The following is a 57671-nucleotide window of genomic DNA, read 5'->3' on the forward strand; positions in this document are numbered from 1 at the left end:
TGCCGGCCGCCGGTGGCAGGGGTGCGGTGACAGGGTTCAGGCATCCCCCGGTCCTGCTGGGAAGTGGGCTCCAGCGCAATCGAACCGACCGTGCGTACGGTCCACCGCACACGACCCGCGGCAGGCATCGGGCGACCGTCACAGTCCACCGCACCCCCGAGGTATCGAGCCATGCCCTTCCACGTGGACTCCGAGACCGGCCGGCTGAAGCAGGTCATCCTGCACCGGCCCGATCTGGAGCTCAAACGACTCACCCCGACGAACAAGGACGCACTGCTCTTCGATGACGTCCTGTGGGTCAAGCGGGCCAGGGAGGAACACGACGCGTTCGCGGACACCCTGCGCGACCGCGGGGTCCGGGTCCATCTCTTCGGGGACCTGCTCACCGAGACCCTCGCCCTGCCCGCGGCCCGCGCCGTGGTATTGGACCGGGTCGTCGACGAGCGCGAGTTCGGACCGCTGGCCACCGACCGGATCCGTGGCGCCTTCGACGCCATGGATCCGGGCGAGCTGGCGGACTGCCTGGTCGGCGGTATCACCAAGGGCGAGCTGCTGGCCCGTACCGGGGCGACGGTGAGCATACGGCTGCACACCATGGCGCCGGATGACTTCGTGCTGGCTCCGCTGCCCAACCACCTTTTCACCCGCGACACTTCGTGCTGGGTGTACGACGGCGTGAGCGTCAACCCGATGCGCAAGCGGGCGCGGCGCCGCGAGACCGTCCACTTCGAGGCGATCTACGGCCACCACCCGCTGTTCGAAAAGGGGGAGCACCGGCGGTGGTCGGACGGGCAGGCAGGCTTCCCCGCCACCATCGAAGGCGGCGACGTGCTGGTCATCGGCAACGGCGCCGTACTGATCGGCGTGAGCGAGCGCACCACGCCCCAGGCCGTCGAACAACTCGCGCTGCGCATGTTCGCCGCGGGATCCGCACGCCGCGTGATCGCCCTCGACCTGCCCAAGGCCCGAAGCTCCATGCACCTGGACACGGTGATGACCATGGTCAGCGGCGACACCTTCACCCGCTACGCGGGCCTCGGCCCGCTGCGGTCCTGCACCATCGAGCCCGGCCACGACGGCCAAGGGGTGAAGATCACCGATCACCTCCCCGAGGAACTCGACCAGGCGATGGCCGACGCGCTGGGCCTGGAGAAGATCAACGTCCTCGCGCCCGTCCAGGACATCCGCTCCGCCGAGCGCGAGCAGTGGGACGACGGCTGCAACGTGCTGGCCGTGGAACCCGGCGTGGTCGTCGCCTACGAGCGCAACGTCACCACCAACACCCATCTGCGCAGGAACGGGATCGAGGTCATCACCATCCGCGGCAGCGAGCTCGGGCGGGGGCGCGGCGGTCCGCGCTGCATGAGCTGCCCCGTTGAACGGGAAGCGGCCTGACGCCGCGCTCGCAGCCGCCGACCGCACGCACCGCAGGCCTCCGAAGTTTCCGTACGTCCGAAGGAGTCACCATGACCGCCGACCTGCGCCACCGCCCCTTCCTCAAGGAACTCGACCTCACCCCGGCCGAGTTCCGCCACCTCCTGGAACTGTCCGAGCAGCTGAAGGCCGCCCGTTGCGCCGGCAATGACCACAAGCAACTGAACGGCAAGAACATCGCCGTCATCTTCGAGAAGACGTCCACCCGCACCCGGTGCGCCTTCGAGGTGGCCGCGCACCAGGAGGGCGCGCACGTCACCTACCTCGAGCCCGCGAGTTCCCAACTCGGCCACAAGGAGTCCATCAAGGACACCGCCCGGGTGCTCGGCCGCTACTACGACGGCATCGAGTACCGGGGCAGCGACCAGCGGCTGGTCGAGGAGCTGGCCCGGTACGCCGGAGTCCCGGTGTGGAACGGGCTGACCGACCAGTGGCACCCCACCCAGTCCCTCGCCGACGTGCTCACCATGCGGGAGCACACCGACAAGCCGCTGGAGCAGGTGTCGTTCGCCTACCTCGGCGACGCGCGCAACAACGTCGGCAACTCCCTGCTGATCACTGCCGCGATGCTCGGCATGGACGTCCGCATGGTCGGTCCCGCCGCGCTGGCCGGCACCCCCGAAGTGGTGGCCGAGGCACGCGAGGTGGCGGCATCCACCGGGGCGCGGATCACCCTCACCGAGGACGTGGCCGAGGGGGTGGCCGGAGTCGACTTCGTCTACACCGACGTATGGCTGTCCATGGGTGAGCCGGCGGAGCTGTGGGACGAGCGGATCGCGCTGCTTCGGCCCTACCGGGTAACGATGGACGTGCTGAAGGCGACAGGCAATCCGCAGGTGAAGTTCATGCACTGCCTGCCCGCCTTCCACGACAGCGACACCACCGTCGGAGCCCGGATCGCGGCGCGGACCGGCATGACGGCCATGGAGGTCACGGACGAGGTCTTCGAGTCGGTCCACTCGATCGTGTTCGACCAGGCGGAGAACCGGCTCCACACGATCAAGGCCGTCCTCGTCGCCACCCTCACCGACTGACCCCCTTGGGCCCGATCGACGGAGAACTCCTGATGCGTGTAGTCATCGCCCTGGGCGGCAACGCCCTCCTGCACCGTTCCGACCGGCCGGATGCCGCCCCTCAACTCGCCAATGTCCACAAGGCCGTCGCCGCGCTCGCCCCGCTGGCCGCCCGGCACGAGCTGGTCATCACGCACGGCAACGGCCCGCAGGTCGGCGTACTCGCCCTGCAGAGCGCCGCGGACCGCTCGCTGAGCAGCCCGTACCCCTTCGACGTCCTGGGCGCGGAGACCCAGGGGATGATCGGCTACTGGCTGCTGCAGAGCCTGCAGAACGCGCTGCCCGGCCGGCAGGTCTGCGCCCTGCTCAACCAGACCCTCGTCTCCGCCGCCGACCCAGCCTTCGCCGACCCCGAGAAGTTCGTCGGACCGGTCTACGAGCGGGCAGAGGCCCACAGCCTCGCCGCCGAACGCGGCTGGACGGTCAAGCCGGACGGCGAACACTGGCGGCGGGTCATACCCTCGCCCCGCCCCCAGCGCGTCGTCGAGACCCGACTCGTCCGCCTGCTGCTCGACTCCGGCGCGATCGCCGTCTGCGCGGGCGGCGGCGGAGTCCCGGTGGTCCGCGACGAGCAGGGGCTGTTGTCGGGCGTCGAGGCCGTGGTGGACAAGGACCTCACCGCCGCCCTGCTGGCCGAAGCCCTGGACGCCGACGTCCTGCTGCTGCTGACCGATGTCCCGTACGTCGAACTCGGCCACGGCACGCCGCACGCCGAGCCCATCCGGCACACCACCCCCGCCCGCCTGCGGGCGCAGCGCTTCCCGGCCGGGTCCATGGGCCCGAAGGTCGAAGCCGCCTGCCGTTTCGTGGAGTTGACGGGCGGAACTGCCGCGATCGGCGCCCTCGAAGACGCCCGGGCCATCCTCGACGGCGCCGCCGGCACCGTCGTCACCCCCAGCGGCCGTCCCCTCCAGGACGGCACCCTCACACCCGAGGAACAGAGATGACCACCAGCACGACTCCCACGGTGGGCCGCGGGATCGACGGCCCCGACGAGCCCGGCCCGGGCCCCGACGCCGCCCCCGCACCGTCCGGGGACGGCAGACGCAGGCTGCGCTTCCCCTCCGCCTTCACGGTGCTGGTGGTCGTGACCGTCGCCGTGTGGGCCCTGACCTTCGTCATACCGGCGGGCCGCTACGACACCACGCCGGACGGCACTCCGATTCCCGGCACCTACCACGCGGTGGAGCGGACCTCGGACTTCCTCGACCGGCTCAAGGACCTTTTCCTGTCACCCGTCAACGGCCTGTACGGGGTCACCGATGCCGGGACCGGGCTGACCACGCCGGGCGCCACCGGGTCGTTCGCGGGCGCCGCCGGAGTCTTCCTGTTCATCCTGGCGGTGGGCGCGTTCATCGCCGTGACCATGCGCACGGGTGCGCTCAACCTCGGCGTGGCCCGCCTCGCACACCGCCTGCACGGACACCGGACCCTCCTGCTCGTGACCCTCGTGGCGGTGTTCTCACTGGGCGGGACCACGTACGGGATGGCGGAGGAGACGCTCGGCTTCTACGGGCTGGTGATCCCGCTGATGCTCGCCCTCGGCTACGACCGGATGGTGGCGGCCGCCGTGATCATGGTGGGTGCCGGGGTGGGGACGCTGACCTCCACCGTCAACCCCTTCGCGACCGGTGTCGCCTCCGACAGCGCGGGCATCGGCACGGGTGACGGCATCCTGCTGCGGCTGGCCATGTGGGTGTCCCTGACGGCCATCGCGGCCTGGTACGTGGTCCGGTACGCCAAGCGCGTCCTGGCCGACCCCGCGCGCTCGCTGATCCCGTTCACCGACGAGGACCGTGCCCTCGCAGAACAGGACGAGGAGGTGCTCGCCCTCACGGGCCGGCACCGCGCCGTCCTCGGCGTCTTCGCCACGACGTTCCTCTTCATGATCTTCGCGGTCGTCCCGTGGGCGGACCTGGGTGTCACCTTCCTGCCGACGCTCGGCTGGTACTTCCCGGAACTGGCCGCCCTGTTCATCGTCGCCGCCGTCGCGGTGGGCCTGATCGGCGGCCTGGGCGAGCAGGGCACGGCCGAGGCGATCACCCGTGGAGCCGGGGACTTCGTCGGCGCAGCCGTGATCGTCATACTGGCCCGCGGGGTCACCGTGATCATGAACAACGCCGCCGTCACCGACACCATCCTGAACGGCCTGCACAGCGCTGTCTCGGGCACTTCCCACGGGGCCTTCGCGGTGCTGGTGTTCCTGGTCAACCTCCCCCTGGCGTTCCTCGTACCGTCCTCGTCCGGCCACGCGGCCCTCGCCATGCCGATCCTGGCCCCGCTCGCCGACTTCGCCGGCGTCAGCCGGTCCCTGGTGGTCACGGCGTACCAGTCGGCATCCGGCTGGGTGAACCTGATCACCCCGACCTCGGCCGTGGTCATGGGCGGCCTGGCCCTGGCAAAGATCCGCTACGACCAGTACCTCCGCTTCATCGCGCCCTTGATGGGCACCCTGCTCCTGGCGACCGGCGGATTCATGGTCCTGGGCGCGGCCCTCGGCTGAGCCCGACCCGCCCGGTGCCCGGCCGGCCTGCGGTTCAGACGGGCATCGAGGCGTGGCCGGGAACGTCGGTCCGGAGGTCCTTCGGCGGGCCCCGGTAGCCGGTGGAGGCGGGCCCGGGGGAAGGACGTTCGGCCCCGCGCCCAGGGCCGCCCGGACCGTCGTCCCTCCACCGCGCGGAGCGGGAGGGTGGAAGACGCGCCGCCGACGGCGGTCGCTCTCTCGCACACGTTCCTGGAGGAACACCATGTCACGTATGGTCGTCGTGGGCCTGGACGGATCCCCCGCATCATCAACCGCCGCCGAGTGGGCCGCGCACGAGGCCCGGCTCCGCCGGCTCCCGCTCAAGCTGCTGCACGCGGTGGAGCACTGGGCCCCGCCCTACGGCTACGCATCGCCCGCCGGGACCTCGGCCCCTGCCCCGGCCTCGACCGAGTACTGGGGCGAGCGCATCCCGCGGGACGCCTTCCAGCAGCTGACAGGGCGTCACCCCGACCTGGAGATAACCACGGAGCAGGTGGACGGGCAGCCGCTGACGGTCCTGACCGACGCCGCGCGGGAAGCCGAAGTACTGGTCCTCGGCTCCCGCGGGCTGGGGGCGACGACGGGATTCCTCGTCGGATCCGTGTCCCAGGCCGTACTCGCCCACGCCGAACGCCCGGTGGTCGTCGTGCGGACCGGCTCCTGGACGGACAGCGCCCACCTGCCGACGCCCGACGGCAGCGGGCCGCAGGAAGGTGCCTGCCTGCCGGTCGTGCTGGGGCTGGACCTCGCGCGCCCGTGTGACGAGCTCCTCGCATACGCCTTCGGCGCGGCGGCCGCGCGCCGGGCCCCGCTGCGCGTGGTCCACGGATGGAGCATGCCGCCCGCCTACGGCTTCGACCCCGCGCTGATCGCCCCCGAGGTACGGGACGGCATGGCGGCAGGTACGGCCATCGCGCTGAGGGACGCGCTGCGACCCTGGCGGGGCAAGTACCCCGAGGTCCGGGTGGAGGAGGAGTGCTCGGTGGGCCGGGCCGCCGGCCACCTCGTCGAGGCCTCGGCCAATGCCTCGCTGGTGGTCGTCGGCCGACGGATCCGCCGCTCGGCGATCGGTACTCACCTCGGGCCCGTCGCCCACGCCGTGCTCCACCATTCCGCCGCTCCGGTCGCGGTCGTACCGCACGCCTGAGGCAGCACCGCACCGGACCGGTGTCAATCGGCCCGCATCAACAGCTTCCGCTGTCGAAGGACCTCCGGGTTCGTCGTCGCACACGAGCCAACGGGCGGCCTTCGCGTGGTCGCGGCCGGCCCTCATCCTCGTACCCGCCCCGACGGCCTGCGGGCGGGTACGAGGAGGGCCGTTCGGCCCTGTCCGATCGGCTCTCGGGCGGGGCACCATGCAGGAGTTCGCGCGTGTGCCGGACGTACCCAGCCAAGGAGTTGCGTAATGACCGCCAGCGACGCCCCGTCACCCGCGAAGACGCCCATCAGCGTCTTCCTCCTCGACGACCACGAAGTCGTACGCCGGGGCGTGCACGACCTGCTGGACGCCGAGCCCGACCTGACCGTGGTCGGTGAAGCGTCCACGGCCGAGCAGGCGTTGGTCCGGATCCCCGCGCTGCGCCCCCAGGTCGCGGTCCTCGACGTCCGGCTCCAGGACGGCGACGGGGTCAGCGTCTGCCGTGAACTGCGCTCGCGGATGCCGGAACTCGCCTGCCTGATGCTGACGTCGTTCGACGATGAGGAAGCGCTACTGGACGCGGTCATGGCCGGCGCGTCCGGCTACGTACTGAAGCAGATCACCGGCACCGACCTCGTCACCGCCGTGCGCACCGTCGCCGCAGGCCAGTCGATGCTCGACCCCGGAGCCACCACCCGCCTGATGGCCAGGATGCGCGGTGACGTCCCCGCGGAGGAGCAGGTCCCCGGTCTGCCCGGATTCACCGACCGGGAGAAGGAGATCCTGGTCATGGTCAGCGAAGGGCTCACCAACCGCGAGATCGGCAAACGGCTCTACCTCTCCGAGAAGACCGTCAAGAACATCATCTCCCGGCTCTTCACCAAGCTCGGCGTCGAACGCCGCGTCCAGGCCGCGGTCATCGCCAGCCACACGCTGACTCCGCCGAGCCGGCATCCCGTTCCCGCCGCCGAATAGGCACGGGCGGCCCATCGCTCGCCGCCCTCCCGCCGTACGAAGAGGCCGTCCCTCGTCGGCGGGCGTAAGCGGTCCTCACCCGATTGCCCCGACCCGGCCGAACCTCCAGCGGCGAAGGGCACCCCGCCCAGTCCCTGGCCGGGGTGGTCTCCGCCGATGAGGCGCGGGGCCACCGCCCGCGGCCCCGCGCCCACGGCCGGGCAGGGCTCCTACCGGGCGGTGCGCTCGGTCTCGCGAGCCGAGCGGGACCTCTCCTGGAGGGTGTCCGTCTCCGCAACACTCGTGGTGGCGCCGCCTCGCGCATCCTCGGCGTGAGGCGTCTCCTCCACCGAAGGCGCGGCCATGACGATCCGGAGCCCCAGCCCGCGCCGTCGGGCCTCTTCCGCCGCCCGGGTCAGGGACGCGTACCAGTTCCTTGCCGGGTCGATACGGAGGAGGATTTCGCAGGGCTCACTGGTGGTGGTCATGACGCCTCATTCCTGTGGTCGCCGCTGTGCCGCGGGATGAGTTCGACGGGACAGTGCGCGTGGTGCACGAGGCTGTGGGTCACGTGCCCCAGGGTGCGACCGATGCGGTCGGGCGACCGGCGCCCGCCCATGACCAGCAGGTCCGCATGGCGGGACGCCTCCACGAGAACACTGGCCACGGACACACCTTCGTCGGCGTCCGCCTGGACGCTCAACGACGGGTACTCGTCCCGGATCTGCCCGGCGACGGCCGTGAGGCTCAGCTCATGGTCGTCGCCGAGCACCCTCCTCGCCACGGAGCCGACGGACTGGAACATGTTCCGTACGTGCAGCAGCCTCAGCGAGGCCTTGCGCAGCTCCGCCGCTCGCGCGGCGTGGCGGACACAATCGAGGTCGCGCTCGTCGCGCACGGCGGCCAGCACGACACCGTGCGCGGCCTCGTTCTCGCTCCCCCGAACGACGATCACGGGCGTGCGGGCCTCTGCGGCGACCTCGAGCCCGACCGAGCCCACCGACAGGGAGTCGAAGCCGCCCCGGCCTCGGTCGCCGACGACGAGGGTGCCCCCGGTGGACGCGGCCCTGCGCAGGCTCATGACGGGCCCGCTGCGGCTGTACTCCGTCGTGACGGACAGCGCGGGATGCCGGTTCTGCGCGGCTTCGGCCGTGCCTTCCAGCAGTTCACGGCCCGCGGCGCGGACCCGTTCCTTGTCATCGGCCGAGAGGTACAGGACCCGGCCGTCGACGTCGGATCCGTACACGACGTGCAGGGGGCGTCGGCGCCGTGCGGCCTCGTCCGAGGCCCAGAGCGCCGCCCGCCGGGCCCGATCGGACCCGTCGACGCCGACGATGACCGATCCGGATTCCGGACCGCTTCTGTTGCCTTCCATGGCTCCTCCTCGCCGAATGCCACTGGGGGACAGCTCTACGCTGACACCGCAGCCCCTGCCGGGAGAGGGCCCGTCCGGGCCTCCTCATGGCCGAAGGTCCCTGCCGCCGGACGGGAAGAGACTTCAGCGGCAGAGGCCGGTGGAACCTGCCGCACCTGCCTGGTCCGGCCGACGGCGGGCTACGCCGCGGCCTGCGTCACACCAGAGGCCGACCGAGCACCCCAGCCCCGGGCGAGCTGGTCGACACGGGCACCAAGGGCACCGAGGGACAGCGGGCCGCAAGGTAGCCCTCATCGAGAAGGTCCGGCCGATGGTTGCCCGACGACTGCCGGCCGTCGGCAACGCCCCGATGTCCGGAATTTCTTGGGACCGCGCAGCGGTCGCATCTCCACCGCGGTCCTGCGCGACGCCACCCACTGGGACGATGACGTCGCGGAGCTCGGCTTCGAATACCTCCGGCAACACGACTTGAACCCCGACGCTGACCAGGTCACGGCAGCTGGTGCCCCTGCCTGGCCACCTCATGGGGCTGCGTGCACCTCGTTCGCTGCCGGTCACGGCAGTGGCCGTCATCTGACCCGCTCTGACCGCCCTGGTCCCCAGCACTGGTCCCCAAGCTGAGGGTTTTCGCACGGCAACATCCTGCGCAGTTGGCCGCCTGCGCGAGGGCGACTGTCCGTGTGGTCCGCGAGCAAGTGAGCCCCGGAGCTCTCGGAACCAGCAGACGTCGATCTGGCTGGTCACCGGCGGCAGGTCCCTCGACGCCCTAACTGCAGGCAGCGTCGCCGCCATCGCGGGAGTCGAAGCGCCCCTTCTGACGGACGCGCTCGTCCTCGCGGCTGCGGCGGCCACCTCGTGGGCCTCTCCCGTCCGCGGCCTGGCCGTCATGTCTACGCACAGCGGTGATCAGAACGGGACACGCCCGACCTGCGCCCCGGTGGCCACCTGGGCGATGATGCCCAGGCCGAAGCGGCCTCACCCTTCTGCTTTGCTGGTCGAGCCGGCCGATGCCGCGCCGAGGAAGATCAACGCAGCCAACAGGACCACCGCGGTCCGGTGGCGCAGGGGAAGCGACTCCCACAGATCGTGCGCGATGGTGTTCCGGACGTTCGGCCCCGCAGCCGGTTCGACGAGCAGCAGCAGGAAGCTCCTCGCCCGTGCACTTAAGGCCAGATCCAGCCTATCGGCCAAGGAGCGCAGGAGCCCCCCAAGCAGGCAGACGCCGCCGGTGGATTCACCCTTGGCCAGGTGGATCGGAGGCCCGCTATTTGACAGGCTGCCAGAGACGTGGGCCCTGCTGCTATGGGAGACCCTCAGGGCGTTACAGCAGGTCCCCCAATCTGGGCCGTGAGATCGCGGCCTGGCGCGAGCGACGCACAGCTGTGTAGAGATAATGGCTCAGCCGACGACAGCCGTGGTCGCGGTATCCGAGATGGCAGTGGTCCGGGCACTGGAACTGGCAGGCAACCGCCTGATGGCCCGGAACGGCCGGGGTGACCGAGGTGCTCTGCAGCGCATGGCCCCCGGGGACCGACGCTCGTTCTTCCGCGTGACTACGGCTGGCCGGAGCGGGTTCGTGGCGAGGCGGGACACGATCGTCGCGCCCCGCTCCCGAGCGCCCTGGGGAAACCACGGGGGGTCAGGATGTGCGCACCGGCCCGGGCCTGAACGATCGGGGGGGGCGTCGGGGGTCAGGCTCCGCCGGCCGCCCCCGCGCGTCCTGTTCGGAGTCTCGCCCTCCATGATCGGCAGGCCGGTCGGCCGGCGAAGTGCCCAGGCCGGATGCACGATGCCACTGCAGTACGCACCGAGGGCCGCGAGGAGCAGTTGCGTCTGCACCCGAACGGACAGCCGAAGTCGATTCCCGCTATGCCGGCCTGACCCGCGATTCCCCGGCCAGCTCAGCGCCCCGCCGAAGAAGCCGGCGACGGACGCCGGGCCGTCCGAGCGCAACTTCTCGCCACCCGTGCCGCGCCCATCTGGACACGGCGAGGCGAGGTTCCCGATGGCACGCTTGACCACCGGTTCATTACGGGGCAGAAGCCTCTGATCCCCAATGCCCGCCAGAGCGGACCAAGCCCAACAAGCAACCCCGGCTCATCGGGCAGTCTCTGCGTGCGCCCTCAGGTCAGCGCAGGCCATCCGTGTCGTCGGACTCTTCGCCGACCGGGAGTGGCCGATGGTCGTCCTCCGAGGTCTCGCCATAGACGACCGAGGAGACCGCCCTGTCGTATGCCTCGTCGAGACCGTTCCCGCTTGTGCCGAGTATGTTTTCCCAGTCAATTCCCATACCTGCGATCCTATCCGAACTGCCCGACAGTCTTGGTGATTTGGGACACTGCGGCCGTGCAGCCGCACGGCCTGGAGCTACATCCGCCGACGGATGCACGGGCCCGTGGCCGACCGAAGGCCGACCAGGACGATGTGCCCCTCGACGCACGGATCCACACGACCGGCGTGAGCGGCGACGCGCCGCACGCGATGCTGCACCGGACTCGGCCGCCCGCACAGCGTCATGCGCCTGGGCCTGGGCCTGGGCCTGCACCCTCTCCGGCCGGCTTGTTGCGGACATCACGCATCCGGACATCTAGAGCGGCCTGGGTCTCCGGGTCGAGCTCGTGGTCGGCGGCGGTTTCAGGGTTGACGCTCAGCGCGTGGGAGCGGAAGGCCTCCCGCTCGGCGGAGAGTTGCTGGATGGTCCGGGTGATCCGGTGGATCTTCTGCAGCAGCCTCTCCCGCTCCTGCTCCGCGATGGCGAGCTCGGCGAGCTGTTTCTGGATCTCAGCCTCGTTTTCCCGGGCGTAGTTGTCGCTGACCAGTGTGATCAACGGAACCCCGAGAGCCTCGGCAGCGGTGACCGCCTCATCGAGCCTGACCGCACGGGTCTGCTGCTCGATGCGCGTGATGGCAGTGGCGTCAACGTTCGCGCCAAGCAGTGCGGCCATACGGCGCGCCAGCTCTGCCTGGCTGATGCCGAGGCGTTCACGCTCTTGACGAAGCCGACGGGCGAAAAGGTCACCGGGCAGTGGGTTCATGGCGGTTTGACACTTCCTGGTCAAGATCGCGATCGACGGAGGGCAGGCGGGGGCGGCCCACCTCGGAATCGAGCAGGCCGACGTCCCGGCACTGCTGGAGCAGCACCTTACACATCCCGAACTGCGGATTCCACAGCCGCCCGCTGCACCTCAACGGCCGCGCGCCACCTCCGCGACCACGCACCGCGACGTCGATTCACCTCGCCCCCGAGGCCCTTTCGATGACCTATCGATACATCTAGCACACCCCTACGATCGACGATTCGAATGGTGTAAGTTAACCACTCCGAGATACACACATATACGAGTCAGCAAGAGGAGTCGATGGATGCCAGCGACCTACTCGACCCCTATCACTACCTGTCACGGTAGGTAGTCGGCGCTTGTTGCACTGCGACTCGATGTCACACCACTGAATGAATCGAAAGGCGAGAGGAAAGAAGTATGCCGAAGACCGACGGGGCAGCCGTCCTCACACAGGCACCCCTGCCGAGCGCCGCCTGGGACCTGACCAGCTTCCTGCAGAACGCCAAGTCCCAGGTCCAGCTCTGGGGAGGTTCTGTACTCATGCTGCTCGGCGTTGTCGGCCTGGTCTGGGGCGGCGTGCTCTTGATCAAGAAGCTGATGGCCAACCCGCAGTCCGCCGGCCAACAGCAGGGCTGGGGCACGATCGCGCTCCTCGTTCTCGTCGGCGGAGCTTTGGGCACCGGCGGCTGGACGCTGATCTCGACGATCGGCTCCGGCGGCCAGCAGACCATTACGGATCTCGGCGGCGGCACGGTGATCGCGCAGACCTTCGACCAGGTCACCGGATTCCTGAGCGGCCCTTCCAAGTAAGGGGCCGTCACGGACTGCGCACACGAACGGTGACAGAGCCATCGAGCGAACCGGGTCGATTGAGGCGCAAGGCCTCTTCCGACCCGGTTCGCCGTACCCGGGCTCGCAGCACGGTGCAGGCGCGAAAGAGAGCAGAACATGGGGATCAGGAACAAGGCGCTGGGCTTCAGTAGGAAGTTCAAGCTTGACTCGCACCACGCGATCGAGCGTTTTGGGGTGTTCTTCGGCATCTTCGCGGTCACAGGCGCGATCGCGATCGGCGCATCAGGGGTCTCGGCATACCAGGCGGGACGTGACTCGCTGTCACAGACGGCGCTGTACACCAGCGACTTCAAAACGTCGAAGACGAATCTCGACGGCACCGTGGACGGGGTCTACACCAACGAGCGCGGCAACAAGGCGCTCGTGATGATGCACTTCAGCCCGACCGCTCAGATCTCGTACAACGCCGCGGACTACAGGGCGTTCCTGCTCGGATCGGACACCTCACTCAACAGCGAGCCGGTCAGCACCAGCGGGATCAAGGGATCCCTCTACGCCTTCGGCTCGACCGGCTACATCGGGGTCCTCCTGAACGCCGACCGGCCCTTCGACCGTCAGGTGTTGAATCTGACGGTCCGTGCGAATGCCGAACTCACCGCGCCCGGAGCCCAGCCGAAGCAGAGCAGCGGCAAGCTGGCCGGTGACGAGACCTTCACCAAGTACGACCAGTGGCGGGTCTTCTTCAACCCCGGTGCGTCCGGGGTCCAGAAGATCGCGGCGCTCAACGCTCCGACCTTCGATCCCGCGCAGGCCTACTACTGGGTCGCACTCAAGAAGAAGGAGACCGAGGCCAGGAAGGCCCTGGACCAGAAGCTCGTCGAGATGCGCGCGAATCTGACGCAGATTCGGTCTTATACGTCCGACCTGCAGACGACGAAGATCGACGGGTTGTTCCTGCGTCCGCCGACCGTTCCGGCCTCGATCGCCGCCGACAAGATCACGGGGGTCTCCGCAGCCGAGGCAAAGGATGGTGTCTCGACGCTGGCGCTGCAGACCAAGCACGTCGCCCACGGCGGCTTCGACCTCAACTGGCGTACAGGCAACGTCTACGACGGCTACCTCGATGCCCTGACGCCGGCCGGACAGAGCTACGCCCAGTTGTTCGCCAAGAAGCGTGACGAGGGGTCAGATCCGACGATTCAGCAGATCTCGGACATGCAGTGGATTCTCTCGGATGGCACCAGCCTCACCAAGGACTACCAGTCCTCTGACGTGACGATGCGCCCGCTCATGAACATCATGAACAACCTTTCACATGCGTATCAAACCTACTCAGTGAACAAGTCCAAGTACCAGTCGGACCTCTCACTCGACCTGCTCCGCCTGGACGTGAGTCTGCGGGACGTGCAGTCCAACAGCACCGTTCGTGACGACAAAGACTTCCTCACCACGCTCCACTGAGCGCGGCGAAGAAGTGTCGGATCCTGCTACCTGGATTGAGCCGGAAAGGAAAATAGCATGGCCGCCGACCAGCCGAATCGGAGCTCCGAGACGGGGACGACGAAGGACCAGCCGGACACGTCGGCGAGTCAGGGGATGCCCCGGCAGGGTCGCGGGACCAAGAGCCTCGATTCGGCGGCGCCCCTGCGCCGGCACAGCAGGATGAAGGCGGCGGCGCCCACCCGAAAGGAGGGCATCGAGAAGCCTCCTGAGGGCAAGACCGCCGTGCCCAAGCAGCTCCCGGGGCGGGAAGCTGATCCTTCCGGTCCTTCCGGCCCTTCCCGCCCTTCCCGTCTTTCCCGCCCTTCCCGTCTTTCCCGTCCTTCCGGCCCTTCCGGCCCTTCCGGCCCTTCCGGCCCTTCCGGTCCTTCCGGCCCTTCCGGTCCTTCCGGCCCTCCTGTTCCTTCCGGTCCTTCTCGTCCTTCCGGTCCTTCTGACCCATCCGGCACGGCGAACACCGCGCGACCGAAGATGGCGGAGGCCGGGTCGAAGGTACCGGACAGTGCAGACACCGCAGGCAAGACAGCCGGGGCCGCGAACGCCGGGGCGACGATCAAGCAGGGTATGGACGGCGTCGCCGGGAACCTGGCCGGAGGCGCGACCCGGAAGGCGATCGAAGGAGACGGCAGCAGCGCGACCCGTCGTAACGTCGGGCGTTACGCGGGAGCTGCTGTCTCCGGTGCCGTGGCCGGCGCACAGGCCGGCGGGCTTCCGGGAGCCGCCGTTGGCGCAGCGAAGAACCTCACTGTCGAGGGTGCCCAGGACACGGTCAAAGGCGTGTCCAAGGCCACCGGCGGCAGCCCGGACGCCAAGCCGGCCGACCAGCGCGAGCTGGGTGTCGGCGGCACGGGCTACGAGCGCGGTGCGACGAAGGACGACGAGGGCCTGGGCGCGAAGGCGGCCAAGGGCGTCGCCATCGGCGGTGGTGCGTCTGCTGCTCCGCCGGCCATGGGCCTGGTCATGGCCATGGCCTTACTGAACTGGCTCAAGTCCATGTTCTTCGCAGCCATGGCGATGGCCGTCAACGCCGGGAAGCTGCTGTGGACTCTCTTCGTCAACATCCTCAAGGCGGTTGGTCATGCGATCGCCGCACCGTTCATGGCGATCGGCAGCTTCCTAGCCAAGGGGGCCGGCGCGGTCCTGGGCTTCACCGTCACTGCGACGATGGCCCCTGTAGCGGCAGCGCTGTCGGGTGCGGTCGCGATAACCGCCACCGTGGCCCTGCTGGGCACGGTCCTGACCGGTGTCCTCAACTCGACGGCGTTGACCGAGGGCAGCATCAACGCGAACAGGGCGGCGTGCGTCGTCAACGCGGACAACGTCGGCAACGGTTCCGGTGCCACCGTCCCGGCGAACGTGGAGAAGAACGCCAAGGAGATCTACTCGGTACTCAGCAGTTGGGGGATGCCGAAGGCGAACATCGCGGGCATCCTCGGGAACTGGTCGCAGGAGTCCGGGATCGACCCGACGAGTGTGCAGAACTTTCCGACGGGGACGTATGCCATGACCCCCGCGAAGGCCGGCGCCGCGCAGAACACGGACAACGGTATCGGTCTTGGGCAGTGGACGTTCGGCCGCAACACGCTGCTGCGCCAGTACGCGCAGCGCAAGGGCGTCGACTGGTTCACGATCAAGGCCCAGTTGGCCTTCATGGTCGATGGTGACAACCCGGGCGACGTTGCGGTCTTCAAGGACATGCTCAGGAAGTCGCAGGGCTCGCCGCGTACGGCGGCGGTGCACTTTCACGAGAACTGGGAGCGCTCCGCCGACGGCGCGGCCGGGGTCGCTGTGCGAGGCGACAACGCCGAGATGTGGTTCGGCAAGATGAGCGGCTGGTCGGTCGACAGCTCGATCGTCGGTGGCGTCGAGGACATCGTCGGCGGGATCATCGACAACATATCGAACGGGATCGACACGATCCTGGGAAACTGCGCCTCCACGGCCGGCGGTTCCGTCTCGCCGAAGGACGGCGGGATGACGCAGGAGGAGGCCCAGGCCCTCGTCGACCTCTTCAACAAGGAGGGCGACAAGTTCCTCGACGACCGGTACGGCCCGGGCGGCGGCCCCGGTTCCTGCGGCGACAACCACGCGATGAACTGCGTGAGCTTCTCGACCTACTTCGTGAACAAGTACACGACGTTCCAGGCCTACCCGGCCGGCGATGGCAAGGAGACGGCCTACACGATCGCGAAGGAGACCGGCAAGACGATGCAGTCGACCCCCGTCCCCTACTCGGTCGGGTCCGGGCCGGGATCCACTTCCGTCGGCCACACCCTGGTGGTGCTCGGCGTCCAGGGGGACAAGGTCATCCTCGGCGAGGCCGGCTACTGCGCCTACATGGGCCGGGTCCGCGTCGACAGCGCGGCGCGGCTGGCTGCCGCGGGCTGGAAGTTCGTGGACATGTCGGATGCGATGCTCACCTCCGACAAGATCAAAACGGTCTGATGCGCAGCAGCTGACCTGGGAGGCAGAAGCCGGTGCTCGGCGATCCGGGCACCGGCTTCTTCGTGTCCGAGTCAGGTCCGCGCGCCGGTTCCACCTTCGACGCTCTTACCGAATGGATTCACACTCGGCCATGAATGGCTTTTGATATAGGCTTCAGTCGTTTATGAGAACAACGCGGAGTGAGGAGCGTTCCGTGACGACAACCCCTGACGAGTCCGAGGGCACCGGACCGGAGCAGGAGAGCGAGTCGATACCCGAGGAGAAGCCCGCGGTATCGAAGACGCACACGAAGGTCACCGGAGTCGAGCTCGAAGAGCGCTTCGCGGGCTGGATGACGCGCCGGCGAGAGAAGGGCCAGGCCCGCGCCCCGGCGGACAACGCGCGCCTGCTCCGCCGCGGCGTCACCGCGGTGATGAGTGCCGGGATCCTCGCCCTGGTCATCACTGCGGGCGTGACCGGCGAGAGCTTCAAGACGACCACAGCGGACAACGAGGCCCGGATCCTCCAGCTTACGCAACAGTTGGACGATGCCCGGTCCAAGCCCGCGACAGCGGACGTCGGCGCGCAGTTGTCGAAGCTCGCCGAGGCGGCAGCCGCCGACGCGAAGAAGGTCGCGGCGGGTGAGCAGACCTTCGCCGAGTTGTACCACCAGGCCGATGTCCAGCCCAGCCGGAAGAACGGGGCTCCGAACCAGGCCACGCTGGAAATCGTCGAGCACCGACGGGACTTGGCGCCGCTGTTCGACAAGAACTCCTTCCTCGTCAGCGACAAGGAGGCGTACAGCACCTCGTCGCTGACGCCGTTCGACGCGACCACCGAGATCGATCCGCGCCACGCCTGGTACATCCGCTACGACGGCGACAAGGCAGCTGCCCCGAGCACGTACGCATGGAAGGTAGAGACGGTGATGCCCGATCTGAGCGTGAAGGGCGGCTCCGGCGCGACGAACCGGGCAAGGGTCATCTGGCTGTGCCGGGACACGACGAGCGGCGAGGTGCTCGCCTGGGCGAGCGCGCGTTACGTGCGCAATGGCACGGCGGGGGCCTTCGACCACTTGGCCCTCGTGGTAACCGCCGCCGGGGCTCCGCACGAGAACCCGGCGGTCAGGATGCCGGCCGGGTCCGGAGTACCCGAACTCAGCGGCACGGGCACACAGGAGGCGGGTGGGAAGCGATGACGGAGCAGACGGCAGCACCCGCGCGGCGGGGATTCTTCCGGCGCAACCTCTCGGCCTTGGGGACGGCAGCGGTCCTCGCGGTGGTCGCGACGGTTGGCGGAGTGACCTGGAGCAGCCGGCACGCGGCCCTGGTTGAGCAGGAAGCCCGGATCAACGATCTCGAGGGACATCTGGCGGCAGTCCGGAAGAGTGACGCCGAGCAGGTGAACGCGGACGTCATGGCGGCCCTGGGCGTCAGCCGGAGTCGGCTGAGCACCGACCGTGAGCGCATCAAGTCGCTGCTCTCGATGGTCTTCACGTGGGACTCGGGGCAGAGCTACGAGGCTGCGCGCGAGAGGCTGAAGAGTCGGTTCGACCTCACCGAGAACGAGGTGTTCCTGAAGTCGTTCATGCCCCCGTCGAGGTTCAACGAGGATTCCCAAGGGCGGCGTTACCACTACATCGACGCGGTTGGCCTGAACTCGGCCCTCGGCGCGGATCCGGACGTGGAGGTCATCGACGCCAAGGCGGGCGTCTACACCTACGCCGTCCTTGCCGACGTCGAGGTCACCTCCGACGCGACGTCCCAGAACAAGGCGAGCAAAGCCAGTGTCACGGCGTACCGGCGCGCGCTCCTCTTCGTCACGGTCGACGCCCAGGGCAAGGTCTCGAACCTCTCCGGCGTGCCGGCGAGCGGCGAGACTCGCCATTCCAAATGACTCACAGACCCTTTCGACTCACCTCGCTGATAGAGTTAGACTGGTATTTGAGTGAAACGGCGAGTTGAGGAGCAATGGCGTCGACACAGACCGATGAGTCGGGCGGGTCCGCGGTACGCAAGACGCGCTTCGTCGCGACGTCCGGGTCCTCGCAGGAGGGCTCGGACACTCCTGAGCTCATGGAGCCCGCGGGCGGCCTGCGCAAGCGCACCGTTGCGGCCGGTCTGAGCATGGGTGTCGGCGCACTGCTGTGCTTCCTGCTCTCCGCAGGAACTTCCGACGGCCAGAGCGCGGTGCGCGGTACGGCTGTACCGCAGGTGTCCTCTCTGCGGGAGCAGCTCAGGAACACCGAGGCGAAGACCGCGGCGCTACCGAAGGCCGACGACGCCGAGCGTGGTCTGACCGCGGCCCTGAGGGCGGCTGGTCAAGTCGCGAAGCTGCAGAACGACTACCGCTACCTGACGCCCAAGGTGGCGGCAGACGGCGGCAAGCTCGACGCGGCGACCTCTCAGTCGACGCTGCACAATCTCATCCCCTACTTCGCCCCCTCGGTACACCGGGAAGACCTGGGTCCGTGGTACCTGCTCGCCGGCGACAAGGACGTACCAGCCGGCGTCGGGATCCCCATGAGCTTCGACTCGGGCTTCGAGTGGGCCGGCCAGGTGCCTTACCTGGTCAACGACGACGGCACCATCGCGGTGACCTGGCTGGCGATGGAGACCAGGACCGGGGCGGGCGAGAAGCCGGCGGTGCTGGCCTGGGCCCGCGCCGACTACGACCTGGTCCGCAACGCCTTCGTGAACATCCGGACCGGTACGACGGTCACGGGCAAGGCTCTGGAGCAGGAGGTGAGGACACCGTGAAGGAGGAGATCAACGACAAGTTGCGCCTGCACGCCGGGAGGATCCTGCTCGGCGGCACCGGGGCGCTGCTCGCGCTCTCGGTGGTCACACTCGGAGCCGGCCTGCTCAGCGACGGTCCGGCGGTGTCGGACATCCAGGACAACGCGGTCGTTCAGAAGCTCGAAGGCGACCTCAACGACGCCCGGACCGAACTCGCAGCACGGCACACGGCGCTGCTGGCCCAGTTGCCGGGCGTGGACATCGAGCGGGTGAACCGTGACAGGACGACGGGCCGGTCCCTTCTGCTCGGCCTCACGGACAGCTCGGCGTCGAGCCGGACCGTCGAGGAGCAGCAGGCGCTACTCGACGCGCGCTACGGCTTCCTCGACCACGAGTCCCGGGTGCTGACCGAGTTCGTGCCGGAGTGGATGACTGCGACCGGAGCCACGAAGGGCGCTGGGACGACGTACGCGCTTGCCGATCTGGACGTTCATGTGAGTCGGGTGCAGGGCCTGAACTACTCCTACACGGGGGTGGCCCGTCTCGATCCGGTCCGCGTTGGACCGGATCGGGGCAGCACCGCCAAGAGCGAGTTCGTGGTCCTCACCTACTCCACCTCTCAGGACGGCACGACGACATCGCTGGACGCCTATCGGGCCTCCGCCAAGACCCGCGACGCCCTCGTCGGGGCCGGCGAGGAACGGTCCTCCCCCAAGCCGAAACGGTGAGCGAACCACCCGCCGTTTCGGCACGCACCCCAGAAGACCTCTACGAGACGTAAGGACACGAACATGTCGACTCAGGCCCTGGAGAAGACCGAGACGACTGTCCCGACGAGCACGGCTTCGGCGGCGAGGAAGACCACGGCCAAGCCTGAGAAGGAGCACAAGGCTTCGAAGGCGCGCACCGGATGGCGGCGCCTGGCTCCGGGGAATCAGGCCGGTGGGTTCTCCGTCGTGGTGTGGGCGGGGTTCTTCCGGGCCGTCGTCCTTCTCGCCGACTACCTGCTGGCATGCATCACGGCCGTGGTCGTCATCCCGCTGCTGGGCGCATGGCTGCACCAGCAGTCGGGCGCATCCCGGGTTGCGCTCAGCGGGGATGGAACCATCGCCATGTGGCTGATGCCGCTCCTCTTCCTGGTCGCACTGCTCGCCGCGGGCGAGATCGTCGTGATGCGCGGCATGTGGCGCTGGGCAACACGGATGATCGCGAAGATCCAGGACGCCCGGGGCGAAGTGACCGGGGCCGACGTCACACCGGAGTCCACGACCAGGACCGCCAACCAGAGCAGGACCAACCGCAAGAGGAGCAAGTGATGCGCACGGCAGGACTGACGATGAACGACGTATGGGCCCACCGTGTCCTGCGTGAACGAGGAGTGGAGACGTACCGGCTGGAGGGGGTGGTCGCCGAGCTCGGCGTCATGGTCGAAACGCTCGACCTCAAGCATCGGGGCCGGGAGGAGAACTACCGTCCGTATCTGCACATGACGGGCGAGCTGCGCTCGGTCACCCCTGCGGAGGCCCTGCCGTTCGGTATATCCCAGGTGACCTACTCCCCCGGCCAGGGCGAGAAGGTGGACGCCTTCTACGAGTTCGACGACGAGCAGCTGGTGGTGCTGGCCGGCAAGGGCTACTTCACGAGTGGCTTCACCGTGCCCGAGCAGGTCACCGGGATCGAGTGGGAGCTGCCGGCCACGGCGGACGTGCTCGTCCTCGCTCCGTCGGAGGAGCGGACCGAAGGCGATGTGCCCGTGGTCTTCACCCAGATCCACGGCATCGGGGGCTTGGAGATCGATCTCGAGTCCAGCGGCTACGACCTCGCCGGCTACTTCGCCGACCAATCCAAGAACGGCGTCCCGCGGGCCGAGGCCGTAGTCGACGCACGCGGGCTGAAGTCGCGCTCGGACGCGATCAACCCGCTGTTCACCGAGGACGAGTTGGGCCTGGACACCGAGACCAAGCAGGTCGTCGGAGCGCCCGCGCCCGAGGCAGCACCGGTCGCTGACGGCATGAACGCACGCTTGCGGCAGATCGAGGCGGAGATCGCCGCCGAACGGGAGCAGTACAAGACCGAGCGTGCGAGCACCGAGGGCACCACGGAGAACCTCTACCGGGAGCGCGTGGCCGCACCACTGCACAAGGCTGAAGAGCAGGAGGTGCCGTCCGCTTCCTCGGTCCCGACCCGTGAGGCGCAACGCGACCTGAACCCCGATCCCGACCTGGAGGAGGAGAAGGAGAAGGAGGAGGCACGCCGACATGAGGTCAAGCCCGTCCCGAGCCTGGACGAGCGCAAGCTCCAGGTGGCCCGGCGTGCGGCCGATCTGGACTTCGGCGTTGACGACGAGCAGAGCCTGGGCTCCTGAGGACGCATCAGGCATGACGTGCGCGGCCCGGGGAGCCGGCTGACAGCAGCCGGGGCCCGTAGTGCATCGGTGGCGAGACAGGAAGGAGAGCGACGATGGGCCTGAAGCAGGACATCGTGATCGTGAATGAGTTCACCGTGCCGCTGCCCGGCGGCAAGGGATCGCGCGGTGCGACGCCGGGCGACTACGTCACCCGGTACATGGCCCGCGCGCAGGCGACGGAGTCCCTGGCTCCGATCCAGCGTCTGCGCACCGACGACTTCATCCTGCGCTACACGGCGCGGGAGTCCGCCGTCGAGCGCGTCGGCATCTCGCGGGGTGCGACGAAGCACGAGATGCGCCAGGCGCAAGGCGACGGCGGCGTGGCCTTCGGCTACGGCTCGGTCTCGCTCTCGGACGAACAGCTCAAGGCGGCCGGCAAGGACATCCAGCACCACTTCGACGCTGGGCACACCGTGTTGAAGACCGTGCTGTCCTTCGACGAGGAGTACCTGCGGAAGCAAAAGATCATCGACGTCGACTTCCGCTGCGAAGCCCGCGGTGACTACCGCGGCCACATCGATCAGATGAAGCTGCGCATGGCGATCATGTACGGCCTGGAGCGGATGGGCTCGGGCACCAGCGGCTTCGACGACCTGCGGTACGTGGGGGTCATCCAGGTGGACACCGAACACGTGCACTGCCACCTGGCCATGGTCGACGGCGGCCGGGGCCAGGTGACGAAGAACGGCACGCAGCGCGGCAAGCTACTGGACCGGCACAAGTCCCGGCTCCGCCGCGGCGTCGATGCCTGGCTCCACGAGAAGCAGGCGGTCGCTCACCTCTCCAGCGCCGTCGGCTACGAGCGGCGCAACGTCACCACCTTCATCAAGCGGTGGGCGCACGAGCGAATCCGTGCCGAGTCCCTGCCGCAGTTTCTGGTCGCCTGCCTGCCCGGGGACCGAACGCTTTGGCGCGCCGGCTCGGACGACGCTCGCATGCGCAAGGCGAACCAGCTGGTGACCGAGCTCGTGACGGAGCAGCTAGAACGTGCCGGCTCCCCGATGCCCGCGGCCATGGAGCGCATCGTCGACTACGCCAACGAGCGCCGCGCGAAGGAGTCTCTGAGCACGGAGGAATGGCAGAAGCTGGTCGAGCAGGGACGTACGCAGATCACGGAGCGCGCCGTCAACGGCATCTACCAGATGCTTCGGGCCATGCCGGAGTCGGAACTGCGAGTGCACACGCCGATGCTCGAAGTCATGGGGATGGACTACCAGCAGATGGCGGCGCTGGCTGCAGATCGTCAGGGGGACCACGAGAACACGGAAGCCGATCTGGTCTCCTTCGGCTTCCGCCTGCGCAGCTACGCCTCACGTCTACGGCATCACCGGGAGAAGGTCGGGGTCTACCGCGATCTCACCCACCAGTGGGAACAGGCCGATAGGGCCGGTGTGGCCGCCGAGGATTCGCGCCCGCTCTACGACTTCTATCGCTTCGAGGAGGGCTACCACTGGAGGCTGATGAGCAAGTACCGGCACTTCCTGCCTTTCGTCGGGGATGCGGGCGCATGGCACGAGCAGCAGCAGGACGTGGCGGCTTACGGCCGGCGGCTGCTCTCGCTCATGGCCCTGCGCGCGGATGCCTCTCTGCAGCGGATGAAAGACTCCGAGGAGGCCGAGAATCTGGGCCGGACGATCTACGGTCAGCCCGGCGGCAGGCTCCTGACCGAGGGCATGCGCGGCTGGGCGGTGCTGGACGCGCGCATTCGGACGATGAAGCAGTCCTATGACCGGAAGTTGCACGGCCTCCGGGCCGATCTCGCTTCCTCCGGCCTGGTGCTGCGCGTGGGGTCGAGCGCCGAGCATCGGGCGGGTACGGAGACGGACGCGGTCAGCACGGACTTCAAGGTGGTCGCCGGTACCACGTATGACTTCGACGAGGTCAAGGGCTTGGATCTACATCACCTGGGCTACGACTTCGTCACCGACGTCCGAATCGGGCCGCGCGCACACCAGGCCTTCATCGAGACGGCCAGGGATCGCCGACGACTGCTGCTGGCGGCGATGGACTACCTGGACCAGTCCGGTCAGGCAGAGGCAATTGCCGATCTGCCGGTGAACGATGTCGCGGCGATGACACGGGTGTCCCGGGAGCTGACATCCCAGCAGACGGGGCGGCGATCCGGCTCGCTCATGTTGCGTTCCAGAATCGCGGAGCTGCGCCCCGGGCGCGAGCAGGCCGAGAGGATGCGGCGGTCCAAGGCTTCCTCGCTGGACGCCGGTCTGGTCGTGCGGGTCCAGGCCCGAGTCGATCAGGCTGTGACTACGGCAGACGCCGAGATGGCATTCGACTCGCATCAGCCGTCCATCTCAACCGCTTTTGAGCCCTAACAGACGAGCTGATTACGTCTTGTTCGGGCGATGTGACTGGTCGCGGTCGACTGTCAGATGACAGTGAGGACAAGTGGAGGGAAGAGATCATGGCACTTCTCAAGGGCCCGGGCGCGATGACCGGAGTCAACCTCATCGCGATAGCCTACAAGAAGGGCTTCACCAGGGATCGCAAGTCCCAGTACGCCGACGTCCAGCTTGACGCTCGAGACCTGCGCGGCCCGAAGCAGACGAACCTGCATCTGAAGTCCGATCGGGTTCAGGGCGAGGACGGCAAGGTCCGCTACAACAACGGCGCCCCGTACTCCACCAGTCAGATGGAGGAGATCGCCGAGGCCGCGGGGCCGAACACCGAGCCGATCCTGGACAAGGACGGCAACGAGATCGGCACCATCTACGGCTTCAAGGGCAATGTGATGCCCGCGACGCACGGCACCGGCCTGGTGGTCAACACCAAGTCCGTCGAGGCCTCCGAGTTCATGGTCGACAGCAGAACGCTGGACCGCCAATTGGCCTCCATGCGCGCAGCCCACGAGGCCCAGGCCGCGGCCAAGGAGTCACAGGCTCAGACTTCGGCCCCCGAGACCGAGCGGGAGCAGGCAACCGAGGTCGAGGTCGACCAGCCGACGGTCGGCTGAGACCAAGGGCGAGGCCGAGTCAAGCCCTCGAAAGGCCCCCGGAATGACATCCAGGGGCCTTTCGCGACCTACGACCACGAGATGTCGAGCACTGATCGCGCGGCCTCCTTCCAAGCCCCACCTCCGAATGCCCTCACAAGCCCTTCTCGGCCCCTATTGAGCGCCCTATCGAGTGCGTCTCATGATAGGTTTCGACTGATTTTGCAGTCGAATCGTCAGCCCTGTCGAGAGGTCTTGTGTGGCATGTTTCAAGAGGTGCAGCTCAACGAGCGCTACCGGCTCCTGTCCAAACTCTCGGAGCCACTGAAGAAGGCCGAGCGCGACATCGTCGGCCGCGAGCACGAGACGACACAGCTGCTGGCCTCGCTGAGCCGTCCCGAGCTGTGCAACGCGCTCCTGTTGGCCGAGGCCGGCACAGGCAAGACGGCCCTGGTCCAGGCCACGATGCTGGTGGACAAGGACCGCCTCTACCTGGAAGTGGACCCAGCGCGCATGATCTCCGAGGCGGGCACCGCCGAGAACATGGCCGCGATCCTCAAGGGCTTCTTCGACGAGGCCGAGGACTTCGTCAGAAACGAGAAGCACGAACTGGTCCTCTTCATCGACGAGTTCCATCAGGTCGCCCAGCTCTCCGACGCCGCCGTCGAGGCGATCAAGCCGGTCCTCGCCGCATCGGGAACCCGCGGCATCAGGATCATCGCGGCGACAACCTACGAGGAGTTCCACAAGCACATCTCGCCGAACCAGCCGCTCGTCGAGCGACTGCAACGCATCAACCTGAACCCGCCCGACCAGTCGACGACCATCAAGATCCTGCAGGGCATGGCGGAACGATATGGGGTGGCCGACGAGTTCTACGACGACCACATCTTCCGGCAGATCTACGAGTACACCCAGCGCTACATGCCGGCCAGCGCCCAACCGCGCAAGTCGATCCTCGTGCTCGACTCCATGGTCGGCTGGTCTCGCCTGACGCACCGGCCGATGGACCGGGACCTGCTCTCGGACGTGCTCATGGAGACCCTGAACGTCAACGTGGCCTTCAAGGTCGACGGTGCGAAGATCAAGAAGCAGCTGGACGAGAAGGTGTTCAGCCAGGAATGGGCGACCGGCGCGGTGGCGCGTCGCCTACAGCTGGCGGTGGCGGACCTCAACGACAAGGGAAAGCCAATGGCGAGCCTGCTGTTCACGGGCTCCACCGGCGTCGGCAAGACCGAACTCACCAAGCAGCTGGCGAAGCTGCTGTTCGGCGATGACCAGCGGCACCTGATCCGTTTCGACATGACGGAGTACGCCGAGGACTCGTCATTCGCGGCCTTCCGCTCCGAACTCACCAAGCGGGTGTGGGACCTCTCCCACGCCGTGCTGCTCTTCGACGAGGTCGAGAAGGCCTCGGCGATGGTCACGCGCGTGCTGCTACAGGTGCTCGACGACGGCCGGCTCAACGACGACAACAACCGCGAAGTGAGCTTCCTCAACACGTACATCGTTCTGACGACGAACGCCGGCACGGAGATCTACAAGAGCATCTCGCAGTACGCCGCCGACGACACCGGCTCGGGCAAACAGCTGATGGAGTACGAGAAGCTGATCCGCCGCTCCATCTCCTCGACGACGGGCGACAACCGGTTCCCGCCCGAGCTGCTGGGCCGCATCGACGCGATCGTACCCTTCCAGCCGCTGTCGCTGGCGACGCAGCAGAAGATCGTGCGGAAGAAGCTTCGGCAAATGGTGCAGGAGGTGTTCATCAAGCACAACGTGCGGGTCGACGTCGACGCGAGGGTGCTGCAGTACCTCATCGAGGACAAGGGTGACACCGACTCCGATGCCGGCGGCGCACGTGCGGCCGTGGCGAGGCTGACCGACGAGGTCACCACCGCGGTGGCGACCTTCCTCAACGAGCACCCCTCGGAGCGACGGATCCGCATCGACGTCGTCGGCGACTTGGTCAGCGACGACAAGAACCTGCTGAGTTCCGATGCCTACATCGAGGTCAGTGCAGTGCGATGAGTCGGTAAAGGCCGGCAGGACCTAGTCGACTAGCAAGTCAATAGCCCTTGGACGCCCTATAGTTGCTTACTCTGACAAGGCGACGATAGGATGCTCGTAAACCAGGCGGACTGTGTTCTTTTGGCGAGGGGATCGGCATCAATGGGCATTCTGGGAGCGGCGGCGGTCCGCCAGAAGAAGGAACGGAAGAAGAAGCCCAATGAGCTTCTGGCCTCCGTGGTGAGAGAGACGGCGATCCCGGCAGCGGTCGAGTTGCTGCGGTCGAACACTCCGTTCGTCTTTCCCAGCGGCACGGCCTGGGTGATGCTCGTGCTTGCTGCCGAGGAGATCGGCGGCTTGAGTATGCGGCACGGCCGGAACGAGGCGAAGGGCTCGATCATCGAGCTCATCAGCTCCGACCAGATCCGCACGGTGGCCACGGCAGAGATGCTCGAAGAGGAAGTCTTCGGCATCATCCCCACCGACGAGACTCTCGCGCGCATGGAGGAGTACTCGCTGCTCACCGGTGCCACCTACGCCTGGGCCGTCGTGTGGCAGAAGCCCGGCGGCGATCTGCTCGTCGATCTGGTGAACGATGCGACCTTCGCACAGGCGCGCTTCGTCGCCGCAGGTATCACGACCCTCGAAGAAGCCGTGGGTAAGAAGGCGTGGGAAGAACACAGCGGCCTGGTCGCCGAGGCTGGGACCGCCGACCCCTCCCCGGCGCTCCTCGATGAGGACGAGGGGGATGCGATCTTCGATGAGATCCCCGGTGACGAGGGGGCTGACGAGGGCCTGGACGACGAGCCGCGTTTCAGCGACGTCGTCGACGACGATGAACGGGTGGACGCACCCGTGTTCGACGGGGACGACGTGGGCACCGTTTCGGTCGAGTCGGAGCCGGACTACGACGGCGACGAGGTGACCGGCTACGAGGGCTTCGACGAGACCGACGCCGGCTACGACATCGAAGGCGACAACCAGGAAGCCGGCGACGCCGTGCCGCTGGCGGATCAGGCCCAGGTACGCGACGTCATCGCCCGCCGGTTCCTCTCCGAGGAGCTGGACTTGGACGTCCGGCTTGACGAGTTCAACGCGACCTTCACCATCGGCGCACCGGTCGTACAGATCGCCGTGCCCGAGGGAGCGACCGAGTGGCTCGGGGACCAGGTCGCCCAGCTCAACCGGCAGGCCAACGCGGACTTGATGCAGCTCCGTTCCGCGCACGAGGTCGAGCTGCGCGCGCTCTACGTCAACCTCATGTCGGCGCACACCGAGCAGGTCATCCGTGCGGTGGCCACCGACCGCGAGGGCTCCCGGTACAAGCTGTTGAAGGACGCGGCTGAGGCTGAGCACCAGCAGCGGCAGACGGAGAGGGAGGAAAAGATCCGAGCCCGCCGGGCGGAGATCGCCAAGGACTACGAGGCACAGGCCGCCAAGGTGGCCCAGCAGGCGGCGCTTTCGGCGGAGCTGCAGTACAAGGAGCGCAACCGCTCGCGGATGGAGCGCGAGCAGATCGACTCCGTCGCCCAGATCGAGCGGGACATCGAGGACACCCACGCGCACAACCAGCAGGAAATCCTGCGGGTCCGGCGGTCGGACGCAACGCTGAAGATGCAGACCGGGCAGACGCGAATATTCGAGGTGCTGGCCGAGCGGCAGTCGGAGTACCTGGCGGCCGAGGAAGAGCGCCTGAGCCGGTGGAAGTCCGAGATCCAGCGAATCGTCGACGACAACCGCAAGGCCGACATCGCCCAGTCCGAGGCGCTGGCCGAGCACCAGCGGACCACGGACGAGATCGGCATCCTGCGCCGAGAACAGCAGGACCTCCTGGAATCGGTGCGCTCTGAGCACGCCGACCGGATCCGCCGAATGGAGGACGAGCTCGAACGCAACCGCAAGGACGCCATCACGCAGCTGGCGACTCGGGACGCCGAGTGGCAGCACAACCTCAACCTGGAGAAGGAGAAGACCAACTTCCAGGTGACGCGGGTCACCGACCTGCTCAAGCAGCTGACGACGGTCGAGGATTCGGCGGCCAGGCGGTACGAAGCCCGCCTGACGGAGATGCAGGCCGACAAGGAGGCCTACGCCAACGAGCTGGCGCGGGCTTCCGAGATGCAGAGCCGCTCGAACAAGATCCTCGTCGTCATGATCGTCACGCTCTCGCTCCTGATGGGTGTGGCCGGCTTCATCGTCGGGGTGGTCTTCATCCATTGAGCGATCCGGTCATGACCTGCGGGGTGATCTGACGGCGCACGGGGCGCGTTCCCCATGTGCCGTCGTCGTCTGCGCAGCCGGGCGCAACGGACAGCGGGACAGCGAAATGGGCGAGGCCCGAGAGTAAGGAATCACGATGGCCACGAACAGACGGAAGGCGGCACGGCCGAAGGCGAGCAGCTGGGAGAAGATCTCGGCGCGGAAGCCCGGCGAGACGCTGACGAACCGAGACGTCCACGCCAACCAGCAGTTGGACCGCAGCAAGTTCCTGACCCTGAGGTCGAACAGACCGGGCATCGTCGTCGCGGTGATTGCCGGAGTGCTGGTGACGGTCGTCGCCTGGGTCCTCTACTCGCTCATCGCCGCGGCGGTGCTCTCGGTGGGCGTGTCCTTGGGCTCGGGTGTGTCCGGCAGCGCCGGCAGCAAGCCGAGTGCGTACTTCGTTCAGGACACCATGACGGGTGCGGGCGGCTCGGTCGTCAAGTGTTACCGGCCCCTGACCAAGGACGGCAACCCGGATGTGAAGGCGAAGTGCTATCCCAACGCTGAGGCTGTTCCCGTCCCCGCCTGGTACACCGCGGCGAACGACGGCAAGCTCGGCGCCGGCAAGCCGGCTGAGCCCAAGAAGAGCGCGACGACGGTCGGAGAGCAGCTGGCCGACGTCTCGGGGTTCAAGCTTTTCATCACGCTCGGCTCGGGTCTGATGGTCGCCCTCGTCATCGGCACGTGGTTCTCGCGGCGGGTCGCCGCGGCGAACCTGATGAACACCACGAGTGACATCAACCAGTACCAGAACGACCAGCACATCGCCCTGCCGGAAGAGATCCAGCAGAACTACGACTGGTTCCCTGACGCCGGCGCTCACTCGAGCGTGCAGGTCAGCTCGATGCTCAGCCACATGATGCTCAGGCAGAAGGGTCTGGGCACCGTCGAGGTCGCCCAGCGCGCCGAGGAGGACGTCTTCGATGAGGAGGGGAACCTCGTCTATTACGCCGGCGAGGTCATGGACGACGACGAAGGCAGTCCGCTGACGCAGACCCTGCCGATCATCGACGAAGTCTTCGGCAACGAGCTGTTCGAGGCTTCCGGCCTGCCCGCTGACAAGACCCTGCGGCAGAAGTACGACACCACACGCATCCCGTACAACCCTGACGGCAAGAACCGGGACAAACTCGGCTTCGGATCGGACAGGTACAAGACCGTCGCTGCCCTGATCAAGGAGGACTGGACGTTCCCGGAGTACGAGGTGCAGCGCCCTGCCGGGGCGTACGTGGTCGATACCGCGCCGGTGAACACCATGGTGCTGGCCATTACCCGAGCCGGTAAGGGCCAGACGTACATCGAGCCGGTCATCGACATGTGGTCGCGAGAGAAGAAGCCCTCGAACATGGTCGTCAACGACCCCAAGGGCGAGCTGCTGGTGAAGAACTACGTGCCCCTGGTCACCCGCGGGTTCGAACCGGTGCAGTTCAACCTGATCAACTCCATGAAGACCGACATCTACAACCCCCTGGGGCTGGCGGCCGACGCAGCGCGTGAAGGCAACTTCACCAAGTGCGCACTGTACGTGGAGAACATCGCCGGGATCTTCTTTCCGCTCGACGGCGGCGAGGACCCGGTCTGGCCCAATGCCGCCAACAACGCCTTCAAGCGCGCGGCCTACGGACTCATCGACTTCTACCTGGAAGAGGAACGGGAACTGCGCAGCGCCGCAGCCGTGCTGAACATGGACCCGGCGCTGCTCGAGCAGAAGCTCGATGACCTCTGGGGCAAGGTCACGCTCTACAACTGCTACCAGCTCTTCGTGCAGATGAGCTCGAAGAAGATCAAGAATCCCGAGGCCGAACTGGAAAAGCGGGTCAAGGCCGGCGAGTTCGACAACAACGCGGACGCCCTGGCCGAGGAGCAGGAGAAGGCTGCGGCCCAGGCCTTCATGTGGGAAGGCAAGGCCGATCAGGACATGCTCAGCCTGTACTTCAACGCGAGCGAAGAGCTGCCCCGCAACAACATGCGCACGATGGTGGGCAACGCCCACAACGCGCTGCGCTCGATGGCCGGCGCAGAGAAGATGCTCGCCTCGGTGTACGGCATCGCGATCACCGCCATGTCGTTCTTCACGGACCCCACGATCTCGACGCTGACCTCGGGCAAGCCGTCGCAGAACACCGACCTCGCCGGCCTGAGCTTCCCGCGTCGCCTCGGCGTGCGCTTCGCGCCGAACTACGTCAAGCGCGACCACCTCGTCGGTCAGCAGGCCGTGTGGTCGGCCTACGCGGACCCGATGTTCACCAAGAGCCTCGGAGGGGACTTCGAGCACGAGGAGATCGTCGGCCGCGAAGGCTGGGCCCGGTACAACTTCCAGGGCAAGTTCCCTGGCGACGAAGCCTGGCTCAAGCTGGAGCTGGTCAACCCACAGACGAAGATGCTGCTGCGCACCTTCTACTTCAGCTTCACGAAGACCCACCAGGTCTCGCTGAATGGCCGGCACTACGTGGTCGAGCCGGTGACGGGCAAGAAGATCGTGAAGAACGGCGTGCTGCGTGAGCTGAAGCCGGTGCGTGAGGGTGGCACTCGGGACGGGAAGATCCTGTCCTTCCAGGCCGGGGACACGCTCTACCCGGACACGCGACTCGACTTCTCCGGCGGCGGCAACCCGGAGAAGGTCTCGTATCAGGCACGGGCGATCACGCAGAAACTGGCTCGCTACTCGGAGTCCCCGAAGGCGCTGTTCCTGGTGACTCCGCCTCACCTGATGAAGTACGCGAAACTGATCCTGATCTTGGTCAAGCAGCTGTTCGACGTGAGCGCCGACCAGTCGTACATGACGAAGTCGAACCAGAAGCCGCTCTACCGCACGCGGTTCATGCTCGACGAGCTCGGCAACCTGCAGTCGGAGGGCAAGGGCATCGACGGCTTCGCGACCATGCTCTCCATCGGCCTGGGCCAGGAGCAGCAGTTCACGCTCATCCTGCAGACCCTGCAGCAACTGCGCGACGTCTACGGCGAGAGCGTCGACAAGATCGTGCAGGGCAACACCTCGAACATCGTGTTCCTGAAATCCACGGACGACTCGATGATCGAGACGCTGGAGAAGATGAGCGGCAAGACCCACCGGTCGTACAGGGACAGCAAGCAGATCAGCCAGGATCTCGACAAGGTCATCGGCGGCAAGACCGAGGGCCGGGTCTCCTACACGATGAGCACCAAGGAAGAGCCGCTGATCAGCTACAACGACATGGCCTTCCTCTCGCCGCGCAACTCGATCGTCTTCCGGGCCGGCGATGCGCCGATCTGGAACCGCAACCAGACGATCCTGCCGATGTCGGCCCGGCTACTGGGGAACACGATCAAGCACCCGGGGCACACGTACTCACTGCAGACGATCCCGACGCTCTCCAGTGCCATGGACTTCGACGTGCGGATGAACCAGCCGGACTTCGTGAAGATGCTGGAGAAGCGCATGCGGCAGGCGGTCAAGGCCGCGGACGCGAAGGCGCAGTACAAGGAGATCTACGGCTACCGGGAGGTCGACATCGAGCGCCTGGACCCGGATGTCTACGCCGACGAGGTCATGGAGGTCATCACGACGATGACCACGGTCGACAAGTGCCAGGACCCCAACGCTCCGGTGGTCGTCGACCCCGACGAGTACGAGGGGATGAGCATGTTCGACGAGGACCAGTTCATCGAGAACGTCGAGGTCGGGGTCGCGGTCGCCGAGAGTCAGGCGGTCAGCGTCGAGCGGCAGCGTCTGCTCTACGCGGAGGGGACGATCAGCAAGGAGATGCTGGTCAATCCCGACGGCTCGGCAAAGGTCAAGAGCCTGGACATCGAGATCGCCGAGGCTTACAAGTCCGCGCAGACCGAGTTGGAACAGGATCGCCGGCACTTCTCGGTCGGCGGCGACGGCGAACTGCGTAGCGCCGATGGGTCTCAGATCTACATCAGCCAGATCCGCTCGGACGCGTACGCCAAGGCCGCCCGCCGGATCAACGGCCACGTGAAGGACGGGGACTCGCGGGTGTTCGCGGAGGAGGACGTCACCGAGGAGGACCTGAAGTCGCTGGCGACGGTGAAGGTCTACTCGGCCTTCTACCAGTACCTGGCCTCCCTGCCGAGCTGGGAGATGCTGGCCGACGGCCGGTTCGACAGGGCGATGGCCATCGAGATGAACTCGAAGTAGCCGGCGGCCGCTTGGGGTCGGACAAGGATCACAACCAGTGCCGAGGCCAGCTCTCACCCAAGAGAGATAGCCTCGGCACTGACCTTTCAAATAGGCATCAACTCTCTTTCGATAGGCAATGTAGGCTCTATCCAAGCCGGAGCGTACACAGGAAGCTGATTGACTATGAAGAAGGCACGCGGACTGCGGAAGTACTTCTACGAGTACGTCTACTACAAGGCAGTCGAGCAGGCCCGGGTGCAGGCCGGACAGGTCGTTCCGATCTCCCAGGCCAAGGCCATCCGCACACGAGTCGACGAGATCCTCGGCCGGCGGGGCACCGCACTGGCCGACCCGCGGCTGGGCATCGCGGACTGCCTCTCCGCCATCGACCAGGCGTTCGGGGAGAAGGTCTCCGGCTACGAGCCGCAGTTCGGTGATCATTCCCCGCAGAACGAGCGCTATCAGCACTTGCAGCGGGAGTTCACCCGCGTCACCGGTGTCGGTGCCCAGGTCGACTCGAAGTCGGCCCGGCTGCCGATCAGCCCCTATGACCCCGACTGGTCCGAACGCGCGACCGTGAAGCGCGCCGGAACCGCGCTGCTGTACCTGCCGGACGAGACGATCGGACGCGTGGCCGGCGGCGAGGTGGAGACCCTGGCCGATCCGCGGCGCGGAAACATGGTGCTCTGGCGCATCGACGACAACGGCCAGCCGTTCGAGGCGGGCCGCGCGATGACGAACGACGACGCCGCTGGACTCACCGCGCTCATGGACAAGATGAGCCGGCAGGAGTACGACCAGGTGCGCGAGTGGGTCATCGACGGTGGCCGGAACCCCCAGACGAACCGCGTCGACCCCAACCGCTTCATGTCCCGGCGCGCCGTGGCGCGCTCGGCAGCAGTGCTCGAAGAGCTGAAGGCCCAGGGCGTGCCCTACGCGGTGATGCGCGACCGCGAGCCAGGTCAGATCAAGGCGAAGATCGCCGGGACCGGCATGGAGATCCGCCTCATCGACACAAGCCAGGAGGAGTACGCCGGAGCTCGGGTGTACGACAACGGCACCGTGCTGCGCTACTCGACGAACCACCGGGTTCCCGGCGGCATGGCGGTCCACTCTCCCTCGCCGACGGAGGCCGTCCAACTACTGCGCTTCGCCCAGGGACATCGCGTCGAGCGTACGGATCTGCCGGGGCACGCCGCCGGCGAGACCGGCGCGACACACCAGGAGCCCGGCCGTGGCCGCATGGTGGTGGACGTGCCCGACAGCTACCACGTCGACCGTGAGTCGATGTTCGTGGTCGGCGACTACGTGGCCCCCGGTGAGTCCTCCGGACCTCGGCCCGGCTCGAAGGTGATGCTCCGCCGGGACGCGAAGAACCGCTCACTGCCGGCCCTATTCCTCGACAGCGAGTCGGCCGAGGCCTATGCGAAGACCGCCGTCGAGAGCGCACGGGAGAACCTGCAGGCAGCCCTTGGCGTCGAGGACCTCATTGCCCGTGCCGAGACGGAGCTGGAGCGAACCGGCGGACAGCTGGATGCGATCGAACCGCCGGAGTACTCGGCTGACTCCGAGGTCGCTGCGATCCAGCGCTCGTACTGGGACGTGCTCACAGGCGCGCACAGCGAACTGCTGCGCCCGGGTGCTACCGAAGAGATGTACCAGGAACGGCTGGAGGGGATCGGCGAGCTGCAGGCCGGCGAGGCGCCCGAGATGGGCAACCTCGTCTACGGCGGCACCGCCGTCGAGAAGGTCCGACAGCACGCTGAGGACGTTCCCTTCGAACTCATCGGGACCTGGGAGGCGGAGCCCCACGACGTCGACGGCGAGTGGGTCGATCAGCGCTTCAACCCGGAGCGGGTGGCGCGATACATGTCCAGCCCCACCGGGCAGTGGTCGAACCTCGACAACCTCGCCTCAGCGCTTCGTCGTTGCGAGATCTCCCCTGACGAGATGATGGGCTCGACCTTCCAGACGACCCGGTTCAAGGACCGGCTCGTCCGCTTCAACGCCGAGCGTGCCGTGCCGATCGCCGATCACGACTCCGCGTTCATGCGGCGTATCGGGGTCACCGTGCGTGAGAGCATCGAGCGCAACGCGGCGACGGTCTCCGAGATCCTGGTCGACGATCACGGCGTCATTCGCTGGAGTGGCGAGAAGCTTCGCCGTGATGGCAAGGGAGTGCCGATCTCGGGTGAGATCGGCCAGGTCTTCGATGTCGGCGAGTACGGCGAGATCACCACCGCCTTCGCCAGTGGGCAGAACGCCCTGATCGTGCCCGGCTACGAGGCCACGATCACGGCCCAGACTCCGGGCGAGGCTCCGACCTCGGTCGAGGAGCGCACGCGCCTGCGCGGCTACGAGCAGCTCATGCACGAGCGCATCCAGTACCAGATCGCCAATGACGTCATGGCCGGGCGGAGCGAGACCGGCGAGCCCTCCTCGCTCAACACGGTCTACTCACAGCTTTACGGCACCAAGCACCCGATCGACTACATCGAGCGCGCCACCACGTACCAGCGGGACGAGTCCACCGGCGAGATCAAGGCACACCTGGAGGAGTGGACGGCAGCGATCCTGCAGACCGAGGCGCGCCGTGTGCGCTACTCCAACGAGATCAAGGCCGGCTCGACCGTCTACGCCGAGTACAGGGCCCAGCGCGACCGAACCGACCCGGCTGATGACAACCGCTTCGACGCCTGGCGGCTCACCGGCGGGCGGAACATGGCGGTGCTCACCGGCAAGGACCGGAACAACGTGGTCGCGCCCAGCGGCTACTTCGACCCGGTGATGACGGGAGGCGCGACCAACCAGGGCATCGTGCGGTACCTGACCACTCAGGCCCGGGTCGACAGCGATGGTCGTATCGTGCCGGGCGACGAGAGCGTGGCCGGACAGCGAGCGCCGCTCATGGCTCTCCCCGAGCTCGAGACGCTGCGGTACGACCCGTTCGACCGTCAGCAGATGACGGCCTCGACGATCATGCAGTCCTCTGAGGTCACCGCGCCGGCGAAGACGGCGCTGATGACCTTCGGCGGCTGGACGGCTGATGACCCGATCGTGGTGTCGAAGGAATTCGCCGGGCGCCACCGCATCCGCGGGGCCGGCGGTCGGGAGCGCGATCTCGTCGTGGGCGACAAGATCTCGGATCTGCACGGCAACAAGGGCGTGATCTCGCTGATCGTCGATCGGGACATGCCTCTGCACGACGCGCAGCGGCAGGGCGTTGTCGAAGAGGTCAACTGGTTCCGGGCCAACCCGGGTCTGGACGTGGTGATGAGTCCGTTCAGCCTCATCTCCCGGCGCAACGCGGGCTCGGCGCGCGAGCTGATGAGCGGGAACGTCTCCGATCTGCGCTCGCCCGACGGAGAACTGCGGCCGAGTGCCCTGGGCGAGATGCGCTTCGTGGTCACCCATATGGCCGTCGACGAGAAGACGAAGATCTACGACGACGAGCAGGTGCGTGCCGGCAAGGGCCGTAAGGCCTCGGCTCAGCTGGCCTGGGCGCTGCAGTCTCAGGACTGCCCGGCGATCATGCGCGAGTTCTACGGCCACAACAGCGGGGCCGAGTCGAGCCTGCGCGAGTACCTGCTGGTATCCGGCCTGGACATGGACGCTGACGGCACGCTGCGCGTGATCGGCCAGGCGGAGGGCCTCGACGAGCGTTCCGAGCGTCGGTTCATCCCGATGCCCGACTTGCTGCGCACGCAGCCGCGCAGGGCGGGCCAGCTCCCGGGACTGAATACCATCGCAATGCGCAAGTCTTTCGGCGACCTCATCGGCGACCGCGGCGGCGACATGGAGATCCCGTTCCCGCTCACGTATCCGACCGGTGAGCAGACCGAGACGGTGAGCGCGAACTCGTGGAAGCTGCCGGTGATGTCCTCGCATCTGCGCAGTGGTCAGGAGTTCGAGGACGGGTCCTCCGTCATGCACGACTACACCCGCAGCTACCAGGACGTCTTCGTGGCGGCCTGCCGCTACCGCTACATGGCCGAGCAGCTGGACGGGCAGGGTCTGTCCGCCGAGAAGCGCGCCGAGGTGCGTCGCGGCATGAGCGATGCGGTCTCGCGCGCTCAGCGCGCCTTCGAAGCGATCACCACCGATGTCCAGGACCGAGTGCTGACAGGCAAGAGCAACATCTTCAAGACCGGGCTGATGTCCTCACGGCTGACCGACTCGGCGACGATGGTGTGGACCGCGGACCCCCGGCTGGACGTCGACCAGGTTGCTCTCAGCTCGGTCAAGGCTGAGAAGTTGGGGCTCGCCGAGGGCGACCACGCGTTGGTGTGGCGTGACCCGGTGCTCCGTGACGCCGGTGTGCGCTACATGCGGGTCACGATCGACGACCGGCTCACCGGCGCCGCGATCAACCCGGTGATGGACGCTTGCTTCGACGGCGATTTCGACGGTGATGCCGTCGCCGTGGTGAAGCTGCACAGCGAGGCGGCCAAGGCTGAGGCCCTGGCAAAGCTCTCGGTGCCGGCCAACCTGTTGGACAGCGGAGTGGTCAAGGGCGATGGTTCACACCCGCTGGCCATGCAGGTGTCGCTGGACACCCAGGTCGCGCTCTCCAAGGACGCGCGACTGGCGCATGAGTTGGAGAGTTCACGGAGCGAGGCGAACCGACTCCGGCTGCGGGCGATCACGGGTTCGGATTCACCGGAGGACATCGAGCTCGCCCAGCAGAGCGTGACGGAGGAGCTGAGCGGGCTGTACCGCCGGGCGCAGCGTGGTGAGTTCGGTGCGGCACTGACGTTCTCGGATCGCGAGGCACACCTGCGGAGCATCCACGAGGTCTGTGTCAAGACCGGCGCCAAGGGGAACGAGAAGAAGCTCACCGACTACGCCCGGAACCTGGGCGATGCACAGGGTACGCCCGGCATCACCCAATCCGACCAGGAAGCCTCGATGTTCGCCACGGCGATCAAGTCCCACGGCACCGGCTTGGGTGGCGCGTTCAGCCAGCGCGCCGTGCGTGCGCTGCGCGGCGCGGACCTCAAGGCCGTCCTGGAGGTCACCTACCCGGTGACCCAGTCGATCCTGCAGGCGAAGCACGACGCTGCCGAGGCCCGGCACAAGTACGCGATGCTCCAGGGCCCCGGCCGCGATCTCTGGAGGGGCCGCAGCATCGAACATGTCGGCCGGGGCCAGTGGCGCACGGCATTCATGGACGGTGAGCCCGTCCAGGCTACGGCCGAGGAGTGGGAGAAGCAGTTCATCGAGTTCTACGAGTCCAAGGAGGGCTTCGGAGTCACGGTCAACCCGGAGTACGTGGCCCGCGTGGCCAGTGCGCTGGAGGACCCGGCGACCGGGCTCATCCGCAACCTGGAAGAAGACGTGTCGCTGCGGGGCAGCGTGATGGACCGGATGGCCTACGGTGGCGCGTTCGCCGATCTGGTCGAGGCGGCCAAGAACCGCGAGAGCGTGTACGACGGCGAGAAGAACGAGCAGTTCGCGTCCTCGGGGACTCTGAACGCTCGGGTGCAGATGTCGCGGCAGCTCGATCAGCTGGGCTCCGCCCAGAGGCACGGCCGGGACCACGCCGTGATCGCTGTCGATGACTCGGTGGTCAAGCGCGACGTGATGTCTCAAGACGAGGCGGCGTCCCGCACCCGCGGCTCGCATCGCCGCTCCGCGCATGCCGTGGGCGTGGGCGCGAGGCGCCCGGTCTACACGCCGAGCATCAAGATCGATCAGCCCGAAGTCAACGACGGCGACTACGGGATGGGGTACTGAGATGGCACGGCACAAGGAACTGGGGACAGGACCCGCGGGCAGCCGGCGCGCGATCAAGGTGCTTCCGGTTGGCGACGATCGGCTTCGGACCGGTGAGCCGCGAGGCAACACCTATGCCCGCTGGGACTCGCGCTCGGACGAACCGATCGACGCCGAGGTGATCGACGATCCGGGGCCGCAGGACGCAGACGGTGCGCGCGCCTGGCGTGAGCGGCTCCGGGACCGTGCCCGCGAGTTCTTCGGTGAGAGGACCCGGAAGCGGATGGCCGACCGTGACCGCGTGCACGGGATCGACGTCGACCGGGCCGAGGATGAGAGCGAGGACCTGGATCAGCGCGAGCGGCTGCTCAAACTCAGGGCGGAGACGCGCCTGGCCTGCGAGAAGTACATGGCCTCGCTGCGGGACTCGAAGCTGCTGGTGCCCGGCTTCACCGACGAGGAGCGGACGCGGGAGCTCGACGTCATGCACCACGTCTACGTGCAGATGATGATGCAGGCGTGTCTCAAGCCGCTCTCGCGCGGAGTGAACGCCAACTCGATCATCCAAGCGGTCGGCATGGCGATGACGATGCGGATGCTCGCCCCGGATTTCAAGAAGGAGATGGACAGCTACCTCCAACCCCTCAAGGACAAGATCCAGGAGCGCATCGACACCAGGACCCGTGGCATGGTGGCCTTTGCCCAGAGCGGCATCACGCACCGGCAGAGGATCTTCAAGGACCTGCCGAGCGACGCCCGGCGCGAGCGCCTGATCGGCAGCACGGATCCGCGTGACCACCTGTCGAAGAAGTGGCGCGATCGCTTCGACGCCATGCAGCATCGTGAGCGCGGCCACCGGGAGATGTTCACCACGGACTCGGCAGCCATGACCGAGGTCGCGCTCATGGAGAACGCCTTCTGGAAGATGCGTGAGCCGGGCGCGGACGTCAGCCTGATCCGCGATGGCTACCGGGCGCTGCGCAAGCGGCTGCACGAGCAGATGAGCGAAGACGGCCTGGAGCGCCGGGAAGTCGTCCAGCGCGCCCGAAGGATCATCGGCGAGCGGATGGAGTACGAGCCCGAGCTGCGCACCATGTTCAACGGCGTGGCCCACGGACGGATCGTCAAGGCCCCGGCACACGAGGAGCGGATCGCGGGCTCCGACCGGGTCCACACCGTGTGGAGCGGGGAGTTCGACGACCAGCTGGGCCGGCGTCTGCCCGAGGACGGGATGTTCACACTGCGCCGACCCATGGACGCGGACGCCCACCAGGTCCAGCTCGCCGAGACCATGAAGACCTCGCTTCTCGACGCGCTGGGCCGCGGCGACCAAGAGGCCTACGGGGGCAACATGCTCGGCTACCTGGTCGGATTCGCGGCGCGGAAACAGGGTCTGGACACCAGCGGGCTGCCCGACATGCTCCAGCACCGCATGGACCAGTCCGAGGTGATGATCGCGAGCATGGACATCGACGGTCTGCCACCCGAGGAGCAGCAGCGGGTCTACTCCAACGCCTACGTCGACGCGATGGAGGCAGTGAACGAGAAGTACCCGGATCTCGAGGCTCAGCTGAAGCGGAGCCTCGGAGAGAACTGGCAGCAGACACTGCAGACGGCGGTCGACGACCCCGGGGCCTTCTTCGAGGAGCAGCGACTCAAGCCGCGGTCGCGCCCTACGGGTCCGTCGGCCGAGCGGGAGGCCGGCGCGCAGAACAACGGCCCGAACACCGAAGCCGACTCCGAGGAGTTCCAGCGCACCTGAGCGCGATCCGAGAACACGAACGAGGAGCAGGAGGAGGGGGCATGAGCCAGGAACAGAGCGAGGGTCAGCAGGTCAGGTTCGGATCGCGCTTCGCGCGGATGTTCGGCTACGTCACACCGGAGGATCGGAGCCGATGGGAGCAGCAGCGGGCGCAGAACAAGCCGCACGTCAGCGCGCTCCGGCAGGGCGCGACGTCGGCACTGAGTTCGATGATGGAGTTCGGAGAGCGCAACATCGGCGCGAAGCTCGATGCGGCCCACCGCGTGGCGGCGCAGCAGCGGTTCGAGGAGTCGCACGACAAGGTCGTGAAACAGCGCCGCGATCCGAACACGCGGAGCATCATCGAGTCGGTCGACTATGAGCCCAGGGGCGACCGGGAGGGGATCGAGCCGGACCTGGAAATCTAGTCAAATGGGTAACGATAAACATAGCGACTGCACTTGATACGCCCGACTCCCCTTCTCCACTCATGACTGTCTCCGATAGACTGACTTCCAATTGGAACTGTTTCAGGAACGGCGATAGAACAGGGTGTAGACATGGAAACGACGAAGACACCGCGTGTCAATAAGCGCGAGTTCATCTCGCGGGTCGCGACTCGCAGCAAGTTGCCCATACGAGTGGTGAACAAGGTCTACGAGTCGTTGCTTGGTGAACTCACTGGGGCGGTCAGCTGCGGAGAGGCGGTCGTACTCACGAGTTTCGGCCGCTTCTACCGGCAGGACCACAAGGGTCACAAGGTGCGCTTCGGCAAGAGCAACGTCGAGGACTACGTGGTTCTCAAGTTCTCCGCATCGAGCAGCTTCAACCGCCGACTGGGGGGCAATGAGGACGACGCCCCAAGGACGATCGGGGATGCCGGCAAGTTCGAAAACGTCATTGAGGGTCGTGAGCTGCGGCCCGCGTCGTAGAAAGCGAGGAGCCGACAGAAAGGAAAATCCCCGTGATGCCTGCAGGCATCACGGGGATTTTCTTTATGGATGAGATGAGGTCGGCCGTGGGGCTCAGCCGTCGGCGATGACGAAGATCAGCACGAGCGCGCCGACCGGGACGATGAGCACGCCGGCCACGGCCAGGTACAGGTCACTCGAACTGGTGGTCAGGCTCGTTCATGGATGGCGTGTCGAAACTGCCGGGCAAGCGCTGCCTGGGTCGCGAGGGACTCGCAATCGGCTCGCGCTGCGCGGCCAGCTCGGCGAGAGTGAAGCCCACAGGGCGGCCCAGACGCTGGCCGGCCATGTAGTAGGCCTGCCCGTTCGCGCGTTCACCCAGGGCGATGATCTCGCGGATGACGGGCTCGCCCGGGCGCTGGGGCGCGCGCTCCCGCCAGACGATCCGGTGCGAGGGCTTTTTATTCGGATCTGCGCCCACGTACGTGGTCTCGCAATCGGAGAGATCGGGATAACTGGGCATGTACCCCAGCGGGTGCGTGCCCGGCGCGCCTTGCTGGATCCGGCCCAGCTGGTTGAGAGCCACGCGCAGGAGCCGGCCCTCTGGTCCTTGAGGATTCTTCAGCGCAGCGTCGTGGAGAGTCTGGAGGTCTTGCTTGAGACCGGCGGTCGGCAGGATGCGGATGACAGGCCGACGCTCACTCATGACGCTTCTTCTGCTGGGCAGCACGATGGTCATCCGCCCACTGCTGACCGAGCGGGCCGAGGCTCTCGGCCAGCTCTTCGACGGTCATGCCCGCCTCGCCTTCGCCGGAGGCGTCGGACTCCTGGATGCGATGGGAGAGCTCGGCCTGGAAATCAGCCTCAGCGTGGACGTGGGCCGCGTGGTCGTACTTCATGAGGCGCACGAACGCGGCAAAGGGGATGATCGCGGCCTCGGGCTTGTTGCCGTCTCCGAAGATCAGCGGCGTGATCTGGCCGCGGCGATAGAGGTTCAGGACCGTGGCGAGTTCCTCGTGCCTGAGCTGGTCCGTCGGGACGACATTGACAGAGAACTTCGGGAGCTCGGCGCCGGGACCGCTGCCGCCGTGAGCATTGTCGTTGCGAGTCATACCCTCAGTATAGTCAGTCTGGATTGACTTGTTGTCGACTCGTATACGAGGGTCATCGCCGAGTCGACATGGACGTCGAATGATGGCTCACTCCATCTCCGAGAGGCGGGCCAGTCAAGAGCAGGAGGAGCCCGCACTCCAGTCCCGCACGGTGCGCGTCAGGAGCAGAGCATCGATGGCCCCCCGGGGTTGACCCAGCCGGCACCAGGTCCCAGTTCGGGCGCTGAACCCGCGGCCAACCTGCTCAGATCGGCCAGAGCAGAAGATGTGCGGATCGCGAACCGGACCTCGGCGTGAATGATCGTCGCGGTGCCGCGCGGCCGGCGACCTCTCGGGCAGGGTTTCAACTATCATTCAATCCCTTATTGCATCGACTTGGATTCGACTATGAGTAGAATGCCAATGTCAGACACGGATGACTCTGCATGCTATTCATAGAGGAGTTGGGGCAGGGATGGCGGCTACGGTTCAGAGGCCAGAGGGGACGGCGTCGAAGCCCACGGCACAGACGAGAGCAGCTGCCCGGAGTCACGCCGGCCCGATGGGCTTCGGCAACGGGCCGCTCATCGCGGCCGGCCTCATGGCGGGCGGAGCGGCGCTCCTCGTCGGCTGGGGCCTGACGCAGCTCGCGACTTCCGACGGCGGCTTCACCCAGGCACTGCAGGGCAATCACGCCCCGACCGAGGCACCGGGCAACCCCGCCGAACAGAACGCCGGAGGCAGCAGCGCCCAGCAGCCGAGCGAGGCCGGCACGGGGAAGCCGGACGAGAGCGGGGCGAGTCCGTCTTCGAAGCCCGGTCGCGGCAGCCAGGACGAGGACGAGGACGAGCCCAACGGATCGGGCGCACCCTCCGCGCCCGCGCCGAAGACGAAGCCGCGCACCATCGTGCCAGGCGATACGCTCGCCGAGATCTCAAGGAGGACGGGGGTTCCGATCGGCGTTCTGGTCGAGGCGAACAAGATCCAGAATTCGGATCTCACCGAGTGGGCCTCGCGGCTCATACCACGGGCGTGACGACGCGACAAGGCAACACCGTCACGTACCGAGCCTGAATCGACGCCCTGACGCCACGAGGCCGTCAGGGCGGCATCACGGGTTCCACTCCTGGAAGGCGACTGTGCCGAAGATGAACTGCGTGACCTCGCGGGGTTCACCGCCAGGCGTCACCCGGGACCGACGTCAACCGGGACCGGCATGAGCCGGTCCACGGCATGCCCGCACTCGGCCTGGATTCGACACCCGGATCAGCTGTGCCGATCCCCCCTCGTTGCGAGGATGCAGCGCCGTAACAGCGTCAGAGATCAGGCGACCCCGCCGGCAGCCTGACCGGCGGGGTCGTCTGACGTACAAGATCGTGACCCCTCACGCCGCATCAGCCTCATCGGACTCACCTTGGCCGAAAAGGAATCCGCGGACCTCGCCGTTCTTCATCATGTCCTGCAGGTGCATCAAGAACACCGCACGCTGCGTGGCCCGGCGATCGGCCAAGGGCTCGTACTCGCGCAGCACCTTCAGGTTGACGACCCAGCCGTTCTCGCGAGAGATGGCCTGCTCGAGCTGCGAGTTGGGCACGACGTCCATCCCAGTGAAGTCGTGGTCGAACTCGGAAGCGACGTCGAGGTGTTGATTCGGCCCATCGACGTAGAGCGTGTCCACGCCGACCTGCCGGCCGGCCTCGTCGAACGCCACGAGGAACACGCGGTCCGCCCGGGTGGTGTTGTCGACGTGGACCGCCGCAACGTTGGTGTCACCGATGAAGCTCGTCTCCTCGAACCGCTCGGACACGCGGGCACGCGCCTCATAGCACCACATGATGCGCCGGGCTTCGTTGAAACCTTTGAACTCGCCAGAGTTGGACCACTCTGAGTGAGACTGGATCATCGGTGGGATCCTTCCAGGTTCCTAGGCCGTTGCATGACCTGGTCCGGTCGACCCGCCTTGAACAGGGCGGGTAGTTGAGCGATGGACTAATCGGGGCATAAGATCGACGCGCGAGCAGAGCCCCATCGTCAAGCGCGATACAGAAACGTACGATAGATGCATGGATCGATCAAGCCGGTTTCCGTTAGGGTTCTCTCGTCGCCCCCGAGGTCCAGACCGCCAAGTCGCAGGAGTCCATGTGCCACGTCAATTCGACGGCAGCCGAGTGCGAGCTGTCAGACGGGGCAAGGAGCTCAGCCAGAAGGAGTTGGGCGCGATAGTAGGCGTCCGCGGCCCGACCGTGGCGCGATGGGAAAGCGGCGAGGAGTTCCCCAAGGGGGAGAAACTCCCAGGTATCGCGTCGGCACTTGGTCAGGACCTTGACGCCCTCTTCCCCTACGACGGCCCCGTGGACCTGCAGTTGCTCCGCTGCGACGCCGGCCTCAGCGTGGCGCAGGCCTCCGAGGCCATCAACGCCAGTCGCGTGCCGCTGAGCAACGCGGAATCCGGCAGGCGTCGGCTCCAGGATGCCTACGTGGGACCTCTCTCGCGCGCCTACGGGGTGACCACGGAAGAGCTACTGGCCGCGCAGGACGTCTCGTTCGGGCTCCGCAGGGGGCGGCCGCTGAGGGAGGCTCGTCCGTCTGCACCTCGCACGGTCGGCGAGAAGATCAACTATCTGCTGGAGCACGGGTACGCAGGCCAGACGCCTCCGTCCAACGAGCAGATCGCGCAAGCCGTCAACGACCACAGCGGCACGACGCACATGACTGCCGATGATATCGCCATGCTTCGTTCGGGCGCCCCGACGACCGTCTCGGACGCAGTACGCGCCGGCCTGGCTCACGCTCTCCAGGTCGACATCGCCCTCTTCCAGGACGACGCCGAGTTGAGCCCCGCGGCCGGTGAATTCCTCGAAGCGATCCGCTTCCTGGGGTCGATCCACCAAGGCCAGATCCTCGGCCTCGCCGCCCGCGGCAACCAGGCAGGGCTGTCGGCCGGCATGATGGCCAAGATCAACGAAGTCGTCGGAGAGCTGAAGAACAAGCTGCCGGGCGAGCAGAGCGAGCAGTGACGCCGGCGCCACGCCTTGACAGCGCCGGCGCCACGCCTTGACAGCGCCGCCGAGCCGTCCGCCCCTGGCCATGGCAGAACCGGCAGCTTCCCGCCCTCGGTCTGACGCCCTTCGCGGCTGAACCGCCCCCGCAGTCCTGACGCGTACGACCAGGATCCCGAGCCGCAGCGCACAACGCAGATCCCCGGCCGTTGGCCACCTCACTGTGAGGTGGCCAACGGCCGGGGACGGCTGGACCAGGCGCCTGCCCGGGGGCCGGCTACGGCGCGGCGGTGAGGTCCACGCCCAGCAAGTTCGACAGGTCGGCCACCGTCTGCCTGGGGTCCTTGTTGTGCACCCCCGCGAAACCGAGCTGCTCGGCCGCCTGAACGTACGCCTCGGTGTCGTCCACGAAGACGCACTGCTCGGCAGGCATCTCCATGAGCTTGAGCGTGATCTCGAAGAGCTCGGGGTCGGGCTTGCGCAGCCGGTGGTGCTCGGAGATCACCACGACGTCGTACAACTTCTCGAGGTCGTAGCCGTCGTAGAGGTCCCAGGGCGCGAGGCCCACCGAGTTGGACAGGATGCCCACCTTGATGCCCGCTCGCCGCGCCGCGGCGGCCGCGTTGATCAGCAGCGGCTCCGGACGCAGGCCTCCGAAGATCCTGCCCATCAAGTTGTCGGGAGAGACGCCCAGCTTCTTGCCGGCAATCTCGTTCCACTCGGTCTGGCTGACCGCTCCCCGCTCGAGGTCGCCGGTGATCCGGACGCCCTCTTCGTCCTGGTACAGGGCCGAGATGCATGCACCCTGGGGAAGCCCTTCACGCTGCTCGAAGGCGAGCACCACGGGCAGGAGCGGTGTGGTGAGCACGCCTCCGAAGTCGAGGACGAGGCCGGTGCGCTGAGACATGCAGGAACTCCAGTGCTGAGAATCTGGGCGCCGCCCGTACCGGACAGCGTTCCGGCCCCGGCATGCGCGTGGCGGCGACAGCGCCTGCGCTTCGCTTTCCAGGGTCGGCGGTATTTACAGGGCGGAAAACGATGCCACCCACTGTCTGGCCCACGGTACCAGCCGCCTCTTTGCGTAACTGGCGACCCCGCCCGAATCCGAAGGGCGGCAATAGAACCGGAAGGCTGTCTTCTATTTCATGCGACCTCCCATTTGAGTCGACGTCTTCAGCCGTAAGGAACAGTACTTGAAACTCGAATGGAATTTTCGGGCTGCAACGTTCACTCGTCCAGTTCAAGACTCAGCTCCGCAGACTGCCGCAGAAGCTCTTGAGCACCGCCCGGGGTGATGACCGCGTAAGCCTTGCTCACTCGCACGAGCCAAGCTGCCTCGCTGTTCGTGTCGACGAAAGGTTTCTCCTGGAGCGGGGCCGTCGCGCACTGGCCGGCCTTCGTGGAGGCAGCGGCACGGAGCGCCGCGGCGATCCAGTACGCCTCGGCGCCCGGCTCGGGGTCGGGGTGCGACGCGGCTGCCTCCTCGGCGGCCCACAGGAGCGTCTCCGGGGCGTAGTACCGGAGCTTCTCGCAGACATCAGCGATGTCCTGGGTCCATCGGTCCAGGCGGACATCGCTGGGGACCCTCATGTGGATCAGCTCGGCAAGGCGCGACCCGGGCGGGTAGAGACTCGTTCCGGGGAAAGACTTCACCAGGTCGAACCAGAGCGGGTGAAGCCGGTAGAGGGTCTTCCATGTCTTCCAGCGAGCAGCAACGACGCTGGTGGTGGGGATGCTCGCGCCTACGGCCACGATGAGGAAGAGCAGGTTCATCCACATCGCCGTGAGATCAATGAGCATCTCCATTGTGGAATGACTCAGCGGGAAAAATACCGCCGTCCACACGATGACGATTCGGGCCGTCGTGTGGAGGAGCCCCATCCACATCGAGATTCCCATGAGCCTGAGACCGATTCGCATACTGATCGTCTCGGCTTCTCGCGCCCCCCGCGACCACTGGTAGCCGCAGACGGCGGCTGTGACGAGCGGGAAGAAGTAGAAGACGCTCATATACACAGCGGCGCCTAATTCCCCTGCATGATCACTGAGAAAGTCTTTGCTTTGCCGCTGGCGGTCCACAACGGTGAAAAAGAGAATGGTGAGCAGGGTCACGCCGATTGCGCCCACCGGGTAGGAGGCACGGGCGATCCAGCGCGACACCGTGACGTGTCGGGGCACCACGGCCTCGGAGCTCTTGCCGTAGCTGGTCGCAACGTACGTCAGGGACGCGATGATGGCAGCGGTGCTGGCGAAGTGCCTCAGGAGGGCGCTCAGATCGATCACGGGGATGCGGTCCACGGCCTGCATCGCTGCTGGCGTGTAGAGCCACAAGGCCACGGAGAATCCGGCGTAGCCGCCCCAGAGGGCTCGGCGGTGGGCGTCACCGTACCGGACGGCGGGGAATCGCCAGACGGCTATGAGGGTCATCACTGCCGCGGTCAGGTACCTGAAGAAGTCGAGCATGCCGTCCGTTATTCGTTCTTGGAGCCACGCCGCGGCGGAGCAACCGGGTGGGAGAGCGAGGACTCCAAGAGGCTGACCATGTCGTCGCCGGCCAACGGCTGGCGGCGGGCCAACCTCTTGATCAGGGACGCCGACAACTCGGCCTGCTGCTCCTCCGGGCTGTCGTAGTTCACGCGGCCTTGGACCAGAGCCAACGGGAACCGACGAAGGACTTCCTCCCGGATGTGCTCAGGGACATATCGCTCGACCTCTTCATCGTTCAGGGTGCTCCCGTGGTCCAGCCACTCGTGCGCCAGCTCATGAAGGATGATGTGCTCGGTCTGGTTCCGGCTGGATCGGCGCCGGTAGAGCACGACCGTGAACTCCGGCGTCCTGACTCGAAGGCCGCAGGCCGTTCCCAGCCCTCCGTCCGGGTCGTCAAAAGGCACCAGCCGAATCTGACGCTTCAGTGCGTGCTCCATGTTCCGGACCAGCGCCTCGACACTGAAGGGAGTGGGCACAGGCAGATCGGCGAGCAGCTTCTCGCATTCCTTCAAGAGGGCGCGTCGCGAAGGGTCCCTCCGCCACTGCATGACCGCTCTCGCGAGGTGCGCCGGCGTTGTACCGCCTGGTTCTGCACGCAACCCGCCGCTCTCCCCGCTCCGGGCGGCCTTCCGTCGAGCAACCCACCTCATCGCCCCGTCCCCCCTCGCCCCTGCCCCGTTTGCTTGCGGGGCTCCACCCACCCCGCGCCCAGTCATGCGTTCGGCAGGCCGAGCCAGTAGTCGTCACACTTTCCGCGGGTGCAGTGAACCCTCGCTTCGCTGCCCAGCCCATGCCTGTCGGCAGACGCAGGACGCGGGCATGCGGTTCCACGGAGTACGGGACTTCAGCGACAACCTCGAACGCAACGGTGAACACGAAGGTCATCGCGATGACGGCGCCCGTGAACGCCCGGGTAACAATGCGGTGGACTGGTCGTGATCCACGGACACCGCGCGGGCGGAGGATGTTGTCAAACCGCTGCGCCCGGCGCTTGGTTCTCTCAACGATGTTCCCGGACGCTCTGCGTACGGCACGGCGGCTGACCGTATGACCCTTGCCGACGCGGCGAGCTTTCCACCGCATGTGCTGGCCTTACCCCCGTTGCGGAACAGAACAGTATGGCCAGGTCAACCAAAGGTGTTGATCATCCAGCCCACTTGAGAGTCCGTACGATATCCCTACACACAACGATCCTGTCAAGTCGATTGCATTTAGCGTGCGTTCGGGTGTAGACGGGACCGGCGCCCGCCGTATCGGGCTGCCGATGGCGAGCGCCGCGGGCATCATCGTCGAGAGGTACTCGGCGTGGTGACGTCCGACTGCGGCGAGGGCGGCAACGTTGAGTGCTCCCAGGGTGCTGCCCCCGAACAGGGCTGCCGCCAGGGCGCGCAGGCCGGGGGTACGGATCGGGCCGAGCCGGTGCGTGCGGGTGCGGGACGGCTTCCACGTGGCGATGAGCACGACGGTCGTACCGGTCGGGGCGCGCAGAGCCAGAGCGAGTAGCGGGCCGCCGATGGACACGAGCTCCTGGACACCGGCGTCGAGCGAGAGCGCGGCTCGCCGTTGGTGAGGGCCGCGCACGACGACGGCGGCCCTGACTCCGCCTCCGGGCATCGACGTCAGGACCGGGTGAAGAGGGTGGGCCTCCAGCAGGGTGCCGATCTGGGCTCCCAGTGCCCGACGCTGTTCGTGGACCGCGGCACGCGAGCGGGCCGGCGAGGGGATGACCACGCCGAGGGTGCCCGTTCCCGGGACCACTACGATCTTTTCGTCTTGCGCAGTGCGGCGGGGATCCGTAGCGATGGAGGAGTCAGGTGACGGCAGGGTGGTCCAGCCGTGGGTCCAGGTCCCGCTCCGGTAGGCGACTTCGCAGCCTGCATCGCGGGCGACGGTCAGTGGCGGGGCACCGATCGAGGCGGGCTGGTCCGCGATCACCAGCACGGTGCCGAACTTGGCCTTGAGCTTGTCGAAGACGGCCCGCAGCTTCGGATCGCCGTTGGGCATCGGCTTGTCGAAGACCTTCTTCCCGGCCGGGGGCAGCCCGTGGCCGTGGTGGGCGGTCTTGCCGACATCCTGGTCTTCTTGTCGCGGTAGGTGCGGGAGGTCGGCTTCGCCAGGGATTGACGAGCCTGAGCTGCGGATCGCCGGGGCCAGGCCGGCGTGGGCGGCAGACGGGGAGCCGGATCCGTCGCCGACGTCGATGAGGATCCGTGCTCCGGTCCTGACGCCGATCCCCGGCATGGACGTCAGGACCTTGGCACCGTCGTTTTCCAGAAGAGGCTGAGTAACTCGCTCACTGCATTGCGGACTCGCTTCCCGAGGCCGGGCCTGCGCCTGGCGCAGTCAAGCCGGCGACCCGCCGGTAGAGCCCAAAGGCACAACCGGCGAAAGCCAGGTACAGGAGTGCCGCGGAGACGGGGTTGGCCAGAGCGACGAACACCTGTGCCGGGACGAGGGCGGCAGCGAGGTTGAAGCCCAGGTGCAGGAGCACGCAGGGCCACAGCACGCGCGTGTGTTCGTAGATCAGGGCCAGGAGCACCGCCAATGGCAGGGTCGAGGCGAACTGCACGGCGTTGCCGTGCAGCAGGCCGAACACCAGGGCGGTGACCAGCGTGGAAGCGAGGATGCTCACCCGCTTGCGCAGCAAGGGGTAGACCAGCCCTCGGAACAGGGCCTCCTCCCCCGCAGGAGCCGCGACCATGGCGAGCAGCAGGGTCGCCAGCACTCCGGCCGCGTGCCTCGTCTGGTTCGACGTGTCGAAGCCTGTGGACCCGGTCGTGGCGTAGATCCACAAGGCCATCGACTGCCCGGCGATGAATGCCAGAACCGCGCAGCCGACGACGGTCCACCCGAAGCGCGGAATTTCCACGCTCGGCCGCGGGGCCGGCGCATGCGCGAGCCACTGGGGCCGCTGGATCCTCACCGAGCCGACCAGGATGACAACAAGCATGCCCAGTACGCAGGTCGCGACGATCGGCTCTCCGATGAGGCGGACCGCGACGGTGCCCAGACCGAGGTAGCCCGCGACGACGGCGAAGGGCACGAGGGCGCACCACCCGATGCCGAGCAGACGCGAAGTGGTCGGGGGCGTCGTCATGGGTCTCCTCCTCTACGGGGCTCAAGCACCCGTGGTGATCTGTTCGTTGATGACGGCGTGGACGCGGGTGTCGCCGCGGAAGGTGTTCGGCTGCAACGTCGCCGTGAAGCGCAGCGTCCCGAGCTGCGACGCGAACGACGCAGGCTTGCCGGTGTCCGATGGCGCTGAGACCGTCGTGCTGCTCCAGGCTGGTGGTGATGTCGAACCACCTCGGCACCCGGCCGGAACCACCGTCGAAATCGTCGGGGCCGGCGGGCCGGCGGGCCGGTGGGCCGGTGGGCCGGTGGGCCGGTGGGCCGGTGGGCCGGTGGGCCGGTTGGCGACGACGACCGGGTGGTCGTTGATCCCCACCATCCGGTTGGCCGGCAGCCCGGCGGTGAACACCCCGAAGCACGGCTCAAGCGCGGACCCCGTGCGGCGCGGGCTGTTCATCGCCGGGGCGACGTAGAAGCCGAAGGAGCCCTCGTCGCGGTCGTCGACGTCTCGGATCTTGCCCACCTGTGCGAAGGTCTTCAGCACGATCGCATCGGCCACCAGCCGGCGGTTCTCGTACAGCACGGCCATGACGTCGGAGACGGTGCCGAGCCCGGCGAGCGGACGCAGCGGGCGGATCTCCCAAAGCCTCTCGGGCCGGTGCACGCGGGTGTATGCCTCGATCACCTGGTAGAGGACGTGGGCATCGAAGCCGAGCTCGGACGGGCCTGCGTAGCCGAGGACGCCAGAGGAGATGCCGTCCATGTCGACTCGATCTCCTTCAGGTGCTGATCCGACCATCCTGTGCGCCGGCACAGCGGCGTGAAGAGGTCGATGTCCTCGTCGGTGAGCGAGTGGCAGTCGACGGCATGAAGCGTGGACATGGCGGAGGCCCTCTCGATCGGGGTCGCTGGCCGGTGGAGAACGAGGTAGGAGAGACGCCTTTCAACGCTGCTGCGATTCTAGCAGTAACAGTCACTCCTTCTGTCAATTCACCAGCACCTTTGAGTCTCATTCGGGTTCCGAATGGCGCACTTATATCGAATGATCGCGACAGGCTTTCCAACGCCCTTGCGCATCGGCTACTCTCGCCGGTATGGCTATTCGAAGCATTGTCGAGTCAGATCTCAGCGGTAAGCCGGATGCGGCAACCGTGACCTTCGGCCTGGGAGACACCTGGTACGAAGTCGATCTCACAGTTGAGGAGAAGAAGGGCCTTGAGGCGGCGCTGAAGTCGTACCTGGAGGTCAGCCGGAAAGCCGGGAAGCCCGCGCCCAAGAAGCGAGTCGTACCTGAGACGACTGCCGAGGAGCGGGACAAGATCCGCGAGTGGGCCAAGGAGCAGGGCTACGAGTTCGCGGATCGGGGGCGCATCCCGAAGAAGGTCATGAAGGCCTACGACGAGGCTCACGGCATCGATCGGAGCAACTAGCACCGAGCCTGATGTTCGCCTCCTGGCCGATTTCTGTCATTCACCCCCGATGGGCCCTGCAGCACACTGCAGGGCCCATCGCGCATCTTCAGACCCGGACGGATGGCATCGGTCGTCTTGATCCCCGCAGTCCCGCTCGAGCCCTGCAGTGGATGGTGCCGTGCGAGAAGTGCCCCGGTGTATCCGGCATGAGCCGCTCCTGGCTTCGCTTCGGACATCCGGGCTTGTGCCAGAGGTCAAGGAAGGCCGTGCACAGCGCCTGAGCCCCCGCCTCGCGGAAGACCTGGGCGGCGGCGACGACCTCCCGGTTCCGCTGGGGTCCCCCGAAAGCAGCACCGGCCTGGTGACGCTCTTGGGCCCTCAGCCGCGCCAGGTGTCGTTGAACGTCTCACGCATGCTCTTCGCGTCGTTCCAGCTGCGGGAACCGGTGGCGAGGACGACGTGCGAGAACGATTCCGGAATCATTTCGGCAATCATTCGAGTCTCCTCTCCTCATGACCTCGGCGGTCTCCCCAGCTGGAGTCGAGAGCTGCGGTCATGACGTCTGGGCGGGCGCGGGGGCCTGCGTACCGCTGCCCCGTTCCGGCCGGCCGGTACTGGACCCGATCACGGCCAGGTCCTTCTCCCGATGGAGTTCGACGCGGATCCGATCGTCACCACACATCGACATGAGGTGGACGATGCACATCCCGTCACCACTGCGGGGGATGTTCACGGTGACGACCGTGCTGTTCTCGTCGTCAGTGAAGTCGACGTCACTGATGTCCCCGACTTCGCCGGAGCGCATCCGCGGCGACGGCTTCGCTGTTCGACTGCTACAACTCGGGCACGCAGCGGGCTCCTCTCTCGCGGGACGAGTCCAGGCTGGGGCTGGGTCGTGGTCGTGCCTCTTCGTGGACTCGGTGGAGCAGCGACCATCGAGTGCGGATCCTCGTCGGATCCGCGCGATCTCGATGTTCAGCGCAGCTCCCGCGCCGGCCCTTCCGGCTGACGATCCGGATCCCACCGGAGTGATCCACCCCGGCCGGATCGCACTGCGAGCCACCGCCCGGAGCGTCGCTTCTCGCCTGAGCCAGTGAGCCAGGCGCTGCGCGCCTGCCCATCCACCGCTGCACTCTTCGCCCTGCCCACACGTTCGCGACAACCGCGGCCGGGCAGTGTTGGGGGTCGTCTCCCAAGCGCTGGGCTGGGCATGGCCAGAGGGAGCGCCGGCGACCGACGGACCGGGGACCAAGCGACCGGTGGAACCCGTCGGCCATGCCTGACACGTCATCGGAGCGCAGTGAAGAGGCCGAGCGGAGCGGGGGTCCGCAGGACACGTGTTATCACATTCCCTTATGCCCTTTTCACTTCCTCGTCGCCGTCCCCGCTGTTCCGCGGCCGGAGCATTGGCGAAGCCTGGAACATCAGGGGAAACGGGCCGTACCCTCTCGACTCGTACCCCTCCGTCTTTGCGTGCAGCGGGGGTACGGGGCCGGCTGTTTCGCCTGGTCATCACGGTTTCTGGCCGTACTGCTGTTTCCTCGTTCGGGATACGGCCGTACTCCCGGGCCGGCCCGTCCTCGTGAGGAACGAACGAGGCGGGGTACGGGTCTTCCCGACAGGGCACAGATCCGGTTCATCACCTCGCTGCCGCAGGCGGCACAGCCCTCGCCCAGGGGCGGATCCGTCCTCTCGCGACGCCGTCGCTTCGGCTGTGGATGACGCTCTGCTTCATCGCTCGCTGCCAGCGGCGTAGCCGGCCTCGCACCACCGTGCTGCGCCGGCTGCACCGGCCTGGATTTGCTGTGCTCGGGTCGTTGCTCCGGTGCTGCTGCGGCAGGGTGCCGGCACGTCACGCAGCGCGTCCGAGGCGGGCGTTCGGCACTACCTCGTCGACACACGATCCGGCGCCGGGCCATGTGTCGTTTCGCGCTTGCGCGGCGAGCCCGCGGCGGTCTCCCGTGGATGCATCGGAAGAAGAGATCCCGGATGCTGCGGCCATCTGCCCATCTGCCCATCGGGCGCGGCGAGCAGTTCGAGGGGCATCGGAGCGTTGTCGTCTTCCTCCAAGGGGTGTCTCCGCAGCAATGCCTCCGCGCCTCTTCCGCCCCACGGCCCATGCTGCAAGCACGGCGTTCCTCGCACGCTCGCTGGGTGTGGGGGGCCTACTCCCCCTTCGACCCTTCTCTCTCTGCGCAACCTCGTCGGCTCGATGACGCACGGGTGCCGACCGCCGCACCAGCGCTGTGTCGGCGTCTCGCTGACAGCTGTGCCGGCCACGCTCCACCAGCGGTCCATGACCGTCTCGACGTACCCGCCGAATGGCTTCAGCGGGGGCGCGGGTCGGGCCTCGCGGCCCCGCGAATAGGCGCTTCCCTCGCGTCTCTGCGGTGACACATCGGAACGCGCAGGGGCCACGACTGGGACACTGACAAGACACCGACTGCTGCCCTTGACTCTCTCGGAGTCCCTCGCGTGTCCGCATCGCATCTCACGCGCGCTCCAATGGTGCCGCCCTGGCGTCACACACAGCGCTCTCGGGGGACACACCTGCGTCGGGGAGCCGGGCGGTGTCTCTCAGGAGACACGGTCGGGACACCACTGGGAGCTTGGATATGCCCCCGTTCCCCTTCCCGGAGACCACGCCCTGATGCCAGGTGTCTCGCAGGAGTCCCGTGGGAGCCCTTGTTGCGCTGCATGAGGGACTCATGGGCGCCATGGCGCCGCCGACTTGCGCCGGTCGCCTCCGGCAGGGGCACTGCGGCGTCTCACAGGCGCCCCCACCAGAGACGAGTGATGACATCAATGGCGTCCGACTGACGTATCGAGTGGGACTTGCATAGGACTCAACAGGGACACTAGAGTCGACTCGCAGCGATTCGAATTCGAAAGGAAACATGAAGGGTGGCGAGTCCATGTGACGGAGCGAGAGGGATCCGGCGAACGACGATATGGAGTGCAGGAGCGAGTGGCAGGGCAAGGTGAGTGCAATGGCGCAGCGGCCGAGTGAACCTCGTAAGGTCCGCTGGACCGTGCCCGCTGCCGACACGTCGGTGATCGAGTGGCTCGATCAGCAGGAGAACATCTCGCAGTCGCTGCGACTGCTCATTCGGGAGTCCATTCAGCGCGACGGATACGTCGACGTCTACTACAAGCCCGTCGAGCAGCTGCCGCGTCGCGGCCGGCCGCCGCTGGAGAGCACCGAGCAGCGCGAGGACGACGAGGCGGTCACCGAGCGCCGACCGGCCGCCACGCCTGTTCGGCCACAGCCCGTGGTCTCCGACCAGGCCGACGCCGTCGTCGAGAAGAAGGCAGCAGCGCCGGTAGCCCGACCCCAGCCGGTTCCGAGACCTGTTGAGACGGTCGAGGATCCTGCGGCAAGGGCCACCGGCCCGAACCCGGAGCCTCCGAAGCAGGCCTCCATTGACGAAATCATGGCGAGTACTCGGCGCTGAGTGGCGCGGTGAATTCCATCTTCCAGGCAGACGACACAGACACCGAGGGACCGAATTTTGAGCGCCAACAGCAACGACATCATCACCCTCACCGGCGGCATCGACGTCGGCAACGGGTACGTCAAGGGCGTCATCCAGAACACGAAGCGGGAGATCTTCGACGAGATCGATCTGCCCAGCGCAGTCGTCTCGACTTCCCGCACCTCGCCGAAGGTGCCGCTCCCCGACGCGGATGCGGCCTCCGTGATGGCCGGCGACTTCTACAACCAGATCGACTGCTCACTCACCACAACCCTGGTAGCGGCGTCGGACCGCCGAATCTTCGGCCGGGCAGCGCTGAGCGTGCGCGGCTCGAAGTTCACCGAGTTCGAGGTACTGGGCAAGCACTCCAAGGCTGATCAGGAGCTGAGCAAGGTCCTGGTCCTGGGCGTCTTCGCCGCGAAGGCCCTGCGCGACTACGTCCGCGAGAACGGCGCGCTGCCCGGTCACGAGCTGCGCGTGCAGGTGCGTGCCGGCCTGGCGCTGCCGATCTCCGAGTTCGTCGCGCGCCGCCACGCCTACGCCGCCGAGTTCATCGGTCTGCTGGGCAGCTCCGACCCCGCCGTGCACCTGGTGACGATCAAGAACTTCAGCACCCCGGTCTCGGTGCGCCTGCAGTTCGTCGACGTTCAGGTGATGGCCGAGGGTGCCTCCGCGCAGTTCGCCATCACCGACAAGGGCGAACCGCTGGCCCAGGCCCTTCTCGATGATCTGCGCACTCGCGACGCCTCCGTGGTGGAAGAGGTCTCGGCCTCCGATCTGGTGGCGGTGCAGAACACCATCGGCGTCGATGTCGGTGAGGGCACCGTGAACTTCCCGGTCTTCACCGATGGGCGGTTCAACCCCGAGGCGGCAGCCACGCTCGACGAGGGCTACGGCACTGCGCTGATGAACGCCATGGAGCGCATGAGTGAGTCGGATGCCACGCTGCAGTTCTCCTCGCGCAAGCAGCTGGCGGACTTCCTCCACGCGAAGCCGTCTGTGCTGGTGAAGAATCGTCACCAGCGCGCCGTCGGCTTCGTCGAGGACGAGGCCGGCTACCTGGTCGACGAGATCGTCTCCTCCTTTGGCGACGTCCTCTCCCAGGCCGGTGCGACGACCGAGGTCGTCTACGTCTACGGCGGCGGCTCGGGCCCCATCAAGCACCTGCTGCACCCTGCGCTTCTGAAGGCCGCCGGCGATGTGCCCGTGCTCTACCTCGACTCGAGCTACTCGCGGCACCTGAACCGCGAGGGCCTGTACATCGCGGCACGGCACGTCGAGCAGCAGGCCCTCGCCGCGAAAGCCGGCGGGCAAGCACATTAAGGAGGTGGCCTGATGTGTGAAGCACTGGACGCGACCTCGAAGGCCGAGGTCGAAGAGATCAGTCGTCCGAACACTGATACGCCCTGCCACACGAGGACGCTGCGTCTCCGCGGGTCCTGTTTCGCGAGCAGGCCCGGCTGAAGCCGCTCGGGTCGGATGAGGAGCTTCCGAGCATGGCGGGCAGGTCCCGGACCAGGTGCTCGAGGTCACGGGAGCCGCAGACCCGGCGCTACCCGCGGGCAGCGGGCAGCGGGTGACGGGCAAACGCGCACGCCGAAGAGGCACTTCGCGACCCGCGCCTGATCGTGGGCATCGAAACAGGGCAGGTAGGAGGAGGCGCTCGGGGCCTGGCGATCTCCCCCGGACGAGGTGATGGATTCGGCAGTGAGACTCCCGGCGCTGCTGTGCAGCGGAGCGCCTGGCTCACGGCTGTACTCCTGGCGTGGACGTGATCTTCCGAAGGCCAGACCGGATCAGCTCCGCTGATCATGCAGAAGAGAAGAGCCTGGCGCAGTTGCCAGCCACCGTTCGAGAAGAGACCACTCGGGCTTGCTGTGACGGAGCCGCTCGGTCATGGTGGCCGACACCTCGGAACACTCGCCGCCCTCGGCGGCCGTGCTCCACGTGGTGCCGCGCGCGGTCGCCCTGGTCGCAAGTTGCCGACGTCGCCGTCTCGGGCGC

43 protein-coding genes and 4 pseudogenes (1 of these 47 cut by a window edge) are annotated in these 57671 nt (G+C 67.1%); 31 read left to right on the plus strand and 16 right to left on the minus strand.

Annotated features, from left to right (window positions below):
* The 7 genes from ACIGFK_RS01745 to ACIGFK_RS01775 form a co-directional block, all read left to right on the plus strand.
* Positions 1-30 carry the final stretch of an oleate hydratase gene (locus ACIGFK_RS01745; RefSeq protein ID WP_400050138.1) on the plus strand. 420 nt of this gene lie to the left of the window's left edge, so 30 of the gene's 450 nt are visible here — the last part of the coding sequence; the start codon falls outside the window, past its left edge; its stop codon occupies positions 28-30.
* A 141-nt stretch (positions 31-171) separates the two neighbouring features.
* A complete protein-coding gene (locus ACIGFK_RS01750) occupies positions 172-1395 on the plus strand; it encodes an arginine deiminase (protein ID WP_376657771.1) in 1224 nt (407 codons plus the stop codon).
* A gap of 71 nt (positions 1396-1466) precedes the next feature.
* Positions 1467-2468 carry an ornithine carbamoyltransferase gene (gene argF, locus ACIGFK_RS01755; protein WP_400050139.1) on the plus strand — a complete coding sequence of 334 codons (1002 nt, stop codon included), beginning with the start codon at positions 1467-1469 and terminating at the stop codon, positions 2466-2468.
* A gap of 32 nt (positions 2469-2500) precedes the next feature.
* Complete coding sequence (locus tag ACIGFK_RS01760; RefSeq protein WP_376657773.1) at positions 2501-3454, plus strand: carbamate kinase; 954 nt, start codon at positions 2501-2503, stop codon at positions 3452-3454.
* Positions 3451-5010, plus strand: a complete 1560-nt coding sequence (locus ACIGFK_RS01765) for a YfcC family protein (RefSeq protein ID WP_400050140.1) — start codon at positions 3451-3453, stop codon at positions 5008-5010. The genes ACIGFK_RS01760 and ACIGFK_RS01765 overlap by 4 nt, the downstream gene beginning before the upstream one ends.
* A 244-nt stretch (positions 5011-5254) precedes the next feature.
* A complete protein-coding gene (locus tag ACIGFK_RS01770; protein ID WP_400050141.1) occupies positions 5255-6178 on the plus strand; it encodes a universal stress protein in 924 nt (307 codons plus the stop codon).
* A 258-nt stretch (positions 6179-6436) separates the two neighbouring features.
* On the plus strand, positions 6437-7144 hold the full coding sequence (locus tag ACIGFK_RS01775) for a response regulator (RefSeq protein ID WP_376657776.1): 708 nt from the start codon (positions 6437-6439) through the stop codon (positions 7142-7144).
* Positions 7145-7353: 209 nt separating this feature from the next.
* Here ACIGFK_RS01775 and ACIGFK_RS01780 read toward each other — a convergent pair whose 3' ends face one another.
* The 4 genes from ACIGFK_RS01780 to ACIGFK_RS01795 form a co-directional block, all read right to left on the minus strand.
* Entirely contained in the window at positions 7354-7611 is a 258-nt protein-coding gene (locus ACIGFK_RS01780) for a hypothetical protein (protein ID WP_376657777.1), read from the minus strand.
* Positions 7608-8498 carry a universal stress protein gene (locus ACIGFK_RS01785; RefSeq protein ID WP_400050142.1) on the minus strand — a complete coding sequence of 297 codons (891 nt, stop codon included), beginning with the start codon at positions 8496-8498 and terminating at the stop codon, positions 7608-7610. Before ACIGFK_RS01785 ends, ACIGFK_RS01780 begins: the two co-directional genes overlap by 4 nt.
* Before the next feature lie 975 nt (positions 8499-9473).
* Positions 9474-9689 (minus strand): hypothetical protein, encoded by a 216-nt coding sequence (locus ACIGFK_RS01790; RefSeq protein WP_400050143.1) that lies wholly within the window; start codon positions 9687-9689, stop codon positions 9474-9476.
* A 1322-nt stretch (positions 9690-11011) separates the two neighbouring features.
* Positions 11012-11533, minus strand: coding sequence for a helix-turn-helix domain-containing protein (locus ACIGFK_RS01795; protein ID WP_386463274.1), 522 nt, complete (start codon positions 11531-11533; stop codon positions 11012-11014).
* 444 nt (positions 11534-11977) lie between these two features.
* Here ACIGFK_RS01795 and ACIGFK_RS01800 point away from each other — a divergent pair, with 444 nt between their 5' ends.
* From ACIGFK_RS01800 to ACIGFK_RS01885, 18 genes are all read left to right on the plus strand, one after another.
* Entirely contained in the window at positions 11978-12370 is a 393-nt protein-coding gene (locus tag ACIGFK_RS01800; RefSeq protein ID WP_042813540.1) for a hypothetical protein, read from the plus strand.
* 138 nt (positions 12371-12508) lie between these two features.
* Complete coding sequence (locus tag ACIGFK_RS01805) at positions 12509-13813, plus strand: hypothetical protein (protein WP_400050144.1); 1305 nt, start codon at positions 12509-12511, stop codon at positions 13811-13813.
* Positions 13814-13870: 57 nt separating this feature from the next.
* The gene (locus tag ACIGFK_RS01810; protein WP_400050145.1) at positions 13871-16297 is read left to right on the plus strand and encodes a phage tail tip lysozyme; all 2427 of its coding nucleotides are present in this window, start codon (positions 13871-13873) and stop codon (positions 16295-16297) included.
* A gap of 193 nt (positions 16298-16490) precedes the next feature.
* Complete coding sequence (locus ACIGFK_RS01815; protein ID WP_376659387.1) at positions 16491-17474, plus strand: hypothetical protein; 984 nt, start codon at positions 16491-16493, stop codon at positions 17472-17474.
* Positions 17471-18172 carry a hypothetical protein gene (locus ACIGFK_RS01820; protein ID WP_386463266.1) on the plus strand — a complete coding sequence of 234 codons (702 nt, stop codon included), beginning with the start codon at positions 17471-17473 and terminating at the stop codon, positions 18170-18172. The genes ACIGFK_RS01815 and ACIGFK_RS01820 overlap by 4 nt, the downstream gene beginning before the upstream one ends.
* A gap of 74 nt (positions 18173-18246) precedes the next feature.
* Complete coding sequence (locus tag ACIGFK_RS01825; RefSeq protein ID WP_400050146.1) at positions 18247-19035, plus strand: hypothetical protein; 789 nt, start codon at positions 18247-18249, stop codon at positions 19033-19035.
* Entirely contained in the window at positions 19032-19742 is a 711-nt protein-coding gene (locus ACIGFK_RS01830; protein WP_376659390.1) for a hypothetical protein, read from the plus strand. The genes ACIGFK_RS01825 and ACIGFK_RS01830 overlap by 4 nt, the downstream gene beginning before the upstream one ends.
* A gap of 63 nt (positions 19743-19805) precedes the next feature.
* Positions 19806-20330 (plus strand): hypothetical protein, encoded by a 525-nt coding sequence (locus ACIGFK_RS01835; protein ID WP_376659391.1) that lies wholly within the window; start codon positions 19806-19808, stop codon positions 20328-20330.
* Positions 20330-21379 carry a hypothetical protein gene (locus ACIGFK_RS01840; RefSeq protein ID WP_400050147.1) on the plus strand — a complete coding sequence of 350 codons (1050 nt, stop codon included), beginning with the start codon at positions 20330-20332 and terminating at the stop codon, positions 21377-21379. Before ACIGFK_RS01835 ends, ACIGFK_RS01840 begins: the two co-directional genes overlap by 1 nt.
* A gap of 95 nt (positions 21380-21474) precedes the next feature.
* Positions 21475-23751, plus strand: coding sequence for a relaxase MobL (mobL, locus tag ACIGFK_RS01845; protein ID WP_376659393.1), 2277 nt, complete (start codon positions 21475-21477; stop codon positions 23749-23751).
* An 89-nt stretch (positions 23752-23840) separates the two neighbouring features.
* Positions 23841-24389, plus strand: coding sequence for a hypothetical protein (locus ACIGFK_RS01850; RefSeq protein WP_376659394.1), 549 nt, complete (start codon positions 23841-23843; stop codon positions 24387-24389).
* 255 nt (positions 24390-24644) lie between these two features.
* Positions 24645-26399 carry an AAA family ATPase gene (locus ACIGFK_RS01855; RefSeq protein WP_376659395.1) on the plus strand — a complete coding sequence of 585 codons (1755 nt, stop codon included), beginning with the start codon at positions 24645-24647 and terminating at the stop codon, positions 26397-26399.
* Between the two features lie 141 nt (positions 26400-26540).
* Positions 26541-28598, plus strand: a complete 2058-nt coding sequence (locus ACIGFK_RS01860; protein WP_400050148.1) for a hypothetical protein — start codon at positions 26541-26543, stop codon at positions 28596-28598.
* 136 nt (positions 28599-28734) lie between these two features.
* The gene (locus ACIGFK_RS01865; RefSeq protein WP_400050149.1) at positions 28735-32781 is read left to right on the plus strand and encodes a type IV secretory system conjugative DNA transfer family protein; all 4047 of its coding nucleotides are present in this window, start codon (positions 28735-28737) and stop codon (positions 32779-32781) included.
* 165 nt (positions 32782-32946) lie between these two features.
* The gene (locus ACIGFK_RS01870; RefSeq protein WP_400050150.1) at positions 32947-38499 is read left to right on the plus strand and encodes a hypothetical protein; all 5553 of its coding nucleotides are present in this window, start codon (positions 32947-32949) and stop codon (positions 38497-38499) included.
* A 1-nt stretch (position 38500) separates the two neighbouring features.
* Positions 38501-40240 carry a hypothetical protein gene (locus tag ACIGFK_RS01875; RefSeq protein ID WP_400050151.1) on the plus strand — a complete coding sequence of 580 codons (1740 nt, stop codon included), beginning with the start codon at positions 38501-38503 and terminating at the stop codon, positions 40238-40240.
* A gap of 41 nt (positions 40241-40281) precedes the next feature.
* Entirely contained in the window at positions 40282-40647 is a 366-nt protein-coding gene (locus tag ACIGFK_RS01880; RefSeq protein WP_376659400.1) for a hypothetical protein, read from the plus strand.
* A gap of 132 nt (positions 40648-40779) precedes the next feature.
* Entirely contained in the window at positions 40780-41151 is a 372-nt protein-coding gene (locus ACIGFK_RS01885; protein ID WP_376659401.1) for an HU family DNA-binding protein, read from the plus strand.
* Between the two features lie 172 nt (positions 41152-41323).
* Here the strand turns inward: ACIGFK_RS01885 and ACIGFK_RS01890 are convergent, their stop codons facing one another.
* Positions 41324-41869 carry a hypothetical protein gene (locus ACIGFK_RS01890; RefSeq protein ID WP_376662329.1) on the minus strand — a complete coding sequence of 182 codons (546 nt, stop codon included), beginning with the start codon at positions 41867-41869 and terminating at the stop codon, positions 41324-41326.
* Positions 41829-42242 (minus strand): hypothetical protein, encoded by a 414-nt coding sequence (locus tag ACIGFK_RS01895; RefSeq protein WP_400050152.1) that lies wholly within the window; start codon positions 42240-42242, stop codon positions 41829-41831. Before ACIGFK_RS01895 ends, ACIGFK_RS01890 begins: the two co-directional genes overlap by 41 nt.
* Before the next feature lie 541 nt (positions 42243-42783).
* Here ACIGFK_RS01895 and ACIGFK_RS01900 point away from each other — a divergent pair.
* Positions 42784-43257: a LysM peptidoglycan-binding domain-containing protein gene (locus tag ACIGFK_RS01900; RefSeq protein ID WP_376662327.1), complete on the plus strand. Its 474-nt coding sequence runs from the start codon at positions 42784-42786 to the stop codon at positions 43255-43257.
* A gap of 348 nt (positions 43258-43605) precedes the next feature.
* On the opposite strand, the gene ACIGFK_RS01905 is transcribed toward ACIGFK_RS01900, so the two are convergent.
* Positions 43606-44124 (minus strand): hypothetical protein, encoded by a 519-nt coding sequence (locus tag ACIGFK_RS01905; RefSeq protein ID WP_376662326.1) that lies wholly within the window; start codon positions 44122-44124, stop codon positions 43606-43608.
* 160 nt (positions 44125-44284) lie between these two features.
* Here ACIGFK_RS01905 and ACIGFK_RS01910 point away from each other — a divergent pair.
* Positions 44285-44539 (plus strand): annotated as a pseudogene (locus ACIGFK_RS01910) (helix-turn-helix domain-containing protein); the annotation flags it as partial.
* Positions 44540-44572: 33 nt separating this feature from the next.
* On the plus strand, positions 44573-45238 hold the full coding sequence (locus tag ACIGFK_RS01915; protein ID WP_400050220.1) for a helix-turn-helix domain-containing protein: 666 nt from the start codon (positions 44573-44575) through the stop codon (positions 45236-45238).
* A 259-nt stretch (positions 45239-45497) separates the two neighbouring features.
* On the opposite strand, the gene ACIGFK_RS01920 is transcribed toward ACIGFK_RS01915, so the two are convergent.
* From ACIGFK_RS01920 to ACIGFK_RS01955, 8 genes and pseudogenes are all read right to left on the minus strand, one after another.
* On the minus strand, positions 45498-46127 hold the full coding sequence (locus tag ACIGFK_RS01920) for an HAD-IA family hydrolase (protein ID WP_386463230.1): 630 nt from the start codon (positions 46125-46127) through the stop codon (positions 45498-45500).
* Positions 46128-46447: 320 nt separating this feature from the next.
* On the minus strand, positions 46448-47683 hold the full coding sequence (locus tag ACIGFK_RS01925; protein ID WP_376659417.1) for an MAB_1171c family putative transporter: 1236 nt from the start codon (positions 47681-47683) through the stop codon (positions 46448-46450).
* 8 nt (positions 47684-47691) lie between these two features.
* Positions 47692-48219, minus strand: coding sequence for a hypothetical protein (locus ACIGFK_RS01930; protein ID WP_376659416.1), 528 nt, complete (start codon positions 48217-48219; stop codon positions 47692-47694).
* A gap of 1066 nt (positions 48220-49285) precedes the next feature.
* Positions 49286-49562, minus strand: a pseudogene (locus ACIGFK_RS01935) (IS110 family transposase); the annotation flags it as partial.
* Positions 49563-49564: 2 nt separating this feature from the next.
* Positions 49565-49828 (minus strand): annotated as a pseudogene (locus ACIGFK_RS01940) (transposase); the annotation flags it as partial.
* A pseudogene (locus tag ACIGFK_RS01945) lies at positions 49817-49963 on the minus strand (transposase); the annotation flags it as partial. The pseudogenes ACIGFK_RS01940 and ACIGFK_RS01945, both read right to left, overlap by 12 nt.
* Positions 49964-50000: 37 nt before the next feature.
* The gene (locus tag ACIGFK_RS01950) at positions 50001-50804 is read right to left on the minus strand and encodes a lysostaphin resistance A-like protein (RefSeq protein ID WP_400050153.1); all 804 of its coding nucleotides are present in this window, start codon (positions 50802-50804) and stop codon (positions 50001-50003) included.
* A gap of 21 nt (positions 50805-50825) precedes the next feature.
* On the minus strand, positions 50826-51542 hold the full coding sequence (locus ACIGFK_RS01955; RefSeq protein ID WP_400050154.1) for a hypothetical protein: 717 nt from the start codon (positions 51540-51542) through the stop codon (positions 50826-50828).
* 331 nt (positions 51543-51873) lie between these two features.
* Here ACIGFK_RS01955 and ACIGFK_RS01960 point away from each other — a divergent pair, with 331 nt between their 5' ends.
* A complete protein-coding gene (locus ACIGFK_RS01960) occupies positions 51874-52209 on the plus strand; it encodes an Lsr2 family protein (RefSeq protein ID WP_285523268.1) in 336 nt (111 codons plus the stop codon).
* Between the two features lie 535 nt (positions 52210-52744).
* Here the strand turns inward: ACIGFK_RS01960 and ACIGFK_RS01965 are convergent.
* Positions 52745-52996 (minus strand): hypothetical protein, encoded by a 252-nt coding sequence (locus ACIGFK_RS01965; RefSeq protein ID WP_376659413.1) that lies wholly within the window; start codon positions 52994-52996, stop codon positions 52745-52747.
* A gap of 2185 nt (positions 52997-55181) precedes the next feature.
* Here ACIGFK_RS01965 and ACIGFK_RS01970 point away from each other — a divergent pair.
* Both ACIGFK_RS01970 and ACIGFK_RS01975 read left to right on the plus strand, forming a co-directional pair.
* On the plus strand, positions 55182-55646 hold the full coding sequence (locus ACIGFK_RS01970) for a hypothetical protein (RefSeq protein WP_376659412.1): 465 nt from the start codon (positions 55182-55184) through the stop codon (positions 55644-55646).
* A gap of 57 nt (positions 55647-55703) precedes the next feature.
* Positions 55704-56990: a hypothetical protein gene (locus ACIGFK_RS01975; protein ID WP_400050155.1), complete on the plus strand. Its 1287-nt coding sequence runs from the start codon at positions 55704-55706 to the stop codon at positions 56988-56990.
* Positions 56991-57671 lie beyond the last annotated feature (681 nt).

This window comes from Streptomyces sp. NPDC085524 (genome assembly GCF_044541755.1).
Lineage (GTDB): Bacteria > Actinomycetota > Actinomycetes > Streptomycetales > Streptomycetaceae > Streptomyces.

Coding starts and splice junctions, on each gene's coding strand:
- ACIGFK_RS01760 (WP_376657773.1), top strand. CDS start 2,501: ATGCGTGTAGTCATCGCCCTGGGCGGCAACGCCCTCCTGCACCGTTCC.
- ACIGFK_RS01880 (WP_376659400.1), top strand. CDS start 40,282: ATGAGCCAGGAACAGAGCGAGGGTCAGCAGGTCAGGTTCGGATCGCGC.
- ACIGFK_RS01870 (WP_400050150.1), top strand. CDS start 32,947: ATGAAGAAGGCACGCGGACTGCGGAAGTACTTCTACGAGTACGTCTAC.
- ACIGFK_RS01795 (WP_386463274.1), bottom strand. CDS start 11,533: ATGAACCCACTGCCCGGTGACCTTTTCGCCCGTCGGCTTCGTCAAGAG.
- ACIGFK_RS01750 (WP_376657771.1), top strand. CDS start 172: ATGCCCTTCCACGTGGACTCCGAGACCGGCCGGCTGAAGCAGGTCATC.
- ACIGFK_RS01920 (WP_386463230.1), bottom strand. CDS start 46,127: ATGTCTCAGCGCACCGGCCTCGTCCTCGACTTCGGAGGCGTGCTCACC.
- ACIGFK_RS01900 (WP_376662327.1), top strand. CDS start 42,784: ATGGGCTTCGGCAACGGGCCGCTCATCGCGGCCGGCCTCATGGCGGGC.
- ACIGFK_RS01905 (WP_376662326.1), bottom strand. CDS start 44,124: ATGATCCAGTCTCACTCAGAGTGGTCCAACTCTGGCGAGTTCAAAGGT.
- ACIGFK_RS01770 (WP_400050141.1), top strand. CDS start 5,255: ATGTCACGTATGGTCGTCGTGGGCCTGGACGGATCCCCCGCATCATCA.
- ACIGFK_RS01805 (WP_400050144.1), top strand. CDS start 12,509: ATGGGGATCAGGAACAAGGCGCTGGGCTTCAGTAGGAAGTTCAAGCTT.
- ACIGFK_RS01970 (WP_376659412.1), top strand. CDS start 55,182: ATGGCGCAGCGGCCGAGTGAACCTCGTAAGGTCCGCTGGACCGTGCCC.
- ACIGFK_RS01820 (WP_386463266.1), top strand. CDS start 17,471: ATGACGGAGCAGACGGCAGCACCCGCGCGGCGGGGATTCTTCCGGCGC.
- ACIGFK_RS01960 (WP_285523268.1), top strand. CDS start 51,874: ATGGCTATTCGAAGCATTGTCGAGTCAGATCTCAGCGGTAAGCCGGAT.
- ACIGFK_RS01865 (WP_400050149.1), top strand. CDS start 28,735: ATGGCCACGAACAGACGGAAGGCGGCACGGCCGAAGGCGAGCAGCTGG.
- ACIGFK_RS01775 (WP_376657776.1), top strand. CDS start 6,437: ATGACCGCCAGCGACGCCCCGTCACCCGCGAAGACGCCCATCAGCGTC.
- ACIGFK_RS01890 (WP_376662329.1), bottom strand. CDS start 41,869: ATGACCATCGTGCTGCCCAGCAGAAGAAGCGTCATGAGTGAGCGTCGG.
- ACIGFK_RS01825 (WP_400050146.1), top strand. CDS start 18,247: ATGGCGTCGACACAGACCGATGAGTCGGGCGGGTCCGCGGTACGCAAG.
- ACIGFK_RS01895 (WP_400050152.1), bottom strand. CDS start 42,242: ATGACTCGCAACGACAATGCTCACGGCGGCAGCGGTCCCGGCGCCGAG.
- ACIGFK_RS01875 (WP_400050151.1), top strand. CDS start 38,501: ATGGCACGGCACAAGGAACTGGGGACAGGACCCGCGGGCAGCCGGCGC.
- ACIGFK_RS01950 (WP_400050153.1), bottom strand. CDS start 50,804: ATGACGACGCCCCCGACCACTTCGCGTCTGCTCGGCATCGGGTGGTGC.
- ACIGFK_RS01780 (WP_376657777.1), bottom strand. CDS start 7,611: ATGACCACCACCAGTGAGCCCTGCGAAATCCTCCTCCGTATCGACCCG.
- ACIGFK_RS01810 (WP_400050145.1), top strand. CDS start 13,871: ATGGCCGCCGACCAGCCGAATCGGAGCTCCGAGACGGGGACGACGAAG.
- ACIGFK_RS01800 (WP_042813540.1), top strand. CDS start 11,978: ATGCCGAAGACCGACGGGGCAGCCGTCCTCACACAGGCACCCCTGCCG.
- ACIGFK_RS01765 (WP_400050140.1), top strand. CDS start 3,451: ATGACCACCAGCACGACTCCCACGGTGGGCCGCGGGATCGACGGCCCC.
- ACIGFK_RS01860 (WP_400050148.1), top strand. CDS start 26,541: ATGGGCATTCTGGGAGCGGCGGCGGTCCGCCAGAAGAAGGAACGGAAG.
- ACIGFK_RS01955 (WP_400050154.1), bottom strand. CDS start 51,542: ATGGACGGCATCTCCTCTGGCGTCCTCGGCTACGCAGGCCCGTCCGAG.
- ACIGFK_RS01925 (WP_376659417.1), bottom strand. CDS start 47,683: ATGCTCGACTTCTTCAGGTACCTGACCGCGGCAGTGATGACCCTCATA.
- mobL (WP_376659393.1), top strand. CDS start 21,475: ATGGGCCTGAAGCAGGACATCGTGATCGTGAATGAGTTCACCGTGCCG.
- ACIGFK_RS01885 (WP_376659401.1), top strand. CDS start 40,780: ATGGAAACGACGAAGACACCGCGTGTCAATAAGCGCGAGTTCATCTCG.
- ACIGFK_RS01785 (WP_400050142.1), bottom strand. CDS start 8,498: ATGGAAGGCAACAGAAGCGGTCCGGAATCCGGATCGGTCATCGTCGGC.
- ACIGFK_RS01850 (WP_376659394.1), top strand. CDS start 23,841: ATGGCACTTCTCAAGGGCCCGGGCGCGATGACCGGAGTCAACCTCATC.
- ACIGFK_RS01840 (WP_400050147.1), top strand. CDS start 20,330: ATGCGCACGGCAGGACTGACGATGAACGACGTATGGGCCCACCGTGTC.
- ACIGFK_RS01835 (WP_376659391.1), top strand. CDS start 19,806: ATGTCGACTCAGGCCCTGGAGAAGACCGAGACGACTGTCCCGACGAGC.
- ACIGFK_RS01965 (WP_376659413.1), bottom strand. CDS start 52,996: ATGCGCTCCGGCGAAGTCGGGGACATCAGTGACGTCGACTTCACTGAC.
- argF (WP_400050139.1), top strand. CDS start 1,467: ATGACCGCCGACCTGCGCCACCGCCCCTTCCTCAAGGAACTCGACCTC.